This window comes from Stenotrophomonas sp. 278 (genome assembly GCF_003935715.1).
Taxonomy (GTDB): domain Bacteria; phylum Pseudomonadota; class Gammaproteobacteria; order Xanthomonadales; family Xanthomonadaceae; genus Stenotrophomonas; species Stenotrophomonas maltophilia_AH.
Window position 1 is genome coordinate 1 of record NZ_RHPP01000016.1, and the last position, 47,225, is coordinate 47,225.

40 protein-coding genes, 1 pseudogene and 2 riboswitches are annotated in these 47,225 nt (G+C 65.6%); of the genes and pseudogenes, 20 read left to right on the forward strand and 21 right to left on the reverse strand.

From position 1 onward, the window contains the following. Positions 1 to 1,784 (forward strand): primosomal protein N' (locus tag EGJ34_RS04585; RefSeq protein WP_312023015.1); only part of this gene is annotated, 1,784 nt, incomplete at its 5' end. A gap of 78 nt (positions 1,785 to 1,862) precedes the next feature. Here EGJ34_RS04585 and EGJ34_RS04590 read toward each other — a convergent pair. Both EGJ34_RS04590 and EGJ34_RS04595 read right to left on the reverse strand, forming a co-directional pair. Next, complete coding sequence (locus EGJ34_RS04590) at positions 1,863 to 2,483, reverse strand: glutathione S-transferase family protein (RefSeq protein ID WP_125359362.1); 621 nt, start codon at positions 2,481 to 2,483, stop codon at positions 1,863 to 1,865. A gap of 25 nt (positions 2,484 to 2,508) precedes the next feature. Next, the gene (locus EGJ34_RS04595; protein ID WP_125359363.1) at positions 2,509 to 3,270 is read right to left on the reverse strand and encodes an NYN domain-containing protein; all 762 of its coding nucleotides are present in this window, start codon (positions 3,268 to 3,270) and stop codon (positions 2,509 to 2,511) included. 164 nt (positions 3,271 to 3,434) lie between these two features. On the opposite strand from EGJ34_RS04595, the gene EGJ34_RS04600 reads away from it, so the two are divergent. Together EGJ34_RS04600 and EGJ34_RS04605 are read left to right on the forward strand one after the other, a co-directional pair. Further along, entirely contained in the window at positions 3,435 to 4,709 is a 1,275-nt protein-coding gene (locus EGJ34_RS04600) for an NAD(P)/FAD-dependent oxidoreductase (RefSeq protein WP_125359364.1), read from the forward strand. A 104-nt stretch (positions 4,710 to 4,813) separates the two neighbouring features. Beyond that, a complete protein-coding gene (locus EGJ34_RS04605; protein ID WP_125359365.1) occupies positions 4,814 to 5,350 on the forward strand; it encodes a hypothetical protein in 537 nt (178 codons plus the stop codon). A gap of 136 nt (positions 5,351 to 5,486) precedes the next feature. Here the strand turns inward: EGJ34_RS04605 and EGJ34_RS04610 are convergent, their stop codons facing one another. From EGJ34_RS04610 to EGJ34_RS04625, 4 genes are all read right to left on the reverse strand, one after another. Next, on the reverse strand, positions 5,487 to 5,816 hold the full coding sequence (locus EGJ34_RS04610) for a hypothetical protein (RefSeq protein WP_125359366.1): 330 nt from the start codon (positions 5,814 to 5,816) through the stop codon (positions 5,487 to 5,489). Between the two features lie 39 nt (positions 5,817 to 5,855). Next, positions 5,856 to 6,287 carry a nuclear transport factor 2 family protein gene (locus EGJ34_RS04615; RefSeq protein ID WP_125359367.1) on the reverse strand — a complete coding sequence of 144 codons (432 nt, stop codon included), beginning with the start codon at positions 6,285 to 6,287 and terminating at the stop codon, positions 5,856 to 5,858. A gap of 56 nt (positions 6,288 to 6,343) precedes the next feature. Further along, positions 6,344 to 6,763, reverse strand: coding sequence for a hypothetical protein (locus EGJ34_RS04620; protein WP_125359368.1), 420 nt, complete (start codon positions 6,761 to 6,763; stop codon positions 6,344 to 6,346). A gap of 254 nt (positions 6,764 to 7,017) precedes the next feature. Beyond that, entirely contained in the window at positions 7,018 to 7,314 is a 297-nt protein-coding gene (locus tag EGJ34_RS04625; protein ID WP_125359369.1) for a GIY-YIG nuclease family protein, read from the reverse strand. A gap of 26 nt (positions 7,315 to 7,340) precedes the next feature. Continuing rightward, positions 7,341 to 7,423: riboswitch (glycine riboswitch) on the forward strand. A 20-nt stretch (positions 7,424 to 7,443) separates the two neighbouring features. Further along, positions 7,444 to 7,534, forward strand: a riboswitch (glycine riboswitch). Between the two features lie 84 nt (positions 7,535 to 7,618). Between EGJ34_RS04625 and EGJ34_RS04630 the strand changes: the two genes are divergently transcribed. The 4 genes from EGJ34_RS04630 (at position 7,619) to EGJ34_RS04645 (ending at position 15,792) form a co-directional block, all read left to right on the forward strand. Next, positions 7,619 to 8,236: a trimeric intracellular cation channel family protein gene (locus EGJ34_RS04630; RefSeq protein WP_125359370.1), complete on the forward strand. Its 618-nt coding sequence runs from the start codon at positions 7,619 to 7,621 to the stop codon at positions 8,234 to 8,236. Positions 8,237 to 8,480: 244 nt separating this feature from the next. Then, the gene (locus EGJ34_RS04635) at positions 8,481 to 9,629 is read left to right on the forward strand and encodes an MdtA/MuxA family multidrug efflux RND transporter periplasmic adaptor subunit (RefSeq protein ID WP_260476904.1); all 1,149 of its coding nucleotides are present in this window, start codon (positions 8,481 to 8,483) and stop codon (positions 9,627 to 9,629) included. Continuing rightward, complete coding sequence (locus tag EGJ34_RS04640; RefSeq protein WP_125359372.1) at positions 9,626 to 12,730, forward strand: MdtB/MuxB family multidrug efflux RND transporter permease subunit; 3,105 nt, start codon at positions 9,626 to 9,628, stop codon at positions 12,728 to 12,730. Before EGJ34_RS04635 ends, EGJ34_RS04640 begins: the two co-directional genes overlap by 4 nt. After that, positions 12,727 to 15,792: an efflux RND transporter permease subunit gene (locus EGJ34_RS04645; protein ID WP_125359373.1), complete on the forward strand. Its 3,066-nt coding sequence runs from the start codon at positions 12,727 to 12,729 to the stop codon at positions 15,790 to 15,792. Before EGJ34_RS04640 ends, EGJ34_RS04645 begins: the two co-directional genes overlap by 4 nt. Positions 15,793 to 15,862: 70 nt before the next feature. Here EGJ34_RS04645 and EGJ34_RS04650 read toward each other — a convergent pair whose 3' ends face one another. After that, positions 15,863 to 16,936 carry a 3-deoxy-7-phosphoheptulonate synthase gene (locus EGJ34_RS04650; RefSeq protein WP_125359374.1) on the reverse strand — a complete coding sequence of 358 codons (1,074 nt, stop codon included), beginning with the start codon at positions 16,934 to 16,936 and terminating at the stop codon, positions 15,863 to 15,865. Positions 16,937 to 17,278: 342 nt separating this feature from the next. Here EGJ34_RS04650 and EGJ34_RS04655 point away from each other — a divergent pair, with 342 nt between their 5' ends. Further along, positions 17,279 to 18,430 (forward strand): serine hydrolase domain-containing protein, encoded by a 1,152-nt coding sequence (locus EGJ34_RS04655; protein WP_125359375.1) that lies wholly within the window; start codon positions 17,279 to 17,281, stop codon positions 18,428 to 18,430. 119 nt (positions 18,431 to 18,549) lie between these two features. On the opposite strand, the gene groL is transcribed toward EGJ34_RS04655, so the two are convergent. Beyond that, on the reverse strand, positions 18,550 to 20,196 hold the full coding sequence (gene groL / locus EGJ34_RS04660) for a chaperonin GroEL (protein ID WP_125359376.1): 1,647 nt from the start codon (positions 20,194 to 20,196) through the stop codon (positions 18,550 to 18,552). 34 nt (positions 20,197 to 20,230) lie between these two features. After that, the gene (locus tag EGJ34_RS04665) at positions 20,231 to 20,518 is read right to left on the reverse strand and encodes a co-chaperone GroES (protein ID WP_125359377.1); all 288 of its coding nucleotides are present in this window, start codon (positions 20,516 to 20,518) and stop codon (positions 20,231 to 20,233) included. Between the two features lie 316 nt (positions 20,519 to 20,834). On the opposite strand from EGJ34_RS04665, the gene EGJ34_RS04670 reads away from it, so the two are divergent. The 6 genes from EGJ34_RS04670 (at position 20,835) to EGJ34_RS04695 (ending at position 30,634) form a co-directional block, all read left to right on the forward strand. Further along, positions 20,835 to 22,631 (forward strand): endonuclease, encoded by a 1,797-nt coding sequence (locus tag EGJ34_RS04670; RefSeq protein ID WP_125359378.1) that lies wholly within the window; start codon positions 20,835 to 20,837, stop codon positions 22,629 to 22,631. 139 nt (positions 22,632 to 22,770) lie between these two features. Beyond that, positions 22,771 to 23,109, forward strand: coding sequence for a divalent-cation tolerance protein CutA (gene cutA, locus EGJ34_RS04675; RefSeq protein WP_125359379.1), 339 nt, complete (start codon positions 22,771 to 22,773; stop codon positions 23,107 to 23,109). Beyond that, a complete protein-coding gene (locus tag EGJ34_RS04680) occupies positions 23,109 to 25,481 on the forward strand; it encodes a protein-disulfide reductase DsbD domain-containing protein (RefSeq protein ID WP_185750063.1) in 2,373 nt (790 codons plus the stop codon). Before cutA ends, EGJ34_RS04680 begins: the two co-directional genes overlap by 1 nt. Before the next feature lie 29 nt (positions 25,482 to 25,510). Continuing rightward, complete coding sequence (locus EGJ34_RS04685; protein WP_260476905.1) at positions 25,511 to 26,044, forward strand: TlpA disulfide reductase family protein; 534 nt, start codon at positions 25,511 to 25,513, stop codon at positions 26,042 to 26,044. Between the two features lie 133 nt (positions 26,045 to 26,177). After that, the gene (locus tag EGJ34_RS04690; protein WP_260476906.1) at positions 26,178 to 28,277 is read left to right on the forward strand and encodes a TonB-dependent receptor; all 2,100 of its coding nucleotides are present in this window, start codon (positions 26,178 to 26,180) and stop codon (positions 28,275 to 28,277) included. Further along, complete coding sequence (locus EGJ34_RS04695) at positions 28,277 to 30,634, forward strand: sulfite reductase flavoprotein subunit alpha (RefSeq protein WP_125359381.1); 2,358 nt, start codon at positions 28,277 to 28,279, stop codon at positions 30,632 to 30,634. The genes EGJ34_RS04690 and EGJ34_RS04695 overlap by 1 nt, the downstream gene beginning before the upstream one ends. Here the strand turns inward: EGJ34_RS04695 and EGJ34_RS04700 are convergent. The 6 genes from EGJ34_RS04700 to EGJ34_RS04725 all read right to left on the reverse strand — a co-directional run bounded on the left by EGJ34_RS04700 (position 30,628) and on the right by EGJ34_RS04725 (position 35,153). Beyond that, entirely contained in the window at positions 30,628 to 31,422 is a 795-nt protein-coding gene (locus EGJ34_RS04700; protein ID WP_125359382.1) for an NAD(P)H-binding protein, read from the reverse strand. The two genes, EGJ34_RS04695 and EGJ34_RS04700, sit on opposite strands and share 7 nt — an antisense overlap. 20 nt (positions 31,423 to 31,442) lie before the next feature. Continuing rightward, positions 31,443 to 32,450, reverse strand: a complete 1,008-nt coding sequence (locus tag EGJ34_RS04705; protein WP_125359383.1) for a bestrophin family ion channel — start codon at positions 32,448 to 32,450, stop codon at positions 31,443 to 31,445. Between the two features lie 14 nt (positions 32,451 to 32,464). Beyond that, entirely contained in the window at positions 32,465 to 33,004 is a 540-nt protein-coding gene (locus EGJ34_RS04710; RefSeq protein WP_125359384.1) for an Ohr family peroxiredoxin, read from the reverse strand. Then, complete coding sequence (locus EGJ34_RS04715) at positions 32,997 to 33,752, reverse strand: SDR family oxidoreductase (protein ID WP_125359385.1); 756 nt, start codon at positions 33,750 to 33,752, stop codon at positions 32,997 to 32,999. Before EGJ34_RS04715 ends, EGJ34_RS04710 begins: the two co-directional genes overlap by 8 nt. A 112-nt stretch (positions 33,753 to 33,864) precedes the next feature. Beyond that, on the reverse strand, positions 33,865 to 34,899 hold the full coding sequence (locus EGJ34_RS04720) for a LysR family transcriptional regulator (RefSeq protein ID WP_125359386.1): 1,035 nt from the start codon (positions 34,897 to 34,899) through the stop codon (positions 33,865 to 33,867). Continuing rightward, positions 34,890 to 35,153 (reverse strand): hypothetical protein, encoded by a 264-nt coding sequence (locus tag EGJ34_RS04725; RefSeq protein ID WP_260476907.1) that lies wholly within the window; start codon positions 35,151 to 35,153, stop codon positions 34,890 to 34,892. Before EGJ34_RS04725 ends, EGJ34_RS04720 begins: the two co-directional genes overlap by 10 nt. 175 nt (positions 35,154 to 35,328) lie before the next feature. Between EGJ34_RS04725 and EGJ34_RS04730 the strand changes: the two genes are divergently transcribed. From EGJ34_RS04730 to EGJ34_RS04740, 3 genes are all read left to right on the forward strand, one after another. Next, on the forward strand, positions 35,329 to 35,808 hold the full coding sequence (locus EGJ34_RS04730) for a carboxymuconolactone decarboxylase family protein (protein WP_125359388.1): 480 nt from the start codon (positions 35,329 to 35,331) through the stop codon (positions 35,806 to 35,808). A 47-nt stretch (positions 35,809 to 35,855) separates the two neighbouring features. After that, positions 35,856 to 36,260 (forward strand): cupin domain-containing protein, encoded by a 405-nt coding sequence (locus EGJ34_RS04735; protein ID WP_125359389.1) that lies wholly within the window; start codon positions 35,856 to 35,858, stop codon positions 36,258 to 36,260. 63 nt (positions 36,261 to 36,323) lie between these two features. Next, positions 36,324 to 37,211 carry an RNA polymerase sigma-70 factor gene (locus EGJ34_RS04740; protein ID WP_125359390.1) on the forward strand — a complete coding sequence of 296 codons (888 nt, stop codon included), beginning with the start codon at positions 36,324 to 36,326 and terminating at the stop codon, positions 37,209 to 37,211. On the opposite strand, the gene EGJ34_RS04745 is transcribed toward EGJ34_RS04740, so the two are convergent. After that, positions 37,197 to 37,814: a M23 family metallopeptidase gene (locus EGJ34_RS04745; RefSeq protein WP_125359391.1), complete on the reverse strand. Its 618-nt coding sequence runs from the start codon at positions 37,812 to 37,814 to the stop codon at positions 37,197 to 37,199. The two genes, EGJ34_RS04740 and EGJ34_RS04745, sit on opposite strands and share 15 nt — an antisense overlap. A 155-nt stretch (positions 37,815 to 37,969) precedes the next feature. On the opposite strand from EGJ34_RS04745, the gene EGJ34_RS04750 reads away from it, so the two are divergent. Continuing rightward, complete coding sequence (locus EGJ34_RS04750) at positions 37,970 to 38,437, forward strand: MipA/OmpV family protein (protein WP_125359392.1); 468 nt, start codon at positions 37,970 to 37,972, stop codon at positions 38,435 to 38,437. A gap of 367 nt (positions 38,438 to 38,804) precedes the next feature. Next, entirely contained in the window at positions 38,805 to 39,608 is an 804-nt protein-coding gene (locus tag EGJ34_RS04760) for a HAMP domain-containing sensor histidine kinase (protein ID WP_125359394.1), read from the forward strand. Here EGJ34_RS04760 and EGJ34_RS04765 read toward each other — a convergent pair. Next, positions 39,601 to 40,503, reverse strand: coding sequence for a LysR family transcriptional regulator (locus EGJ34_RS04765; protein ID WP_125359395.1), 903 nt, complete (start codon positions 40,501 to 40,503; stop codon positions 39,601 to 39,603). The two genes, EGJ34_RS04760 and EGJ34_RS04765, sit on opposite strands and share 8 nt — an antisense overlap. A 144-nt stretch (positions 40,504 to 40,647) precedes the next feature. Beyond that, a complete protein-coding gene (locus EGJ34_RS04770; protein ID WP_125359396.1) occupies positions 40,648 to 41,565 on the reverse strand; it encodes a helix-turn-helix domain-containing GNAT family N-acetyltransferase in 918 nt (305 codons plus the stop codon). A 230-nt stretch (positions 41,566 to 41,795) separates the two neighbouring features. Here EGJ34_RS04770 and EGJ34_RS04775 point away from each other — a divergent pair, with 230 nt between their 5' ends. Further along, the gene (locus EGJ34_RS04775) at positions 41,796 to 44,399 is read left to right on the forward strand and encodes a TonB-dependent receptor (protein WP_125359397.1); all 2,604 of its coding nucleotides are present in this window, start codon (positions 41,796 to 41,798) and stop codon (positions 44,397 to 44,399) included. Between the two features lie 51 nt (positions 44,400 to 44,450). Here EGJ34_RS04775 and EGJ34_RS04780 read toward each other — a convergent pair whose 3' ends face one another. The 3 genes and pseudogenes from EGJ34_RS04780 to EGJ34_RS04790 form a co-directional block, all read right to left on the reverse strand. After that, positions 44,451 to 45,578 carry a Fic family protein gene (locus EGJ34_RS04780; RefSeq protein WP_125359402.1) on the reverse strand — a complete coding sequence of 376 codons (1,128 nt, stop codon included), beginning with the start codon at positions 45,576 to 45,578 and terminating at the stop codon, positions 44,451 to 44,453. Positions 45,579 to 45,686: 108 nt separating this feature from the next. Beyond that, positions 45,687 to 46,367 carry a type 1 glutamine amidotransferase domain-containing protein gene (locus tag EGJ34_RS04785; RefSeq protein ID WP_125359398.1) on the reverse strand — a complete coding sequence of 227 codons (681 nt, stop codon included), beginning with the start codon at positions 46,365 to 46,367 and terminating at the stop codon, positions 45,687 to 45,689. A 77-nt stretch (positions 46,368 to 46,444) separates the two neighbouring features. Continuing rightward, positions 46,445 to 47,225 (reverse strand): annotated as a pseudogene (locus tag EGJ34_RS04790) (ATP-dependent helicase); the annotation flags it as partial.

A 47,225-nucleotide genomic window follows, 5' to 3' on the forward strand; every position in this document is an offset into this window, starting at 1 on the left:
GCACCCGACCGCAGTGCCTGTGCCAGCTGCTGGCCGACGCCGGCGGTCGCGGTGCCGCGCTGGATGAGGACCAGCTGGACGACCTGATGGACGACTGGCGCAGCGCCGCCCGGTCGCTGGCCAAACGCGGCCTGGTCGAGCGCGTGGCCCAGGCCCATGTCGCCCCCGTGCCGATGCTGGGCACCGGCCCGGTGCCCAATCCCGAGCAGGCCGATGCCGTTGCCGCCATTACCGGAAGCAACGGTTTCGGCACGTTTCTGCTGGACGGGGTCACCGGCAGCGGCAAGACCGAGGTCTACCTGCAGGCCATTGCCGCCTGCCTGGCCCGTGGCCGGCAGGCGCTGGTGCTGGTACCGGAGATCGGGTTGACCCCGCAGACGCTGTCCCGCTTCCGCACCCGCCTGGGCATTCCGGTGCATGTGCTGCACTCGGGACTGAACGACAACGAGCGCGCCCGGGTGTGGGCCGCTGCCGCGCGTGGCGAAGCGCAGGTGATCGTGGGCACACGCTCGGCAATATTCACTCCGCTGCCGAATGCCGGGTTGATCGTGGTCGATGAGGAGCATGACGGCAGTTACAAGCAGCAGGACGGCATCCGTTACCACGCCCGCGATTTCGCCCTGGTGCGGGCCAAGGCACTGGACGTCCCGGTGGTGCTGGGAAGTGCCACGCCGTCGCTGGAATCACTGCACAATGCGCGCAGCGGACGCTACGTCCACCTGCGGCTGAAGCAGCGTGCCGGCGAGGCTCGCCCGCCGCGCGTGCGCGTGCTGGACGTGCGCAAGCGCCCGCTGCGTGACGGACTGTCCCCTGAGGTGCTGGAAGGTATTGGCCAGCATCTGCAGCGCGGGCATCAGGTGCTGGTGTTCAAGAACCGGCGCGGATATGCCCCGGTACTGCTGTGCCACGATTGTGGCTGGACCGCGCCGTGCCGGCGCTGCGACGCGCCGATGACGGTGCACGCCGGTGGCCGAAGGCTGCAATGTCACCACTGCGGCGCGCGCCAACCGGCACCGCTGGCCTGTCCGGATTGCGGCAGCCTGGCCCTGCAGCCACAGGGCATCGGCACCGAGCGGCTGGAAGAGCATCTGGTGGAGGCATTCGCCGATTACCCGGTGATCCGGATCGACCGTGGCACCACGAACCGTCGTGATGCGCTGGAACAACAGCTGGCGCGCCTGGGTGACCAGCCCGGCATTCTGGTCGGCACGCAGATCCTCGCCAAAGGCCACGATCTCCCAAAGCTCACCCTGGTGGTGGTGGTCGGCATTGACGAAGGTCTTTTCTCCGCCGACTTCCGCGCCAGCGAGAAGCTGGCCCAGCAGTTGATCCAGGTGGCCGGCCGCGCCGGCCGCGCCACCGACCCCGGCGAGGTCTGGCTGCAGACCCACCACCCCGGGCACCCCCTGCTGGAAACCCTGGTGCACGGCGGCTACCACGCCTTCGCCGATGCCGAACTGCAGCAGCGCGACGCGGCAGGCTTCCCGCCGTTTGCGCACCTGGCGCTGCTGCGTGCCGAGGCCCAGCAGGTGGAGCATGCCAATGCCATGCTCACTGCCGTGCGCGGCTTGATTGCCGAAGATGCGCCGGTGGAGCGGTTTGGGCCGATGCCTGCGCCGATGCCGCGCCGGGCGGGGTATCAGCGCACCCAGCTGTTGTTGTCCGCGCCACAGCGACGGCCATTGCATGCCGTTCTGGATGCGATGGTGCCCCGGATCCATGGGTTGCCGGAGGCACGCAAGGTGCGGTGGAGTTTGGATGTAGATCCGATGGATCTTTATTGAAAGCGTGCGGACCAACGGTCCGCACCTACCCGGAGGTAGGTACCGACCGTTGGTCGGTACGCCCATGGCAGGCACCGCTCAGGTCAGCGGCGTCATCACCGCTTTGACGTATGCCGGGCGCTGCTGCAACCGCTCGTACCATGCTTCCAGATGCGGCAGGTCCGGGCGCTGGATCGGCAGGTTGAACCACGCGTACACCAGTGCGCCAAGCGGGATGTCGCCCATCCCGAACGCATCGCCCGACAGCCACGGCTGCGTGGCCAGCGTGGCATCGGCCATCGCCAGGTAGCCACCGGCCTTGACTACCGCAGCGTTGATGCGGGTTTCGTCGCGGTCGGCCGGCGCGGTGCGCATGATGCCCCAGATCAGCTCGCTGTAAAGCGGAGCCATGCGCGAGGTGCTCCAGTCCATCCACTTCTCGCACTGCGCACGTGCCATCACGTCTTCGGGATACAACGTGCCCAGCGCATAGCGGGCGCTGAGGTAGCGCACGATGGTGTTGGACTCCCACAGCGGCAGGCCGTGGTCCTCGATCACCGGTACCAGTCCATTCGGGTTCATCGCCACGTATTCCGGCGTCTGCGTGCCGCCAAAGCTGCCGCCCACCTCGATGGATTCGTACGGGATGCCGATCTCTTCGGCGCACCACAACACCTTGCGCACGTTGCTGGAATTGCGCCGGCCCCAGATCTTCAGCATGTTGGTCTTCCTGGTGGGAGTGCGCCTATTTTGCCGGTTTCGCAGCGCCTTTTTTCGGCAGCGCGCGCACATAGGTCGACTTGCCGTCCTTCTTCATCTCGAACAGGCCAATCGCCGCCAGCAGTTCGCTGAGTTTGCCGTAACCATAGTTGCGCGAATCAAACGACGCCTGGTTGCCGATCTGGCTGCCCACCGGTCCCAGGTGCGACCAGCCGTCTTCGGCCTCTGCCGAGGCCACCGCGCGCCTCAGCATCTGCACCAGACGGGTGTCGCTGCGCAGCTCCGCGCCGCTCTTGCGGGGGCGGGTTTCCTCGTTGTCCTGCTCCACCTCCGGGTCGGTGGCATGGCCCTGGCCCAGTGCTTCCAGATAGGTGAACTTCGAGCACGCATTGACGAACGGCTCGGGCGTTTTCTTCTCGCCAAATCCGTAGACCTTGACCCCGTCGGTCAGCAGGCGCATCACCAGCGGGGTGAAATCGGCATCGCTGGACACGATCGCAAAGCCGTCCAGATTGCGGGCGTAGAGCATGTCCATGGCGTCGATCACCATCGCCATGTCCGAGGCGTTCTTGCCACGGCTGTAGGCGAACTGCTGGATGGGGCGGATCGCATATTCGTGCAGCACCGACTCCCAGCCTTTCAGGCGCGGGCTCTTCCAGTTGCCATAGGCACGCCGCACGTTGGCCACGCCATAGCGCGCCACCTCGGCCAGCACCACGTCGATCTTGGACGAAGGCGCGTTGTCGGCATCGATCAACAGGGCGATGCGCTTTTCCGGTTCGGTCATCGGAGCACTCCATCAATGGAACACGGGGCCGCCGGCAAGCGCGACGGCTGCTGAATCCAGTATCGGCCATGCACGTGAAGTTTGCGCGTCGCATGCGACCATCTGTCGCGACGACAACGTTTCCACGGGGACCGGAGCGCCGGCCCCTCCCAAGGAGTGAGTGCATGACCCGCGACACCCTGCCCCATCTGGTCATCATCGGCGGTGGCTTTGCCGGCCTGTGGGCCACCCGGGCCTTGACCAACAGCGGCATCCGCATCACTCTGGTGGACCGTCGCAACCATCACCTGTTCCAGCCGCTGCTGTACCAGGTCGCCACCGCCGGCCTGTCCGCACCGGATATCGCCGCGCCACTGCGCCACATCCTCGGCCACCAGCGCAACGTGGAAGTGCGGCTGGGCGAAGTCACCACGATCGACAAGCAGACCCGGCAGATCACTTTGGCCGACGGCAGCCAGATCGGCTACGACACCCTGCTGCTGTGCACCGGGGCGACCCATGCCTACTTCGGCCACGACGAATGGGCGGCCGATGCGCCTGGGCTGAAGACGCTGGATGACGCCATCGCGCTGCGCCGCAAGCTGCTCCTGGCCTTCGAGCGCGCCGAGGCCGAGCCCGACCCGGCGCGCAAGGCGGCATGGCTGAGCTTCGCCGTGGTCGGCGGCGGGCCTACCGGGGTGGAGCTGGCCGGCACCTTGGCCGAAATCGCCCGGCACACCCTGCGCAACGAGTTCCGCCACATCGACCCGGCCAGTGCCAAGGTGCGGCTGGTCGAGGCCGGTCCGCGCGTCCTGTCCAGCTTCCCCGAAGTGCTGTCACTGAAGGCGCGCCGGCAGCTGGAGAAGCTGGGCGTGGAGGTGCTTACCGGCACACCGGTAAGCGACATCAATGGCGAAGGCTTCCAGCTGGGCGAGCAGTTCATTCCCGCCCGCACCGTGGTGTGGGCCGCCGGTGTGGCGGCCTCGCCGCTGGCGCGCACCTTGGACGTACCCCTAGATCGGGCCGGTCGCGTGCCGGTACAGCCCGACCTGACCTTGGCCGGACACCCGGAGATCTTTGTCGCCGGAGATCTGGCAGCACTGAGCCAGGCCGATGGCAAGCCGGTACCCGGCGTCGCCCCGGCCGCCAAGCAGATGGGCAAGCACGTGGCCACAACCATCCGCGCGCGGCTGGAGAACAAGCCCGCACCGGGGCCGTTCAAGTACGTGGACTACGGCAACCTGGCCACCATCGGCCGCATGGCCGCGATCGTGCACCTGGGCAAGCTGCAGCTGTCTGGCGTGCTGGCCTGGTGGTTCTGGCTGGCCGCCCACGTATTCTTCCTGATCGGCTTCCGCAACCGCATCGTGGTGCTGCTCAACTGGGCGGTGGCGTACTGGAGCTACCAGCGCAGCGCGCGGATCATCTTCGGTGATGACCAGCAGGATCGACGGCCCTGACGGGGACAGCTTGTCGCTCGTGGCTCGTGGCTCGTGGCTCGTGGCTCGCCGGCGACGTGCTGCGCTTCGAACTGCACAGCAGCTCCTCGGGCTACGAATGCAGGATGAGTGGAACCACCAGCAAGACCCTGCAATCCACACACGTCGACCCGGCCCCGGGAACAAGCCACTGCCAATTGACCATGCATCGAACAGAACGAGGAATCGATCTGGGTACAACTACGCCTGAGACATGCGCTGCATACTGCGGACAAAATGGGTCATTCAAGGGCCTGTATCTTTCCGTTGACCCGATGTGTACGCAAGGCACCATCCAGGAGACACTCGAGCAGGCCAGCAACGGAGATGCGCGCCCTGGCATCATCAAAACGATCACCGAGAGGTGCATGAAAACCCTGCCATATTCGTCAATTGCAGCGCTGCGCTTGGAGCTTGCTGCAGCCTATGACCGAGAGGGTGATCAGGCGAACTGCCTGTCGGCCCTTTCCCCCTATGTTGCTGATGCCGCCAGATCGGATGACGAGATCACCCAGGGAATGACGGGTGCAGCGGCTGACGAGATCACCGGCATCATGGAAGTCGTTCGGAGCATGTTGGATCGGTGCGAACGCAGATCGCCTCCTGGTAGCGTCGGTCGATAGACGACGGCCGATAACTTTCGATCAGCTCTTTGACGCATGGAGCCCTACGGAGAAATGTCTCTGCTTTCTGGTCATGCGTCCCCGGGGCGTTGCCCGCCTATCGGCGGTCGTCTATCGACCGACCCTACCCCTGCGGTCAGACCGCGTCCGTATCGTCATTGCCCTGTGCCAAATGCACATCCCAGGTGCACAGGTAGTCCGGGTCGGTCACGGTGAATTCGATCGAACGCAACGTGTAGTCGCCCGGCCCGGCCACCTTGTAATGATCCAGATGCGGCGGCAGGAACAGTTCCTCGCCGTCGATCAGGCTGGCCACTACCACGCCCTCGTCTTCGTTGATGCGCAGGATCTCGCCAGCGCACTGTTTTTGTTCGAGGGCGTTGCCATCCGCATCCAGATAGGTAATGCCGGCGAGAACGATCTTGCCGAGCATGGTGTTGGCTTTTTCTTGATCGAGTGTGCTCATGGAAGATCAGATTCCAGCTGGGATGCGCGTGGCGCGTCTCTACGGTTTGGGTTTGGGGTACCAGAGGGCGTTGACGATGATCCAGCGCTGCTCGAAGCGGCCCATGTGGAAATAGTCGACGAACCAAGGCGTTTCGAGCCGCACGGAGGCGGTGTTGCCGGTTACATCCAACACGCGGCAACTGCGGTTCCATTCGGCCCTCGGAGTTTTCAGCGCGCCCTGCTTGGTCAGCGCCACCAGTTCTTCTTTGGACATGCGACGCAGGCCCAACCGCTCGTCCGGTGTGTCACCAAGAACAGCACGCTTGGCCAGATCCGGGTGCAGTGAGCGTGCCACCCGCGCCGGATCGGCTTCCAACTGACCGTCCACGTAGTCCAGGCAGGTGGCCTCGATGGCGGCCAAGGTGGCGGGATCTGCCACCGGCGCGGCGGCGGCCGGAGTCAACGCAAGCAGCAGGGAAAGCGTAGACATCGTTTCCTCCATTGGCGGCACAACGGTTCAGGCCGATCTTCGCATGCCGATGGGTCTCAGCGGAGACTTCGCGGAGCGCGACACGCCCCGCCGAGCCGCGCGGTCTCGGTGATCTGCAGCGGCGTCCAATGCCGAACGATCCAGACATGCAGCGCCGCGCTCTGGAAATGCCATCGCAGCATGCTTGTCCGCGGCAACTGCGAGAGATGGCTTCGCGCTACCCATGAGGCTTCCCAATGCCCAGGCGCAAGGGTGACGCGCCCGATTTCAGATACCCGGACCCTGAACGCATCAACCACCCGCATGCGCGTGACGATCTGGTTCCGGCAGCTGAGAGCAGGCCCAGCGTTTGCATGCACGGGCGTTGGGCGACCCTCGATCATGCCCAGTGCTACCACATACCCCAGCACCGGAATGCCAGCCACCAACGCCCCCAGTAGCAGCATGGCAACGAGCGCTTTCGAGAGGACAGTCATGGGCAACACCCTGCTGCTGCGCCAACGGATTTACTCCAATCGATCCAGTTCATCCTGGATATCGTCCCTGAGTGTCATGGGTGGCACGACTGGGCCGCGCCCATCCACAATCGGCAACGCGCTTGATGAAATAGCCGTACCGAGTCTCGGCATCCGTCGCCAGCACCGCTTCAATCTCGCCGGTACCGAATCGATATCCCGTTTCCATGGCGTCTGTCCCTGTTCTGCCGTGTTCCGATTGTGATGGCGCGGCGCTAGGCCAGCAATACCGGCTCCACTGCCAGCAACCAGGCCAGTTTGCGCGCCCGCGGCTGGCGTTTGAGCTGCCATTCGGCTTTGGAAGCGGTCGCGCGGTCCGGGTAGGCACGGCTGGCCAGCAGCTTTACCGGCGGGTTGGCGCGGGTGTAGCGCGCGCCTTTGCCGGCCAGGTGCGCCTGGAAGCGGGCCTCCACGTCGTTGCTGATGCCGGCGTAATAGCTGCCGTTGCGGCATTCCAGCAGGTACACGTACCAAGGGGCGGGTTCAGCAACCATGGGGGGATTATCGGGCATCGGCTGCCCGCTGGCTGCTAGAATCGCCCCCGGATGCAGGAGAGAGGTGCCACGCTGGCACCCGCCGAAGGCGCAGGCTCCCATAATCGCTCAGGCCGGTGGCTCGATAGGCCGCCAACCATGCATCCAGCACGCCGATCTGGAGAGAGGTCTTCACTGACCCGCCGAAGGGGCACGTGGCCTGGCCACCGAACTCTCAGGCAAAAGGACAGCGGGAGCGGCAACCAACGTTGAACCCCACCTGTGCCCGCGCATGGGCGGGGCGCGCGTTCGTGTTCCTGCCTGCCGTACCGGAACCTCCCCCATGCTGCTCTCCATCATCTATCTCATCGCCATTTCCGCCGAAGCCATGACCGGCGCGCTGTCGGCCGGACGCCGCCGCATGGACCTGTTCGGCGTGATCATCATCGCCTGTGTGACCGCGCTCGGGGGTGGTTCGCTGCGCGACATCGTGCTCGGGCACTACCCGCTGGGCTGGGTAAAGCATCCGGAGTATCTGGGCTTCACCATCTGTGCGGCGCTGATCGCGACCTGGCTGGCGCGCTGGATGCATCACTTCCGGCGCACGTTCCTGGTGCTGGACGGGCTGGGACTGGTGGCGTTCACGCTGATTGGCTGCGCGGTGGCGCGCGAGGCCGGCCATGCCGCGCCGATCGTGTTGATTGCGGGGATGTTGACCGGCGCGTTTGGTGGCGTGCTGCGCGATGTGCTGTGCAACGAGGTGCCGCTGATTTTCCAGAAGGAACTGTATGCCGTGGTGACGTTGCTGACCGGTGCGGCGTATCTGGGATTGCTGGAGCTGGGGGTGTCGTTGAATGCCGCTACGTTGTGGTGTTTGGGCGGCGGTTTTGCGTTCCGATTGTTGGCGATTCATTTCCGGTGGGAGATGCCGAAGTTCGTGTACCGGGATGAGGTGCATTAGCACCGAATCCCGGTACGCGAACGGTAGCAATGGACCGTTGGTCCGTTGACCTTCCATGACCATTGTCATGTGAGACATAAGCGGGCCATCTGTATCATGGGTGGCCCGTTCTTCTGAACGGCATCCAGCCAATGGCCGTGGTTCGCCCGCGGTCTGCCAGACACCCTCCCCCGTTGCTCCGATCTGCCGCTTGCGGCCGGTCCCCATGGACGCACTGCTCTGCCCGAGGGTGCGCAGGATGCGTATGTCTTCACCTCGCCTGACCAAGCCCCTGCTGATTGTTGCCGCCGTTGGACTTGCCGCCGTTGCTGGCTGGAAGCTGCTCGCGCCCGGCAGCGTCGCTCCCGCCGAACGACCGCCACAGGCGACCCCGGTACGCGTGGCAACGGCCAGCCAGGAAGACCTGGTGGTGCGGCTGAAGGCGCTTGGCACGGTCACCCCGTTGAACACGGTCAGCCTGCGCAGCCGCGTGGATGGCGAGCTGCTGCGACTGACATTCGCCGAGGGCCAGCACGTGAAGGCCGGCGACCTGATCGCCGAGATTGACCCGCGTCCGTTCCAGGTGCAGCTGGCGCGTGCGCTGGGCACCCAGCAGCAGAACCTGGCCGAGCTGGACAACGCCCGCAGCCAGCTCAAGCGCTTCGAGGAACTGCAGCGGCAGAGTTTCGTCTCGGCGCAGGATCTGAACGACCAGCGCAGCAAGGTGCGCCAGCTGGAAGGCCGCCGCCAGACCGACCAGGCCGCGGTGGATGAAGCCCGCCTGCAGCTGCAGTACACCCGCATCACCGCACCGGTGGCCGGACGCATGGGCCTGCGCAACGTGGACGTGGGCAACCTGGTCCGCAGTGGTGACACCGAACCGCTGGCCACCATCACCCAGACCACGCCGATCAGCGTGCTGTTCACCGTGCCCGAACCGGATCTGCCGGCGGTGGTGACCGCTGCGCGCGCCAATCCGCAGCTGACCGTGGAAGCTTGGGACCGCGAAGAGCGCCAGGCGCTGGGCAACGGCGTGCTGTCCAGCCTCGACAACCGCATCGACACCGCCACCGGTACGCTGAAGCTGCGCGCGCAGTTCGCCAATGCCGACGAAGCCCTGTTCCCGAACCAGTTCGTCAACGTGCGTCTGCAGGTCAGCAGCGCCGACAGCGTGGTCATTCCCAATGCCGCTGTGCAGTTCGGCAGCAAGGGCAGCTACGTGTATGTGATTGCGCCGGACAACACCTCGCACCTGCGCAACGTGGTGCTCGGCCCGGCCGACGGTGAACGCGTGGCAGTACGCGAGGGGTTGAAAGCGGGCGAGAACGTGGTGGTGGAAGGTATTGATGGCCTGCGCGACGGTGCCCCCGTGTTGATCGTGACCGAGGCGGACAGCGCGCGGAAAGGCGCATGAACCTCTCCCGCCCGTTCATCGAGCGCCCGGTTGCGACCACGCTACTGATGGTGGCGCTGCTGCTGTCCGGCGTGCTGGCGTATCGGCTGCTGCCGGTCGCCGCCCTGCCGCAGGTGGACTACCCGATCATCCAGGTGACCACGCTGTATCCAGGCGCGAGCCCGGGCGTGACCACCAGTGCCGTGACCGCGCCGCTGGAGCGCCAGCTGGGGCAGATTCCCGGGCTGAAGCAGATGTCGTCCACCAGCTCCGGGGGTGCGTCGGTGATCACCCTGCAGTTCACCCTGGACGTTGCATTGGGCGTGGCTGAGCAGGAAGTGCAGGCAGCGATCAACGCGGCCGGCAGTTTCCTGCCCGACGACCTGCCGGTGCCGCCGGTGTACCGCAAGGTCAATCCCGCCGACACGCCGATTCTGACTCTGGCCGTAACTTCGCAGAGCCTGGCCCTGCCGCAGGTGTATGACCTGGTCGACACGCGCATGGCACAGCGCCTGTCGCAGCTGCCGGGCGTGGGCCTGGTCAGCCTGGCCGGCGGGCAGCGTCCGGCGGTGCGCATCCAGGTCAACCCGACCGCGCTGGCCGCCAATGGCCTGAGCATGGCGCATATCCGCGACGCGATTGGGGCCGCCAACGTCAACCTGCCCAAGGGCAGCTTCGATGGCCCCACCCGCGCGATCATGCTTGATGCCAATGACCAGATGCGCTCGGTGCAGGAGTACCGGCAGCTGATCCTGGCCTACCGCGACGGCGCACCGCTGCGCCTGGGCGACGTGGCCACGGTGGAAGACGGGGCCGAGAACCGGCAGCTCGCGGCCTGGTCCGGTACCACGCCGGCGGTGCTGATCAACATCCAGCGCCAACCCGGCGCGAACGTGATCGCGGTGGTGGACCGCGTGCGCACCCTGCTGCCACAGTTGCAGGCCTCGCTGCCCAAGGGCGTGGACGTGGTGGTGCTGAGCGACCGCACCGAATCGATCCGCGCCTCCATCCGCGGCGTGCAGCACGAACTGGTGATCGCCATCGCATTGGTGGTGATGGTCACCTTTGTGTTCCTGCGCAACATTCCGGCCACGATCATTCCCAGCATTGCCGTGCCGTTGTCACTGGTGGGCACCTTCGGGGTGATGCTGCTGGCGGGTTTCTCGCTCAACAACCTGACCCTGATGGCGCTGACCATCGCCACCGGCTTCGTGGTCGACGATGCGATCGTGATGCTGGAGAACATCGCGCGTCACCTGGAGCGCGGTGAGACACCGCGCCAGGCGGCGCTGAAGGGGGCGAAGCAGATCGGCTTCACCCTGATCTCGCTGACCTTGTCGCTGATTGCGGTGCTGATCCCGCTGCTGTTCATGGCCGACGTGGTCGGCAAGCTGTTCCATGAGTTCGCGATCACCCTGGCGGTGGCGATCGGCATCTCGCTGCTGGTGTCGCTGACGCTCACGCCGATGATGTGCGCGCGCCTGCTCAGGGCCGGCCATGCCACCCGGCGCGATCCGGACGGGCAGGAATCGGCCCAGCAGGGCGACCCGTTCGACCGCGTGGTGGCGATGTACGACCGCCAGCTGCACTGGGTGCTGCAACGCCAGCCGCTGATGCTGGGGGCCACCGTGGCCACGCTGCTGCTGACCGCACTGCTGTACCTGTGGGTGCCGAAGGGCTTCTTCCCGGTGCAGGACGCTGGTCTGATCCAGGGCATCAGCGAGGCACCGCAGTCGATCTCGTTCCAGGCCATGGCCCATCGCCAGCAGGCGCTGGCCGATGCCCTGCTGCAGGACGAGGACGTCGCCAGCCTGTCGTCCTACATCGGCGTGGATGCCAGCAATGCCACGCTCAACAGTGGTCGCCTGCTGATCGAGCTCAAGCCCCACGCACAACGCGACGCCGGCGCACAGGCCATCATCGAGCGCCTGCAGCAACGTGTTGCACAGGTGCCCGGCATCCGTCTGTACCTGCAGCCGGTGCAGGAGCTGGGGATCGAGGACCGGATCAGCCGCACCCAGTACCAGTTCACCCTGACCAGCCCGGACAACGCCCAGCTCGCGCAGTGGACACCGAAGCTGTTGGCGCATCTGCAGCAGCAGGCTGCACTGAAAGACGTGGCCAGCGACCTGCAGGACCGTGGCCTGCAGGCGCACGTGGTGATCGACCGGGTCGCGGCGGCGCGCCTGGGCATCAGCGTGGATGCGGTCGCCGATGCGCTGTATGACGCGTTCGGGCAACGCCAGATCTCCACCATCTTCACCCAGGCCAACCAGTATCGCGTGGTGCTGGAGGCACGGCCGGATGCCGCGTTTGGGCCGGATGCAATCGAGCGCATCCATGTGGCCGGTGTCGATGGCCGACCGGTACCGCTGAGTGGCATCGCCCGCATCGAACAGCGCCCGGCGCATCTGCTGATCAATCACGTCGGGCAGTTCCCGGCGGTGACGTTCTCGTTCAACCTCGCGCCGGACGCGTCACTGGGCGAAGCGGTGGCCAGCATCGAGGGCGCGCGCAACGCCATCGGCCTGCCGGCCAGCGTGGAACTGCGCCTGCAAGGTGCCGCCGACGCCTTCCGCGCCTCGCTTTCCAGCACGCTGTGGTTGGTACTGGCCGCCGTGGTGGTGATGTATCTGGTCCTGGGTGTGCTGTATGAGAGCTTCATCCATCCGATCACCATTCTGTCCACCCTGCCCTCGGCGACCGTCGGCGCGCTGCTGGCGCTGCTGCTGAGTGGTCGCAGCCTGGACCTGATCGCGGTGATCGGCATCGTGCTGCTGATCGGGCTGGTGAAGAAGAACGCGATCATGATGATCGACTTCGCACTGGAGGCCGAACGCGAGCATGGCCTGGCTCCACGCCAGGCGATCCACCAGGCCGCGCTGCTGCGCTTCCGCCCGATTCTGATGACTACACTGGCGGCACTGTTTGGCGCGATCCCGCTGATGTTTGCCAGCGGCTCCGGCGCGGAGCTGCGCCAGCCGCTGGGCTGGGTGATGGTCGGCGGGCTGATCGTCAGCCAGGTGCTCACCTTGTTCACCACGCCGGTGATCTACCTGTTCTTCGATCGCTTCCGCCGCCGCGAAGCGTCTGATGAAGCTGCGGTCGAGGCCAACGCATGACTCCGCTGTCGCGGGTGATCGGCTGGTTCGTGCTGCACCCGGTGGCGACCACGCTGCTGGCGGTGGCGGTGGTGCTGGCGGGTCTGCTGGGCCTGCGCCTGCTGCCGGTCGCCCCGCTGCCGCAGGTGGACTACCCGGCCATCAACGTGCGCGCCAGCCTGCCCGGGGCCAGCCCGGAGTCGATGGCTGCCAATGTGGCTACGCCATTGGAGCGCGCGCTCGGCACCCTGCCAGGGCTGACCCGGATTGATTCGGCCAGTACCCAGGGTTCCACCCAGGTGGAGCTGCAGTTCGAACTCGGCGTGGATGTGGACAGCGCCGCACGCGAAGTGCAGGCGGCAATCAACGCCTCGCGTGCGCAGCTGCCCAGCGGCATGCCGGGCATGCCGCAGTACCACAAGGTCAATCCATCGCAGGCTCCTATTCTGGCCCTGGCACTCAGTTCGGACAGCCTGTCGCCGGGCCAGGTCTATGACGTGGCCTCCACGGTGATCGCGCAGAAGCTGGCGCAGATACCGGGGGTGGGTGAGGTCCAGGTCGGCGGCAGTTCGTTGCCAGCCGTGCGCGTGTCACTCGACCCGAATGCGCTGAACCAATATCGGATCGCACTCGACGACGTTGCGGCCGCCATCCGCAATGCCAACGCGCTCAAACCGCTGGGTAGTGTCGCCAGCGGATCGCAGCAGTGGCAGCTGGATGCCACTCTGCAGCTGCGCACCGCCGCCGAGTATCGAGACCTCATCGTCGCCCTGCGTGACGGGCGTCCGGTGTTCCTGCGCGATGTGGCCACGGTCGGCGAAGGCGTGGAGGACCGTTACGCCAGCGGCTTCCACAACGAACGTCCGGCGGTGCTGGTGATTGTCAGTCGCCAGCCCGACGCCAACATCATCGAAACGGTGGACGCGATCACCGCGCAGATGGACACCTTGCAGGCCCTGCTGCCGGCCAGCGTGGAGATGCACCTGGTGATGGACCGCTCGCCGGTGATCCGCGCCACCCTGCGTGAAGCCGAACTCACTCTGGTGCTGGCCATCGCCCTGGTGGTGCTGGTGGTGCTCGGTTTCCTCGGCCACTGGCGTGCGGCGCTGATCCCCAGCGCGGCGATTCCGGTATCGCTGCTCGGCGCGCTGGCGGTGATCGCGCTGCTGGGCTTCTCGCTCAACACGCTGTCGCTGATGGCGCTGATCGTGGCCGCCGTGCTGGTGGTGGATGACGCCATCGTGGTGCTGGAAAACATCGCCCGGCATCGCGAACTGGGGGCATCGCCACTGCAGGCGGCGCTGAAGGGTGCCGGCGAGGTAGGTGCGACCTTGCTGTCGATGAACATCGCACTTGCCATCGTGTTCGTGTCGATTCTGTTCCTGGATGACTTCGTCGAACGCCTGTTCCGCGAGTTCTCGCTGACCCTGGTCGCGGCCATGGGCGTGTCGTTGCTGGTGTCACTGAGCCTCACCCCGATGCTGTGTGCCCGCCTGCTCGGCGCGCCGCGCAGCACGCCCGGCAGCCGGCTCCAGCGCGCCGGCAAGACGCTGTTCGAGCGCCTGCGCGATGCCTATGTGCACAGCCTGGCCCGGGTGCTCCGCCGGCTGACGATCCCGCTGCTGCTGTTCGTGACAGTCATCGGCTTGAACGTGTGGCTGTTCCAGCAGGTGCCCAAGGGCATCGTGCCCAAGCAGGACACTGCCCAGCTGCGTGGCTTTGCCCGCGGCGACGATGGCCTCAGCTTCCAGGTGATGCAACCCAAGATCGATGCCTACCGCAAGCTGCTGCTGGCTGACCCGGCCATCAGCGACATCATCGGGTATGTCGGCGGCCGCAACGGGGTCAACAACGCTTTCATCATGATCAAGATGAAGCCCCTGTCCGAGCGCCGCGTCTCCAGCCAGCAGGTGATCGACCGGTTGCGCGCCAACCTGCCGAAGATTCCCGGCGGCGGCCTGTTCCTGTGGGTGGACCAGGACATCAAGCTGGAAGGCGGCGGCGACAGCGGGCAGTACGAGTTCCAGTTGCTGTCGGCCGATCTGCAGCCGCTGCGCGAATGGGCTCCGAAAGTGAGCGAGGCGCTGCGCGCCCTGCCCGAACTGGTGGATGTGGAATCACAGGGCGACCAGGGCATGCGTCAGGTGGTGCTGGATATCGACCGTGACGCCGCCGCGCGGCTCGGCGTGGACATGCGCATGATCGCCTCGGTGCTCAACAACGCCTTCAGCCAGCGCCAGGTGGCCACGTTGTATGACACCCTCAACCAGTACCGGGTGGTGATGGAACTGGACCCGCGTTACACCCAGGACCCGACCACGCTGGAGCAGATACATGTCATCGGCAGGGATGGCCAGCGCCTGCCGCTGTCGGCGGTGGCGAGTTGGCGCTATGGCATGGCCCCGGACCGCATCTATCACAGCCAGCAGTTCGCTTCGATCTGGATCGAGTTCGCGTTGGCCCCGGGGGTCAGCCTGGACCAGGCGGTGCAGGCGATTGACCGTGCCATGGCGGGCATCATGCTGCCCACGCACGTGCAGGCACGACTGAGCGGCGAAGCCGGCGGGCTGGAGCAGCTGCGCGGCCGTCAGCTGTGGCTGGTGCTCGGCGCGATGCTGGCGGTGTACCTGGTACTGGGCATTCTGTATGAAAGCGCGGTGCTGCCGCTGGCGATTCTTTCCACGCTGCCTTCAGCGGGTGTGGGGGCATTGCTCGCGTTGATGGCATTCGGCAACGAACTGAATCTGATCTCGCTGCTCGGCCTGTTCCTGTTGGTCGGCGTTGTCATGAAGAACACGATTCTGATCATCGACTTCGCATTGTCGGCCGAACGTGGTCGCGGGTTGTCGCCACACGACGCGATCATGGACGCAGCGCGCCTGCGCTTCCGTCCGATTCTGATGACCAGCGTGGCGGCGCTGCTGGGCTGTCTGCCGCTGATGCTGGCGACGGGCGAAGGCTGGGAGATGCGCCAGCCGCTGGGCATTGCGATCGTCGGCGGGTTGCTGGTCAGCCAGTGGCTGACCTTGTACACCACGCCGGCGATCTATCTGGCGTTGGCGAAGTTGCGTCGGCCGACGTGAACGGCAGCGGGGCAGAGCCCCGCTCTACATATGTAGTGCCGGGCCATGCCCGGCAACGCGCGATCACCAACTACGCCGCCTCACTCAACCGCGCCTCACGGCGCGCGCGCACGGCCTGCGCCAGCGACTCCAGCACCTCCACCGACGCATCCCAGCCGATGCAGCCATCGGTGATGCTCTGTCCGTAGACCAGCGGCTGCCCGTCCACCAGATCCTGGCGGCCCGCGACCAGATGGCTTTCCACCATCACCCCGACAATCCGCTGTTCGCCGGTGGCCAACTGCGCATTGATGTCCGCAATCACCTTGGGCTGATTCTCCGGATTCTTGCTGCTGTTGGCGTGGCTGGCATCAATCATCAAGCGCGCCGGCAGCTTGGCTTTGCCCAGGACCTGGCTGGCCGCTTCCACGTTCTCCGCGTCGAAGTTCGGCACCTTGCCGCCACGCAGGATCACATGGCAGTCCGGATTGCCGGCGGTGGCCACGATGGCGGTGTCGCCCTGCTTTGTCACCGACAGGAAGTGATGCGGGTTGGACGCCGCGCCCACCGCATCAGCGGCGATCTTGATGTTGCCGTCAGTACCGTTCTTGAAGCCCACCGGGCAGGACAGCCCCGAGGCCAGCTCACGGTGCACCTGGCTTTCGGTGGTGCGCGCACCAATCGCGCCCCAGGCCACCAGGTCGGCGATGTACTGCGGCGAGATCACATCCAGGAATTCAACGCCGGCTGGCAGGCCGAGCTTGTTGATGTCACGCAGCAGGCCGCGGGCAATGCGCAGGCCCTTGTTGATCTGGAAGCTGCCGTCCAGGTCCGGGTCGTTGATGAGCCCCTTCCAGCCCACCGTGGTGCGCGGCTTCTCGAAGTACACGCGCATGACGATTTCCAGGTCGTCGGCGTAGGCGTCACGCAGCGGCTTCAGGCGCTGGGCGTACTCGATGGCGGCCACCGGGTCGTGGATCGAGCAGGGCCCGATCACCACGGCCAGGCGATCGTCACGACCGTGCAGGATCTCGTGCAGGCGTGCACGCGAGGCGCTGACCGTGTCAGAAGCTTCATCGTCACAGGGCAGCATGGCGATCAGCTGCGCGGGCGGGGTCAGCGGTTCAAGTTTGCGGATGCGAAGGTCGTCGGTGTGCGGGGGCATGGGGGTCTCCTGGAAGGTGGGGGTCCCCAGCGCGGCGGCAACAAAAAAGCCGCCAGGTGCGCTGGCGGCTTTCGGGAATGCGTCTGAAGTTTCTTCAGGGTGAGCGCAGTCCTTCCTCCGCCAGCGGCTTCGGAAAGTAATACCAAAAGTAAAAGCTGGCGCGGGCTGCGTTCATTGGAGACTATTGATAGCACAGGGTTTCGGGGGCTGCCAACTGTTACATCCGCAACTGCAGCGCGCGGTTCACCCGCATCCCTGCCGGGCGGCAGGATGACTTCCGGCGCTAGATCGCCGCCGGTCGGCCCCTCAGGATGCGCTTAAACCCTGCCAGGAGTGTCGTGCATGCGCCCGTTCGTCCTGCTGCTCTCGCTGTTGCTGCCCGGCCCGCTGCTGGCCGCCAATGCCCTTCCCGCTGCCGCAGCTGTTGATGCGGAAATGCAGCGTCTGATGCGCGCCACCCGCGCGGAGGGTCTCGCACTTGCCGTCATCGACAACGGCAAGGTAGTGCAGGTGCACGCACTGGGCAAACGCAACGCGGCCGGTGATCCGCTCACACCCGACACCGTGATGTACGCCGCGTCGCTGACCAAAGCCGCATTCGCGTACATGGTGTTGCAGCTGGTCGACGAAGGTATGATCGACCTGGATCGCCCGATCACGGCGTATCTGGATCGCCCGCTGCCGGAGTATCCGGACGAGAAGAAATACGCGCCATGGTCCACGCTCAAGGATGACCCGCGCTGGCAGCAGCTGACCGCGCGCATGCTGCTCAGCCACCGCAGTGGCTTCTCCAACTTCGCCTTCCTGGAGCCGGAGGGAAAGCTGCGCATCCACTTCGATCCCGGCACGCGTTACGCCTATTCCGGCGAAGGACTGATCCTGCTGCAGTTCGTGCTCGAACGCGGACTGGGCCTGGATGTCGGTAAAGAAATGCAGCGCCGCGTATTCGACCGCTTTGGCATGAGCCGCACCAGCATGATGTGGCGCGCGGATTTCGCCGACAACTTGGCCGACGGCTGGACCGCAGACGGCAGCACCGAGCCGCATGACGAGCGCAGCCGAGTGCGTGCAGCCGGGTCGATGGATACCACCCCGCACGACATCGCGCGATTGGCGGCAGGGTTGGTGCGTGGCGAGGGACTTTCGCCTGCTTCACGCAGTGAAATGGTGCGGGCGCAGTGGCCGATCACCACCGCGTCGCAATTCCCGACGCTGCAGGACGAACTACCGCCGGAACGACGCCGCAGGGATCTGGCCGCCGGCCTGGGTGTGGTGGTGTTCGATGGCCCGCAGGGGCATGGTTTCTACAAGGGCGGCCACGATGATGCGGTGGGCAACACCATGCTGTGTGTCGAGCGCGGACAACGCTGCGTGGTGATTCTGGGCAATGACGTGCGAGCCGAAGCCGCGTTCCCGGCACTGGTGCGCTTTGTGCTGGGGGAAACCGGAACCCCATGGACATGGGAGTACGGGAGCAAGGCCTTCGTCCGGTAATGCATGGGCCGGCCAACGGCCGGCGCTACCGGCGCACTGTGGCGCCCAACAAAAGAAAAACCCCGCCTTGCGGCGGGGTTTTTCAATGCATCACGACAGGTGTCGCGGGTGCGTGGACCTTAGAAGTCCATGCCGCCCATGCCACCCATGCCGCCCATGCCGCCGCCGCCCAGGGCCGGCTCGTCCTTCTTCGGGGACTCGGCCACCATGGCTTCGGTGGTGATCATCAGGCCAGCGATCGAAGCGGCGTTCTGCAGGGCCGAACGGGTCACCTTGGTCGGGTCCAGGATGCCGAACTGCAGCATGTCGCCGAACTCGCCGGTGGCGGCGTTGTAGCCGAAGCTGCCGTTGCCTTCCTTGACCTTGTTGACGATCACGGAGGGCTCTTCGCCGGCATTGGCGACGATTTCGCGCAGCGGGGCTTCCATCGCGCGCAGGGCGATCTGGATGCCGTGGTTCTGGTCTTCGTTGGCACCCTTCAGGCCGGCCAGGGCGCTGACAGCACGCACCAGGGCCACACCGCCGCCCGGCACCACGCCTTCTTCAACGGCCGCACGGGTGGCGTGCAGGGCGTCGTCAACGCGGTCCTTCTTTTCCTTCATTTCGATTTCGGTCGAAGCACCGACCTTGATCACGGCCACGCCGCCGGCCAGCTTGGCCACGCGTTCCTGCAGCTTTTCGCGGTCGTAATCCGAAGAGGTGTCTTCGATCTGGGTCTTGATGCGGGCAACGCGCGATTCCACGGCTGCCTTGTCGCCCAGGCCATCGACGATGGTGGTGTTTTCCTTGGAAACCTGCACCTTCTTGGCGCGGCCCAGGTCGTTGATGGTGGCCTTTTCCAGCGACAGGCCAACTTCTTCGGAGATCACCACGCCGCCGGTCAGCACGGCCATGTCTTCCAGCATCGCCTTGCGACGGTCGCCGAAGCCCGGAGCCTTCACGGCCACGACCTTGACGATGCCACGGATGGTGTTGACCACCAGGGTGGCCAGCGCTTCGCCTTCGACTTCCTCAGCGACGATCAGCAGCGGCTTGCCGGCCTTGGCGACGCCTTCCAGTACCGGCAGCAGGTCACGCACGTTGGAGATCTTCTTGTCGAAGAGCAGGATGAACGGGTCGTCCAGGTCGGCGGTCTGCGACTGCTGGTTGTTGATGAAGTACGGCGACAGGTAGCCGCGGTCGAACTGCATGCCCTTGACCACGTCCAGCTCGTTTTCCAGACCCGAGCCTTCCTCAACGGTGATCACGCCTTCCTTGCCGACTTCCTTCATGGCTTCGGCAATGATGTTGCCGATCGACTCGTCGGAGTTGGCCGAGATCGTGCCGACCTGGGCGATGGCCTTGTCGTCAGCGGTAGGCTTGGAGATGTTCTTCAGTTCGGCCACAGCGGCCACGACGGCCTTGTCGATACCGCGCTTGAGGTCCATCGGGTTCATGCCGGCGGCCACGGCCTTGGCACCTTCGCGGATCAGGGCCTGGGCCAGCACGGTGGCGGTGGTGGTGCCGTCGCCGGCGTCGTCGTTGGTACGCGACGCGACTTCCTTCACCATCTGCGCGCCCATGTTCTCGAACTTGTCAGCCAGTTCGATTTCCTTGGCGACGGAGACACCGTCCTTGGTGATGGTCGGAGCGCCGAAGCTCTTTTCCAGCACGACGTTGCGGCCCTTCGGGCCCAGGGTGGCCTTGACGGCATTGGCGAGCACGTTGACGCCGCGCACCATGCGCGAACGGGCGTCTTCACCGAAACGAATATCTTTGGCAGCCATTGCGATTACCTTTTATGTGTATTTGGAAACGGGATCAGCCGATGACGGCCAGCACGTCGTCTTCGCGCAGCACCTTGTATTCGATGCCGTCGGCCTTGTAGGTGCTGCCGGCGTACTGGCCGTAGATCACCTTGTCGCCCACCTTCAGGGCCGGCGCGCGCACGCTGCCATTGTCCAGCGGCTTGCCCGGGCCCACGGCCACGACTTCACCCTTGGTGGACTTTTCCTTGGCCGAATCCGGGATCACGATGCCACCGGCCGAAATTTCGTCGGCTTCGATCGGCTTGACCACAACGCGGTCGTGAAGCGGCTTGATGCTCATGAGTGACCTCTTAAGTTATTGATTGGTCTGAAAAAGTCTGGCGATGTTAGCACTCACCCCAAGTGACTGCCAGCACCGCTCGCAAAAAAGCCCGGCGTTCCGGGACAGGGCAGAGATGGTGCTGCCCCCCACCCTTTCAAGGGCCGATTACGAAATTTTTTGTCGCAGTCAGCCCTTCCGGCTCACTCAGGGGGCCCCCGATCAAATAAACCGCCAATTTCTTGACGCAGGTCGCAGTGTGTAGTGCCGATTGCGACATTCCGTCATCTGTATTGGCTAGATTCGCCCGGCACGACCCAATCACAAGGAGCCGTAGATGAGGTTACCCACCCCGCTTTCGCTGGGCTGCCTGCTGGCGCTTTCCGCTGTCAGCCCTGCCCACGCCGACGTATTCATCAATGAACTGCACTACGACGACAGCACCCCGTCAGGGGATGTCGGCGAGGCCATCGAGGTAGTCGCGACCGGCGGCGAGGACCTCAGCACCTACCGGCTGTACCTGTACAACGGCAGCACCCCCTCGGCCGCCACCGTCTACGCCAACAATCCTGTCCCGGCCGGGGCCGCCGCCAGTTGCGGCAGCGCGCGCATCGCCACGGTGACCTACCCCGCCAACGGCATCCAGAACGGCTCCAACGACGGCATCGCCCTGATCGACGCGAGCGGCAAGGTGGTGCAGTTCATCAGCTACGAAGGGACCATCACCGCTTCCGGCGGACCGGCCGCGGGCCTGACCAGCCAGAACATTCCGGTCAGCGAGAGCAACAGCACCGCCCCCGGCACCTCGCTGCAGCTCACCGGCAGCGGCAGCCAGTACAGCCACTTCACTTGGGCCCCTTCGGCCGCGCAGACCTTCGGCGCCTGCAACAACGGCCAGACCTTCAGCGGCAGCGGTGGCGGCACCGGTCCCAATACGCCGCCGTCAGTAAAAACCACCACGCCGGAACAGGGTTCGACCAGCTTCCCGGCGGCCGCTGACCTGGTGGTGACCTTCAGCGAACCGGTGACCGTGAGCAGCGGTGCGTTCACGCTCAGCTGCGGCACGTCCGGCACGGTGCCGCTCAGCCATGCCACCAGCGGTACCACCTTCACGCTGTCCACCAACACCGCGCTGGAAGCGGGCGAAGCCTGCCGCTTCGACATCCGTGCCGCACGCATCAAGGACGCGCAGGGTGCGCGGCCGGCGGCCGATACCCGGATCGCTTTCAATGTGGCGGCCGGTGGCGGTGGTGGCGACCCGGGCCCCGATCCGGATCCGGGCAGCTACTACTCCAGGGTCAACACCTCCAGTCCGAGCCAGCTGCGCTGCTCGCTGCACGAGACCATCAAGGGCCATACCGCCTACCCGTACAGCGGCTCGGGCACCAGCACCTGGACCATTCTGGAGATCGCCGACGAGGACCCGAACAACAGCGGCAAGATCCTCGACGTGTACCGCAACCGCAGCTACACCAAGGGCAGCGACCGCGCGGGTACCGGCAGTGGACTCACCTACAACCGCGAGCACACCTGGCCGAACTCGCTGGGCTTTGCCAGCACCACCGGCGACAAGGGCCTGCCATACGCGCCCTACACCGACACCCACATGCTGTATCTGAGCGACGCGCAGTGGAACTCGGACCGTGGCAACAAGCCGTTTGCCAAGTGCGACGCCAACTGCGGCGAGCGCGCCACCGAGAACAACAACGGTCAGGGCGGTGGCAGTGGCGGCTACCCGGGCAACTCCAACTGGGTGCGCACTCCGGATGGCAACACCGGCACGTTCGAGGTGTGGGGCCAGCGCAAGGGCGATATGGCGCGTGCGGTGATGTACATGGCGATCCGTTATGAAGGCGGCAAGGACGCGGCCACCGGACAGAGCGAACCGGATCTGGAGCTGACGGACGACCGCAGCAAGATCGTCAAGACGTCGTCCTCGCCGGCCTACATGGGCCTGCTGTCCACGCTGATCGAATGGCACCTGGCCGATCCGCCCAACGCCGCCGAAAAGGCTCGAAATGAAGTGATTTTCAGCTTCCAGGGCAACCGAAATCCGTTCATCGACCATCCTGAATGGGCAACGCCTGCGTTGTTCACCTCGGCCAAGCCGGCGACCTGCCAGCTGGCTGAGTAAGGGTGAGGTGGTGCCGGGCTGCGGCCCGGTGCCATGGGATCACACAGTACCCAGCCGGGCATGGCCCGGCTCTACGGGTAGGCGCAATGCCGGTCGGTGCCGTTGGGACCGACCGGTATCGGCATTACAATCGGCGGTCATGTCGACCGCCGATTCCGTATTCATCCTGATGACCACCTGCCCCGACGCGGACTCCGCCGCGCGGCTGGCGACGGCATTGGTGGAGGAACGGCTGGCGGCCTGCGTGACCCGGTTGGACGGGGCGCAGTCGACCTACCGCTGGCAAGGCGCGGTCACACAGGATCGCGAGATCCAGCTGCTGATCAAGACCACCGGCGGCCGCCTGGAAGCGGCCATCGCGCGCGTATGCGCGCTGCATCCGTATGAACTCCCCGAGTGCATCGCGGTCGAAAGCCACGCTGGCCTGCCGGCGTACCTGGATTGGATTCGGGCCCAGACCCGAGAGGACACTGATTGATGACGCTGTTGGGTCGTTTTGCCGCGCTGTGTGCGTTGGCCATGATGTCGTTGCCTGCCTGGGCAGTAAGCGAGAAAGATCTGTTGCCGGTGGACCAGGCATTCGCATTGACCGCGCAGGCGCGCGACCGCGACCGCATCGAGGTGCGCTTCGACATCGCCCCGGGCTACTACCTTTACCGGCATCGCACATCGGTCAAACCCGATGCGGCTTTCAGCGCGGAAGCACTGCAGATGCCGGCCGGCAAGAAGCACCACGACGACTTTTTCGGCGAGGTGGAAACCTACCGCGAACGGCTGATTGCGGTGTTGCCGGGCAAAGCCGCCACCAGCGCGGACAGCGTCAATCTGGAGGTCCGCTTCCAGGGCTGCGCGGATGCAGGCGTGTGCTATCCGCCGCAGAAGCGCACCGTGCAGGTTCGGTTGCCGGGCGGCGCAGGCAACGGCGAAACCGATGTGAGCCCGATTGCGCCGGCCTTCGGCGGCGGCAATGGTCTGCCGCTGGGCAATCCGCTCTCCGGAGGCAGCACCGGCGGCCTGCGCCTGCCCGGTACAACCAACACCCAGGCGCTACCGCTGCCGTCGGAACGTGCGTTTGGCTTTGAGGCGATTGTCGGCGACGGCAACACCCTGCTGCTTCGTTTCAGTCCGGCCCCCGGCTACTACCTGTACCGCGACCGCACCTCGCTGAAGCTCGAAGGCACCACCGGCATCGTCGCCGACAAGCCCATGTGGCCGCCGGCCAAGGCGCATCGTGATGAACACTTTGGCGACGTGGCGGTGTACTTCGACCAGGTCGACGTGAAGCTGCCGCTGCGTCGTACGCGTGTGGACGCCTCTCCGGCCACCCTGGTGATCACCTTCCAGGGGTGCCAGACCGACGGCATCTGCTATCCGCCCATGACCCGCCGGGTGAAGCTGGCGCTGCCGGCCGGCAAGATCAACGCGCGTGCCGACGAAGCGTTGCCGCGCAACGAAGTGATCACCCCGCTGCCGACCCGTGAGAAGCGCGCACAGGAGCGCGAGGGCAACAACCTGGCGAGCCAGCCGCTGCTGATCCGCCCGAATGAACCGGCCGCATCGGCACCTGCGGCCGGCACTCCGGATGCCAGCGCCGACAACGCGCAGCGCACACGTCCACCGGTGAACGGCGACAGCACCCCGACCACGCTGGTTGCCGCCCTGCTGCTGGCGCTGGTGGGGGGCCTGGTACTGAACCTGATGCCGTGCGTGCTGCCCATTCTCTCGCTGAAGGTACTGGGCGTGGCGCAGAGCGGTGAAAGCCGGCAGCGGGCGCGCGGCCATGCGCTGTGGTACACCGCGGGCGTACTGGTCGCCTTCGCCATCATCGGTGCCCTGGTGCTGGCGCTGCGCGCAGCCGGCCAGGCCGCGGGCTGGGGCTTCCAGCTGCAGCACCCCTGGTTCATCGCGGCACTGGTCTATCTGATGTTCGCAGTGGGCCTGAGCTTGTCCGGCGTGTTCACGCTCGGCGGTGGACTGGGCGGCGTAGGCCAGTCGCTGGCCTCGCGCACCGGCCCGATGGGCGACTTCTTCACGGGCGTGCTGGCCTGCGTGGTTGCCAGTCCGTGTGTGGCACCGTTCATGGGCGCGCCGCTGGCGTACGCGTTCACCGCGCCGCCCGCATCGGCCATGCTGGTCTTCGTCGTGCTGGGCCTCGGCCTCGCGCTGCCGTTCCTGCTGATTGGTTTTGTGCCGTCGCTGGCCCGGCGCCTGCCGCGTCCAGGCGCATGGATGGAAACCCTCAAGCAGGTGCTGGCGTTCCCGATGTACGCCACTGCGCTGTGGCTGCTGTGGGTCCTGGGCCAGCAGCGCGGCGTGGATGCGATGGCCTGGGTACTGGGCGGACTGATCGTGGTCGGCCTGGCGCTGTGGTGGTTCGAGCGCAGCCGCTGGCGCAGCCAGCGCGTGGGAATGGTGCTGGCCCTGGCCTTGCTGCTGGCTGCCCTGGTACCGGTCTGGGCCGTCAACCGGATCGATCCCCCCGGCAAGCAGGCCGCCGCCGCCGCCGACAACGTGGTCGACTACTCACCGCAGATGCTGGACCGCCTGCGCCAGGACAACCGCGTGGTGTTCGTCAACATGACGGCCGACTGGTGCGTCACCTGCAAGGCAAACGAACGCGCGGTGCTGGGCACGCACGCATTCCAGGACACGTTACGTCGGACCAACGCGGTCTACATGCGGGGTGACTACACCAATGTCGACCCGGAAATCACTGCCTTCCTGGACGAACACAAGGCAGTCGGCGTGCCGCTGTACGTGGTGTACGGCCCGGGCGCCCCGCCGACGGTGCTGCCGACCGTGCTGACCCAGGCCATCGTTGAAGAAGCGCTGCTGCGCACGGCCCGTTGAACAATCCACCGCCACGTCGATCACTGCGGGTGGCTGCAGCCATTGCGGCCATTCTCGGTCTGGTGATCGGATTAAGTTACTTCGGCCCACCCCCTGCGCCGGTGACAACGCCGCCGGCACCGGGACGTCCTGCGGTCGTGCCGGCACGTCCGGGTGACCAGCTGCCGGCGATCACCCTGCCCGATCTGGACGGCCATCCGGTGGATCTGGCCACGTTCCGCGGCCAGCCGTTGCTGATCAATGTATGGGCCAGCTGGTGCGGCCCATGCGTGGAGGAAATGCCGGCACTGCAGGCCTTTGCCGCCGCGCAGCCCGCTGAGGGCGTGCGGGTGCTGGGAATGGCCATCGACACGCCCGAAGGTGTGCGCGAGTTCCTGTCACGTGTGCCGGTCCACTACCCGATCGTGCTGGAACAACCGGCACCCGACGATGCCAGCGTGAAGCTGGGCAACGCACAGGGCCTGCTGCCCTACAGCGTGCTGGTGGACGCCAGCGGACGCATCCTCAAGCAGAAGCTCGGCCCCTTCAGCCACGGCGAAATCGAGCACTGGGCCCAGCCCTGACCTCGACACGGCAACGCTCCAGCTGCCTCGATCGGGTGTTGACCGTCGTGCCCGCAGCCTGAACAATGACGATATCCATTCTCATTAGCTTTTGGGCTGGTACCGCCACGTCCAATGCTCCAAGGACGTGCCTGTGCGCTTTTCACCGTTGTTCGTCGCCCTGACCGCGCTGCTGTCAGCCCCTGCCGTTGCCCAGTCCACGGACGCCCGCACCTTGGATGCGGTCACCGTCACCGCGTCACGCACCGGCCAGAGCGCCGACACCGCGCCGCAGGCGGTGGTGGTGATCGAACGAGAGGCCATCGAACGCCAGCTGCGCATCAGCGGCAACTCCTCCGATGTGCTGGCCAACCTGTTGCCGTCCTACACGCCCAGCCGCGGCAAGATGAACGGCAGCGGTGAGACCCTGCGCGGGCGCACGCCGTTGATTCTGGTCGACGGCATTCCGCAGTCGAACCCGCTGCGCCCGACCGGCCGCGAAACCCACACCATCGACTACGCCATGGTGGAGCGGATTGAAGTGATCCAAGGGGCGAATGCGATGAACGGCCTGGGTGCAACAGGCGGTACCATCAATCTGATCACCCGCAAGCCAGAGCCCGGCCAGATCAACCAGCACGTGGGCGTGCAGACCACGCTGCCGACCACCGACGTCAGCGCCGAAACCACCAGCTATCGCGCCGACTACCGCATCAGCGGCAGCAATGGCCGCTGGGATTATCTGTTCGGCGCAGGCTACGAAGACCAGGGGCTGTGGCTGGACGGCGACGGCACGGCCATCGGCACCGACACCACCCAGGGCGACCTGATGGCCACGCGCGCTTATGACCTGCACGCCAAGCTGGGTTACTGGATCGACGACAACCAGGAACTGCAGTTTAGCTCCAACCGCTACCGGATCAAATCCAAAGCCGAGTACCTCACCGTGTCCGGCAATCGCACCACCGGCCTGCCGACCACTTCGGTGCGCGGTACGCCGCCGGGCACCCCGCCGTGGAACGACGTCTGGACGACCGGCCTGGCCTACACCCATCACGATCTGGCCGGCATGGAACTGCGCGCCATGGTGTTCAACCAGGAATTCGAGGGCCTGTTCGGCGGCGATCGTTCGTCCACCTTCCAGGACCCGTTGATCGCGCCGGTCGGCACCCTGTACGACCAGTCGCGTTCGGTGGCGTCCAAGAGGGGAGCCAAGACCAGCCTGGGGCGCGATGATCTGTTTGACGGCACGCTGAAGCTCACGGGTGGCATCGATCTGCTGCAGGACAGCGGCAAGCAGGACCTGTACGGCACCCGCCGCACGTATGTGCCGAACTCCGAGTTCCGCAATGCGGCCGGTTTCCTGCAAGCCGAGTACAAGCTGCTGCCGACGCTGACCGCACAGGGCGGCATCCGGCGCGAAGAGGCCACGCTGCGCATCGACAGCTACCAGACGCTGTACCGCTACAACCGCGTCAATGTGCAGGGCGGCAAGCTGCGCTTCGGCGAGACCTTGTACAACGCCGGGCTGGTGTTCGCGCCGACGGAAACCTTCAACGTATTCGGCAGCTATTCCGAAGGGTTCGGGATGCCGGACGTGGGCCGCGTGCTGCGCTCGATCAACACGCCCGGCACGTCGGTGGCCGACCTCGCTGCACTGGAGCCGGTGCTGACCCGCAATGCCGAACTGGGCGCGCGCGTGCGCACCGGCGCGTGGCAGGCGGACGTGGCCGTGTTCCAGTCACGCTCGGACCTGGGCACGCGCATCATCTCGGTCGATGGCGCATTCCAGATGGCGCGTGAAAAAACCCGCATTGAGGGTCTGGACGCCAGCGTGCGCTACCAGCTCAATGAGGCACATGTGCTGGGCCTGTCCTATGCGTGGACGCGCGGCCGTTACGACAGCGATGCCGATGGCCGACTGGATGCCCGACTGGATGGGCTGAACATCGCCCCCAACCGTGCCATCGCCACGTGGTCGGCGCAGTGGACGCCGAAACTGTCCACCTTCGTGCAGGGTCAATACGCGTTCAACCGCACGTTCGATGAAGCCGCCAAGCAGTTCCAGGGCTATGCGCTGTTTGACCTGGCTGCGGAGTACAAGCTTGCCAAGGGCAGCGTGCAGCTGGGCGTGGCCAATCTGTTTGATCGCCAGTACATCACTTACTACTCGCAGAGTGCGTTGATCGAGCCGGACCGGTATTTCGCCGGGCGCGGTCGTACCGTGACCGTGGGCTATCAGCTCGATTTCTGATGTTCAAGACTGTCCTCTTCCAGGTGCACTGGCTGCTCGGCATCACGGCCGGGACCGTGCTGGCGGTCATGGGCCTGAGCGGTGCCGCGCTCTCGTTTGAAGACGAGATCGTGCGCGCCCTCAACGCGGATGTTGCCGACGTCGCACAACGCCACGCCGCTGGCGAGCAGCCGCTGGCCCTGAGCGAGCTGCTGCCGCGACTGCAGGAAGGCACCGACCGGCCGCTGCAGCGCCTGCGCGTGGATGCCACCGGTCAACGCCTGTCGGTGGCCCGCTTCGAGGGCGGCAAACAACACTGGCGTTACTTCAACCCCTATACGGGCCAGAGACTCGATGATCTGCGCGGACTGGCCTTCTTCGATTTCACCGAAGATCTGCACCGGCACCTGGTGGCCGGCGACCGGGGCAAGCTGATCACCGGCGTCTGCGCCATCACCCTGGTGTTCTTCGCGCTGTCCGGGCTGTATCTGCGCTGGCCAAGGCAGTGGTGGCACTGGCGGACCTGGCTGGCGGTGGAGTGGTCGCGCAGCGGCCGCAGCTTCCTGTGGAGCCTGCACTCGGTGGTGGGCACCTGGGTGCTGGTGGTCTACCTGCTGCTGGCACTGACCGGCCTGTGGTGGTCATTCGACTGGTACCGCACAGGCGCGACCCAGCTGCTGGGCGGGCCCAGCCGCGAGGAACCCGCCCTGCGCGCCAGCAACGGCGCGCCGGACATGAAGCGCGTCGAGCACACGTTGTACGCCCTGCCCGGCGTTCGCCACGGTTACATCGACCTGCGCTTCCCCAACAAGCCCGGCCGCCCGTTGACCGGACGGGTGCAGTCCACCGAGGCGGCCCACGACCGCGCCCAGGACAACGTGCAACTGGACCCAGTTACGGGTGACCTGCTGCAGCACGAGCCGTACCGGCAGATGAGCGCTGGACGCAAAACCATGACCAGCATGTTCGCCCTCCACTCCGGCAGTTTCTTCGGGCTGCCGGGCCGGGTCATCGTCATGCTTTCGAGTCTGGCGATGCTGCTGTTCTTCATTACCGGCTGGATGCTGTATCTGGACCGCCGCCGGCGCAAGCGTGAAGTACGCGCCGCCCGGCAGCCGATGACCGCCCGTCACGTCGAGGGACAGGCTCCGTGGCTGGTCGCCTTTGCCAGCCAGAGCGGGTTCGCCGAGCAGCTGGCGTGGCGCGCTGCCGCCCAGCTGCAGGGGGCCGGCATGCCGGTGCAGGTGAAGCCATTGGGCCAACTGGATGCGACCAGCCTGCAGAAGGCACAAAATGCCCTGTTCGTGATCAGTACCTTTGGCGACGGCGAAGCACCCGACGCCGCCCGGGTGTTCGAGCGCCGCCTGCTGCCGCAGAACGTGTCGCTGGCGGATCTGCAGTACGCGGTGCTGGGGCTGGGGGATCACGAGTACGCGCGCTACTGCGGTTTCTCACGTGCGGTCGACGCATGGCTGGCCGCGCAAGGTGCCCGGCCGTTGTTCTCCACGGTGGAGGTCAACCGCGATGATGCCGCAGCGCTGGCGCAATGGCAGAACCAGCTGGCCGCACTCACCGGCATAAGCGACCCGGTGCCACTGCCGGCAGCGGAGCCGTTGCAGGACTGGATACTGAAACGCCGCACCCTGCTCAATCCGGGCAGCGCCGCCGGCGCGATCTGGCAGGTGGAGTTGACCCCGCCCGAACATGCCAGCTGGCAGGCGGGTGACATTCTGGAGATCGTTCCGGGTCAGCAGACCGGCAACGCCGACGCGGTGCCTGCCCACCGCGAATACTCGATTGCCTCGGTCATGCAGGACGACAGCCTGCAGCTGGTGGTGCGGCTCACGTCGCTGCCCGACGGGCGGTCCGGACTCGGTTCCGGCTGGTTGTGCCTGCACGCAGCCGAAGGCACCCCCATCCAGGCGCGGGTCCGTCGCAACAGTGGGTTCCACCGCTACCCGGAGCACGCGCCGATGCTGTTGATCGGCAATGGCACCGGCATTGCCGGTCTGCGCAGCCTGCTGCGTGAGGCCGCTGCACATGGCGACGGCGGGCATTGGCTGATATTCGGCGAACGCACCGCAGCGCATGACAGCCTGTATCCCGACGAGATCGAGAGGTGGCAGCAGCAGGGCCATCTGCGCCGACTGGACCGCGTGTTCTCGCGTGATCTCGACGGCGGTGGCTACGTGCAACACCGACTGCGTGATCAGGCCCAGGCCGTGCACGACTGGGTGGCCATGGGTGGCAGCATCTATGTCTGCGGTTCACTGCATGGCATGGCCGAAGGCGTGGATCAGGTACTGCGTGAAATCCTGGGTGAAGCCAGCCTGGATACCTTGCTGGCGGAAGGCCGCTACCGACGGGACGTCTATTGAAGACGCAAGGGGTCCGGCTGGTTCACATGTGGCAGCTGGCCGGCGGTATGGCGGCCCAGCCAGTCCGCGAAGCGGGTTGTGCCGATGATGGCCTGGGCCCCGGGCGTCAGGGTCAGCTCCTTGAGTGCCGCGCCGTAGTAACGCGCCTCCCGGTCGCCGACGACCGGGCGGTCGTCCTGGCGGAAATACATCACCCATTCCACCAGCTCGAACAGGCGATGCCGTTCCGGGCCGCCAATCTCCACCACGCCACCCGGCAATGGCCCGGTGGCCAGACGGCCCAGGGCCTCGCCAAGGTCATCGGCGGCCAGCGGCTGTACCAGCGCGAGCGGCAGGCGCACCGGCTCACGCTCGGCTCCCGGCGGAATCAGCTGCGCCATGAACTCAAAACACTGGGTGGCCCGTACGAGCGTTGCTGGTAGACGGGCGTGCAGGACCAGCTGCTCCTGCACGGCCTTTGCACGGAAGTAGTCGCTACCTTGCAGATAGGGGGTGCCGACCACCGAAAGCGCAACGAAGTGCCCAACGCCCGCCTGCGCACATGCTGCCAGCAGGTTGGCAGTGCTGCGCTGGAAAAAGTCACCAACGGCCGGCGCGTCGAAGGACGGTGCATTGGACGCATCCAGCACGACCTCGGCCCCCGCAAGTACTTCCACCAGTCCCGCCCCGGTCAGGGCATCCACGCCGGTGCGCCGTGACGCCGCCGTTACCTGGTGGCCCGTGTCGCGCAGCCGCTCCACCACCCGGCTTCCAATCAGTCCATGACCGCCAATGACGACGATGTTCATGTGGATGCTCCGTGGTTGCGCTACAGCAGAATGGGACTGGCCGGAACCGGTGCCACCGGCACGTCGCGCTCGTCCAGCAGCTGACGCAGATCCATCTCGATGGACACGCAGATCTGCGAGATGGGGATGTCGTTGGCCCCGCCCTCAAAGGGATTGGCACTGCTTTCACCCACCTGGTCCAGCGACGCGTACATCCACGACACCAGCACGCTCAGCGGCACCGCCAGCCACACCATGTGGCCGGCCATGACACCGCCGACCACGTCGTCCAGCGGCGCGAACAGATCGATCATGCCCAGTGGCAGCAGCACGCACAGAATGCGCACGAAGATGATATTGATGATCGCGTACTGCCGTGGGTAGGGATAATTATTCAGGCGCTCGCTGCGCGCCTGCTGGTCGTGCAGGTCGCGTAGCACGCGCTGCAGCTCGGCAAAGGCACCGGCACTGATCTGCCCGGCATCCAGCATCTGTTTGAGATCCGAGCCCTGCAGGTTGAGCACCTCGGTGGCGCGACTGCCTGCACCGAGGATGCGCGCACGCTCCGGCCCGACAACGTATTTGTTCAATTCCATGTCGAGCGCGCGTGCCTTCTCGGGCACTTCATAGTGTTTGCGGTACTCGACGTTCGGCGCGGCCTGGGTGGTCTCCCACGCCTTGCTGTCACGCATCTGGTAGCGCAGCACGGTCAACCAGGCCACGTGCCGGTAGGCGAGCCGCCGGGTGAGTTCGGCGTTGCCGACGTAGTCGCGGGTCATCGCGCCCCATACCCGGCTGGCAGAGTTGATCGATGCCCACACCTGTTGTGCTTCCCACAGGCGGTTGTAAGTCTGGGTGTTCTTGAACCCCACGATCAACGCCACCGTGGTACCCAGCATGAAGATCACATTCCAAGGTACTGCCAGCCAATGCCATCCGGCCAGTTGATACAGCGCGACCAGCGCGAGATCGAGCAGGATCAACGCGTACAACGGGCGGCGGGTCCAGCGCAGGAATTCGAGAAAGGTGTATGAGCGTCCGGCGTGCATGGCCAGGGTCTCCATCAAGAGGATGACGGCGCGGTGGTTGGCACCACCGACACCACATGGGTGATGCCGTTGCGGAACATCTTTGCGTAGGGGCAGACGCGTTCGGTGTTGCGGACCAGTTCGGCCGCCACCGCCGCGTCCATGCCGGGCAGATAGGCCTCCACTTCCGCTGAAAGCAGATACAGCCCGTCGATTGGGTCGCGCGAAAAGGTCACACCGACATCGATGCAGGCATCGACCAGCATCAAGCCAGCGCGCGCGGCCAGCAGCATCATGGCTCCGTGGAAGCAGGCGGCATAACCGGCGGCCAGCAGCTGTTCGGGATTGCTACCGCCACCAGGTCCACCCAGCGCCGGCGGCAACCGCAGGTCCAGTGCCAAGGCACCATCGTCGGACACCACGACTCCCGACGCCCGCCCATGACCGGCCGTGCCTCCGCTGACCCGCACGCGCCCGGTGTAAAGCGGACGCACCTCATCGCCGTGGTACTTGTCGAGCACCCCTGGCGAGGGCGGCTTCAACGTCGGGCCAGCGTCGTCAGGTACGTCAGGCATGGCGCGCGAAATCCGAGCCCTGCAGCCAGCCATCGAAATTCTGCTTGCCCAGCCATGCCTCACCCACCGGTACCAGTGTGTCGTCCTGCAGCTGGGCACCAAAGTAAGGTGCTTTGGCGTCACCGGTTACCCGGCGCGCGTCCTGGGTTCGGTCCAGGAACCGCTGCGCAAGCTCGGCCATGGGCACCCGCTCCGGGCCGGCGATTTCAACCACGCCGTTGATGGCGGGCTGCACGCTGATGCGGGCCACCGCATCGGCCACGTCCTCGGCCGCGATCGGTTGCACCAGGGCCGTGGGCAGATGCAGCGCATCGCCCGCCGACTGGATGATGCCCGGCAGGAACTCGAAGAACTGGGTGGAGTGGATGATGGTGTAGGCGATGCCGGATTCGCGGATCAGGCGCTCCTGTGCGATCTTGCCGCGGAAGTAGCCACTCGCGGCCAGCTTGTCGGTGCCCACCACCGACAGCGCCACGTGGTGGCCAACGCCGGCGCGCGCTTCAGCCGAGAGGATGTTGTGGCCGGCGGTCTGGAAGAATTCCAGCACGGCGGCGTCTTCGAACGAGGGGGAATTGGCCAGATCCACCACCACGTCGGTGCCTGCCATTGCCGCATCCAGTCCTTCGCCACTGATGATGTCGATACCGGTGGATGGTGCCGCGATGACGATCTCGTGTCCGGCCGCACGCAGGCGGTCGACGACCTTGCTGCCGATGCGGCCGGTGCCGCCGATGACCAGAATCTTCATGTTCATGCTCCAGAGCTGGGTAGAGGTACAGCACTGATGCTAGGTACCCGCGGTGTGCCTCAATAGATCCCTGGCAGGACGCGCGTTGTTGCCCGCCACGCACCAATGACCTTTATCGCCAGGCGGCCGGATCCGGCAGTGATGCGGAGGAAGGTGTGCGAAGCGTGTTCTCCCAGTGCGTCACCACGTCCAGGTCCAGCGCGCGCACTTCGGCGGTGATGAAATCGATGAATGCGCGGATGCGTTTGGGCAGCTGGCGGCGGCTGAGGTAGCACAGGTAGTGCCCCCGGTCATCGGCGGCATAGCGGTCCAGGCAGCGCACCAGCTCGCCGGCATCCAGCGCGGCCCGCACCTGGTAATTGGGCAGCTGCGCCAGCCCCTGCCCCTGCATCACCGCCTGCAGCGCCAGGTCTGCGTCATTGAAAACCAGCGTCGCGTCCGGCTCGAGTGCCAGCGCCCGCCCGTCCACACGGAACTCCCAGGGCTGCAGCCGGCCATTGGCCTGACGCAGGCTGATGCAGGCGTGCGCGCCCAGCTCCTCCACCCGCTCCGGCAGACCGTGCGCTGCCACGTAGCCCGGGGTGGCGCACACCAGCAGTTGCATCGGAATCAGGTGTTTGGCGATCACGTCGCTGTCCTCGAGCACGCCGTCCCGGAACGCCACGTCAATGCGGTCGGCGGCAAGATCCAGCGCGCGCTCTTCCAGCAGCAACTCCAGGGTGACGTCGGGAAAACGTGCCCGGAAAGGGGCCAGAAGCGGCGCAATCACCTTACGTCCGAATCCGCCCGTAGCGCTGATCCGCAGGTGACCCCGCGGGGGACCATCACGCAGGTCACGCATCTCTTCCAGCGCCTGCAGAATGCGATCCACGCCGGGTCGGCAACCCTCATGGAACAGCTCGCCCTCACGGGTGAGCGAGGTGGAGCGCGTTGTGCGCAGGAACAGGCGCACACCGAGCTGGCCCTCCAGCTTCTGCACGCTGCGGCTCACCGCCGAACGCCCTATGCCCAGCCGGTCGGCCGCGCGCGAGAAGCTGCCCTCATGCGCGACCGCAATGAACGCCAGCACGCCTGCGTAGCTGGCCGAGAAGCCGGTAGTGAGGGCATCGGTACCCTCGTCGGCAGCCAGTGTATCGGTCAAGGACATGGTGGGGTCGCTCCAAAATGACGGGCGTGGTCCTGCAGACAGGCGTGGGCCGCTTCCAGGTGCTGCCGACAGCGTTCGGCGGGCAGGCCCAGCAGCGGAATCAGCGACTCGAGCGGAATGCCTGCGACGTCATGCAGCAGCAGGGTCAGCCGCACATCGGCGGGCAGGCTGTCCAGCGCGTGCAGAAAGGTCGTCCACACCTGCTCGGCGGGATGAGGCGGACCTGCATGCGGGGCGGAGTTGTCGGGATTCATGCAAGGCAGACGGCCCAGCATCCGGCCCTGTGACACCCCGGGAGAAAAAGATTGGTGCCGGGTGATCAACACGGTGTGGACGCGCGACGGGCTACTGCGCCGGCCTGTGCCCACCTAGCCTGCAGGCTCGGGCAATCGCCCGAATCCTTTCCCCTTTTCTGACAGGACTCCCGCCATGACCGAACGTCTCGACTACCAGAAACAGGCACCCGCGCTGTTCAAGAAGCTGCTCGACTACAGCATGGCCGCGCACGCGACCACCATCGATGAGAGCATCCAGGACCTGGTGTCCATCCGCGCCTCGCAGATCAACGGCTGCGGCTTCTGCGTGGACATGCATGTGAAGCAGGCCACGATCCACGGCGAACGCCCGCTGCGCCTGCACCACCTGGCGGTCTGGCGTGAGTCGACGCTGTTCAGCCCGCGCGAACGCGCCAGCCTGGCGTGGACCGAAGTGCTGACCCAGCTTCCGCCGCAGGGCGTCCCGGACGACCTGTATGAGCGCGTGCGTGGCCAGCTGTCCGAGCAGGAACTCGTGGACCTCACCCACGCGGTAATGGCCATCAATGCGTGGAACCGCATCAATATCGCCTTCCGCAGCGAGCCGGGCTCGCGCGACAAGGCATTCGGCATCGACAAGTCCAATCTGTCCTGAGTAACCGGGTGCCGGCACACGGCACCCCACCCACTGGAGGAATTGCCATGCGCGTCATGTTGTCATCCCTGATGCTGCTGCTTGGCGGTGCGGCGAGCGCCGCCCCTGCCCCCAGCTCGCCACCTGAACCGGTCGTCACCTCTGTGATGACCCAGCCCCTGCCTGAATACCCCGGCAAGGAAGCGTTGATCCTGACCGTGGAGTACCCACCCGGCGGAGCCGACCCGGTGCACCGGCACGACGCGCACGGCTTTGTGTATGTGCTGGAAGGCAGGATCGTGATGGGTGTCGCGGGGGGGCGGGAGGTGACGCTCGGGCCGGGCGAAGCCTTCCACGAAGGTCCCGCTGACCTGCACACGGTGGGGCGAAATGCCAGCCAGACCGAACCGGCGCGGTTCGTGGTGTTCCTGCTCAAGGACGCCGGCAAGCCCGCCGTGCTGCCGCCGCATTGAATCTTCTTGCGGTAATCGCGGCTGGCACTTCCCGCGCCGGCCGCTGTCGTGTTGAATGCCGCGATGGATGACGCCACCGCCCGCTTTCAACAGTGCCGCCCGCGCGTGATCGGAGTGGCCTATCGCATGCTCGGCTCACTGGCCGAGGCCGAGGACATCGCCCAGGAAACGTGGCTGCGCTGGAACGGCACTGATCGTGACGTCATCGAGAACGACGAGGCGTGGCTGGTCGCCACCGCGACCCGCCTGGCCATCGACGAACTGCGCCTGGCGCGGCGTACGCGCGAACAGTACGTCGGCATCTGGTTGCCCGAGCCGGTGCTCACCGAGGAAGCGGGCACTCCGGAACAGCTGCACGAAATGGCCAGCGATCTTTCGGTGGCGTTTCTGGCGGTGCTGGAGCGGCTCGCGCCCGAGGCGCGTGCCGCCTTCCTTCTGCACGACGTGTTCGACCGCGAGTATCCGGAGATCGCCCGCATCCTGGAAAAGAGCGAGGCCAGCTGCCGGCAGATCGTGCACCGCGCGCGGCAGCGCCTGCGCGAAGAGCGAACGCTGCACGAGGTGCCGCATGAGACCCATCGCCGCCTGCTGGCGTCCTTTACTTTGGCCCTGGAGCGTGGCGACCTGAAGGCGATGATGGCGCTGATGGACAGCGACGCGCAGCTGATGGGCGATGGCGGTGGCATCGTCTCCAGCTTCCCGAAACCGATGCTGGGTGGCGCACGTATCGCCCAGCTGCTGTTCGCGCCGACGCTGCGCCGACGCGCGGAGCTGCGCATGGTGCCGGCCGTGTTCAATGGTCGCATCGGATTGCTGCGGTACTTTGGCACGCAGCTGGAATCGGCGATGGCGTTCGACACCGACGGCGAACGCATCGTGCAGATTCTGGTGCAGCGCAATCCGCACAAGCTGGCACAGATCGAGGCGCGGCAGGCGTTACCGCTGCGCTGAGTCAGCTGGCGGCTTCCAGGCCCTGAGCAGTGGAAGCGGATCATACGCGCCGTCTGCCCCATAGATTCCCCAGTGCAGATGCGGCGGGGTACCGGCGGCGTTGCCGGTCGTACCTACATATCCCAGCACGTCGCCCTCGGCGACCACCTCGCCCTCGCGCAGACCGGCGCGCCAGTCTTCCAGGTGCGCGTAGTAGTAGCGTTCGCGCGCCGGTCCAGCCACCCACACCTGGCGTCCGCCGAGGCCGGTATCGCGTACTGCCACGATCACCCCGGCGGTGGCGCTGCGCACCGGTGTCCCGCGCTTGGCGAAGATGTCCACACCCGCATGGGTACGGTCGCGACCGCGTGGCGCACCAAAGGTATCGGCGATGCGCCGCGCCGCCACCCCTTCCACCGGTACCGGCAAAGCAACCGGCGGCGGCATGCGTGACAGCTCCCACAGCGCACGCGGTGCCTTGAGCCATTCGCTGTTCCACACGCTCATGGCCGTCACGGCAAGCATCGCCAGCAGGAGCAGCCCCACCAGCCAACCGCGCAGCCGCCAGGCCACTGATCGTTTCGGTATCGCATGCTGGATGCCAGTGGGTCGTGGATCATTCATATCTGCAGCTTCGCAGATGAGGTGTCCACGAGGCGTGCCCATTTACGGTTCAACCACGGGACCTGGCTGAATCAACGCACACAGGCCAGGCGGCCGTAAGTCGCGTGTAAGTCCGCCGCCGCAAGACTTGCCCGGTCCTCCCCCGGAAGTCCTGCATGTTCAAGTACCTCGCTTCCCTCTCCTTCCTGATGCCCTGCCTTGCCCTGGCGCAGACCAGCAGCACCGGTGATCTGCTTGCCAAGGCAGACGACGACCGCTGGTCGGTAGGTGTGGCGGCATCGGCGCGCCAGAGCCCCTATGCCGGCGAAGGCGCCCGGATACGCCCGGTGCCGTTGGTCACTTACGAAGGCGAGCGCGTGTTCTGGCGCGGACTGGGCGGTGGCGTGCATCTGGTCGACGGCGAACGCTTCCGGCTCGACGCGGTATTGTCCGGGCGTTTCGATGGCTTCGACATCAAGGACCTGGGGCGGCGCGAACTTCGCGCCAATGGCGTCGATCCCAGCCTGCTGGAGGACCGCGATGATGCGCTGGACGCGGGTCTGACCGCCAGCTGGAGTGGCCGCGACTGCTGGGTGCGGTGGATTACCGGTTCCTGCCCAGCGAGATCACCGACAGTCCGCTGAGTGAACCCGATACCGACGGCTCCGCTGGACTGCGCGTCGGCATCACTCGCAGCTTCTAAACCTCCCTTCTGCCTCGGGTTTCGCATGTTTCCACCGACTTCATCCCCGCTGAGCAATCGCATCGCCCTGGTCGAAGACCATGCGCGCCTGGCCAGCCTGGTGGAGCGTGGCTTGTCAGCCGCTGGTATCGCCGTGGATACATTCACCACTCTGGAGTCCGCCTGGCATGGCATTGCCAGACAGAGCCATGCACTGGTGGTCATTGACCGTGGTCTGCCGGACGACGACGGGCTTGAGCTGGTGCGGCGCATGCGTGCGGCCGGCAACCAGGTGCCATGTCTGATGCTGACCGCGCGTGACGCGCTGCATGATCGGGTGGACGGTGGTCCGCCCGCTGCGCCAGGTCTCCCAGGCGGCCGCCCAGGTGGGACCACGCCGCCTCGGAACCCGTCTGCGCAGCGATCAGCTGCCGTCGGAGGTGGAGCCTCTGATCAATGCCTTCAATGCGGCACTGGAACGGCCGGAGCAGGGCTATCGTGTGCAGCAGGAATTCCTGGCCGCGGCCGCGCATGAGCTGAAGACCCCGCTGGCATTGCTGCAGGCAGAGATCGAACTCAGTGGTGCACCCAACACGCAGGTACTGCTGCGCGATACGGCGCAGATGGCGCGCCAGGTGCATCAGCTGCTGCACCTGGCCGAAGTCAGCGAAGGCCACAACTACGCGTTTGCGCCGGTCCAGCTGGTGACCGTCGTCGATGACGCGACGGACTATCTTCGGCGCCTGGCGGACCAGCGCGCCGTTCATCTCGTCGTGGAGGATACCGACGCCGCTTCGTCGCGGGTCGACGCGGATGCCTCAGCTGTGTTCGTGCTGGTGAAGAACCTGCTGGAGAACGCCATCCATCATGCACCACCGGGCAGCAGCGTACGGGTGAGAGTAAGGGGCGACGGTTTCAGCGTTTGCGATGCGGGGCCCGGCGTACCACCGGCCCAGCGTCCGATGTTGTTCAAACGCTTCTGGCGTGGCACGAAGGAAGGTGAGGGGGCCGGCCTGGGCCTGGCGATCTGCCTGGAGATCTGCCACTCGCACGGCTGGACCATCGGGCTGGATGGGGAGGCGGCGGGCGCGGGCGCGCGTTTCGTGGTGTGCACCACGCCCGCGCTCAACTGAGCCGGGCCGTGAACGCTCCCACAACCCATTCCACGAACACCCGCAGCCGGTGCGTCATCTGCCGCGTCTGCGGGTAAACCAGCAGCAGCGGCAGTGCAGCGGGCCGCCATTCGGGCAGCACTTCCACCAGCTCACCCGACTGCAGCGCCGGACGGGCGGTGTGCAGGAACGTCTGGATCACGCCCAGACCGGCGACAGCAGCGGCCAGATGCGCGTTGCTCTCGTTGATGCCCAGCTGGTTCTCCGAAATGATCTCCTCGCGGTCTTCGCCCTGTTCAAAGCGGAACGGGAACGGCCGCCCGCTCATCGGCGAGAGAAAGTTCAGCAGACGGTGTCCTTGACGCAGGGCATCCGGGTGCTCCGGCGTGCCGTGCCACTGCAGGTAGGTCGGACTTGCGCAGGTCACTGCGGTCGCATAACCCAGCAGGTGGGTGACCATGGAGGCGTCCGCCAGCGCGCCGATGCGGATCACACAGTCCACGTGCTCGCTGATCTGGCTGAGTGGGCGATCGGATACGCCCAGTTCCAGGCGGATGTCGGGGAAGCGGTCGAGGAAGTCCGGCAATGCAGGCACCAGCACGTCGCGCGCGGTTGCGCCGCCTACGTCCACACGCAGCAGGCCGCGGGGCGCGTCACTTACCGCACCGAAGGAGGCATCGATGTCCTCCAGGTCATGCAGGATGCGCCCGGCTTTCTCGTAGTACAGCACCCCCTCGGCGGTGACCGATACGCGCCGGGTGGTGCGTTCAAGCAGCCTTACCCCCAGGTGCGCCTCCAGTTCGCGCACCGTCTTGCTGAGCGTGGCGGCCGGCATGTCCAGCGCCTCGGCGGCGCGCGTGAAACTGCCCGTCTCCACAACGCGGGTGAACGCCCGGATGGCGATCAACTGATTCACGTGGTCTCTTCCTTACCGGCGAGTCCGCCAGACGGTCGGGGGAGTGGACCTTCGTCCACGGCGTCCTGCGCGATACCGACGCACAGGAGCGTAGCAAGCTGACTTGTTCAGCAATACCGTATTTCTACTGCAGAAGGCATGCGGTTACAGTGCGCGCGCCCACAGTTGTGACACCTGGGGCATGCCAAACAGTTGTTCATGCTGCTCGGTCAGCAACTCAAAGCCGGCGCGTTCGTATAGTCGTCGCGCGTCAATGAGCGCTGCATTGGTCCACAGCACCATGCGCTTGTAGCCCACGGCACGCGCGAACGCCATTGCTTCTTCAACCAGCCGCTGGCCTATGCCCAGCCCACGTGCGCTGGCATCGACGTGCAACAAACGCAGCTTGGCGTTCTGCGCGTCGTGGCGGACCACGAACACCGATCCCACCGGGGTGCCGTCGAGTTCGGCAATCCAGCAGCGCTCGGTCTGTGGATCATGCTCGCGCAGGTAGCGCGTGACGATGTCGGCCACCAGCGCCTCGAACTCGGCGTTCCAACCGAACTCGCGTGCATACAGCGCGCCGTGTTTGTGAATCACCCAGCCCATGTCGCCGGGACGAGGGTCGCGCAGCAGGTAGTTGGCCGGAGCGCCGCCCAGCAGGGTCTGGATCTGTGTCATGGCCTCGACCAGCCGCTGCTGCCCCGGTTCACTCAGGGCACGCACCATCATCCCGATGCTGTCATTGGACGCGGCATCGAGCTGCGCGAATGCCACGCGCCCGGCGTCGGTCAGCATCAGCCGGTTGGCGCGCCCGTCCATCGCCGAGGGCTCCCGGCGCAGCAGTCCGCGGGCCTGCAGGCTGCTCAGCAGCCGGCTCAGATAGCCGGCGTCGAGACCCAGTCGCTGTCCCAGCTGCGCGGCGCTCACGCCCTGCCCTTCGGCGAGTTCGAACAAGACACGTACTTCGGTGAGCGTGAAGTCGCTGCGCAGCAGGTGCTCTTCCAGCACGCCGATCTGCCGGGTGTAGAAGCGGTTGAAGGCCCGGACCTGCGCGATTGGCGCACTATGCAGCTCGGACATGCCCTGTTCCAAAGTTGCCTGAAGCAAGTATTACATGCCTGAAGCACATATATCGCGGGGTTATGTGATCCATTTCTCGACTTATATGGCTTAAACGAAAGATTCGTTGCAGTACGGTTTACGTTCTGTTAATTCTGCGTTTAGCGACCAGGGCCCTGGCCGCAAGGAGAACCAATTAGATGAAGCACTGACATAACGACCACCCAAAAAACTGACTGCAAGGTGCATGCATGAACTACCGTATTGGCAGTAGTGTTCAGGCTCCAAAAGCGATAACGCCATTGGCATCTGCAGTGATGGTGGCCTTGACCACCGCGCTGCTGGCCGCCAGCCCGACGGCGGCGGCGCAGGACAGCAGCACACAGGGAAGCTCGGCCACCACACTGGACACCGTTTCAGTGCTCGGCAGCCGTACCAAACCCCGTACCGTCTCGTCGTCGGCCGTGCCGATCGACATCATCAGCGGCGAAGAATTCCGCAACCAGGGTGCCACCGATGCACTCGACCAGCTGAAAGTGCTGGTGCCCTCCTTCAACGTCAGCACCATTCCCATCGATGACGCCGCCAGCCTGGTGCGCCCGGCCAACCTGCGTGGCCTGCCGCCGGACAACACCCTGCTGCTGGTCAATGGCAAACGCTTCCATCGCTCCGCGGTGATCACCTTCCTGGGCCACGGTCTGTCTGACGGTGCACAGGGGCCGGATCTCTCGGTGTTCCCGTCACTGGCGCTGGAACAGGTGGATGTGCTGCGTGATGGCGCGGCGGCGCAGTACGGTTCGGACGCCATCGCCGGCGTGCTCAATTTCGGCCTCAAGAAGCTGCGCGAAGGTGGCACTGCTGAAGTCTTCACCGGCAAGTATTACGAAGGTGACGGCCTGACCACCCAGTACTCGGCACAGATCGGCCTGCCCCTGACCGAGCATGGCTTTGCCACCTTTACGGCCGAATGGCGCAAGGCCGACGACACCTCGCGCAGTGTGCAGCGTGACGACGCAGCGGCAGCAGCCGCGGCAGGCTATCCGGGCGTACAGGACCCGGCCCAGATATGGGGCTCGCCCAAGGTCGACGATGATTTCAAGTTCGTCGCCAACCTCGGCCTGACCACCGAGAACGTGGACTTCTACCTGTTCGGCAACTACGCCAAACGCGAAGTCGATGGCGGTTTCTATTACCGTGACCCCACCTCGCGCTCGGGCGTGTACTCCAACGACGGCGGCGAGACGCTGCTGGTCGGCAACCTGACCGGCGCAGGCACCTGCCGCGGCATCGCCCTGCGCGATCCCTCCGGAAACCTGCTGCCCTATGCGGGCGTGGCGGCGGCGGTAGGGGCACTGCCGGCGAACTGCTTTACCTTCCTGTCCAGCCTGCCGGGCGGGTTTACCCCGCGCTTTGGTGGCGAGCTGGAGGATTCCTCGGTGTTTGCCGGGGCGAAGGGCACGCTGGGTGAGTGGTACTGGGATGTCAGCGGATCGTACGGCCGCAACGACATCGAGTTCACCATCTACAACACGGTCAACGCCTCACTGGGTCCCGACCAGCCCGCCAACCTGTACTTCCGGCCGGGCGGCAATACCCAGACGGAAAAAAACTTCAACGTTGATGTGAGCCGCGACATCCCGGTGACGTTCAGCAGCCAGCCGCTACGCCTGGCGCTGGGCGCTGAATGGCGCGAGGAGAGCTTCAAGATCAGCCAGGGCGATGGCCCGTCCACCGCGATCGGCCCGCTCACCGAGCAGGGCTTCGCACTGGGTTCGAACGGCTTCAATGGCTTCAGCCCGCGCACCTCCGGCACCTTCGACCGTCGCAACTGGGCCGCCTACGCCGACCTGGAAGCACAGCTGACCGAGAAGTTCCTGCTGGCCGGTGCACTACGCTTCGAGGATTACGACTCGTTCGGCAGCACCACCACGGGCAAGCTGACCGGGCGTTTTGACTTCACCCCGACCTTCGCCATCCGTGGTGCCTACAACACCGGCTTCCGCGCGCCGACGCCGGGCCAGGCCAACATCAGCCAGATCAGCACCGTGTTCGGCGGCACTGCACTGGAAGACATCGCCACCCTGCCGCCAACCAATCCGATCGCACAGATCAAGGGCGCACAGCCCCTGACTCCGGAAGAGTCCAAGAACTTCTCACTCGGCGCGGTATGGACCGAGGGCGACTGGCTGGTCACCCTGGATGGGTATCGCATCGAGGTGGAAGACCGCATTGCGCTCAGCACCAGCTTCACCATCACCGACGAGGAGCGCGCCGCGCTTGTCGCTGGCGGCAATGCCGAAGCCGCCTCGATTTCGCAGGTGACCTACTTCGGCAATGCGTTCGACACCACCACCACCGGTGTGGACCTGGTCACCAGCTACAAGAGTGACCACTTTGGCGGTGACACCACCTATTCGCTGGCCGCGAACTGGAACAAGACCAAGGTGGACCGCTTCGACACCGACTTCATCGACGAAGCGCGCGTGTACAAGCTGGAGAAGTCGCTGCCCAAGACCAAGGGCTATTTCAGCATCCATCACCAGCGCCAGATCTTCCACTCCAACCTGCGCTTCAACTACTACAGCTCGTGGTACGAAGATCACCTGGACAGCGGCGTGATCTCCGCTGAGGACGGCGGCCTGCCGATCTACGGCGGCAGTGCCGTGATCGTGGACGCCGAAGTGGGCTGGAAGTTCGACTCGGGCCTGTACTTCAGCCTGGGCGCGCAGAACCTGTTCGACCGAACCCCGGCGAAGAATCCCTGGGGCGGCGTGGCCGGTGCCGAGTACCCGGTGCACTCGCCGTATGGCTTCAACGGCGGGTTCTATTACGCGCGGGTGGGCTGGAAGTTCTGAGGAAGCGTACTTCCAGGAATGCCGGGCCATGGACGGCCCGGCAGTTACGCATCAGATGTTGATCTCGTAGCGCACGCTTCGCCCGCTCCCTGGCAATCGGCGTAGGCAGCCCTTCTCCAGCAACTCGACCAGATGACGCGTCGCCGTCGCCTTGGATACCTTGGCCACCGCCTGATACTGACGCGCACTGATTCCTTGCTCGAAGCCCCGCTCGCCGCCATCCAGCAGACGGTTGAGAACCTTGATCTGCTCGGCCGACAGATCATCCATGCGGTGCTGTTGCCAGAAGCGTGCCTTGGCAAGCACCGTATCGATGCGCTTCATCGCCTGAAGCAGACTCTTATGCAGTGTCTCCAGAAACCATTGCAACCACGCTGTGATGTCCAGATCTGCCTTCTGACTGCTTTCCAGTACACGGTAGTAGCCCGCCCGATCTTCCAGGATGCTGGCCGACATGGCGTGGAAGCGGATTGCCTGGGGTTGGCCTTGCGCCAGCGCCAGGTCAGTGAGCGCACGGGTCAAGCGACCATTGCCATCGTCAAACGGGTGCAGGGTAACGAACCAGAAGTGTGCGATGCCTGCGCGCAGCAGCGGGTCCAGCGTTGCATCCTCACGGGAGGCGGCAAACCAGGTCAGGAACGCATCCACCTGAAGTTCGAGTCCATCCCTGGGCGGAGCCTCGAAGTGAACTGTGGGGCGGTCAATCCGGCCCGACACCACCTGCATCGGCTCTTCGCCACGCAGCCCTCCCCCCCTGATGCGCAGCGGTAGCAGATCGTCCTGCGCGGCAAACAGCCACCGATGCCACTGCATCAACCGTGCATTGTCCAAGGCGCGTTCCGGATGTCCGGTGGCATCGAGCATGAGCTCAGCCAGCCCTTCACTGCGTGCGCTGGTGCGCGTGATCGCCTCCGATTCGATACCCAGGAGACGAGCCAGCGAGGACCGAACCGAACCCACGTTCAACTCTTCCCCTTCGATGGCAGAGGAAGTAACGATGTTGGCCAGGAGCGTGTCCAAGGCATCTTCGGCCTGTCCCACCGGGTCGGCTGCACCTGCCATGCCCAGCAGTTGTCCCTGGGCTTCCACGCACTGGCGGAGAAGCGGGGCCAACACATCGGACTCCCAGCGGAAGGCGGGCCAGTCAGGGCGCTCCCAGATCCACAGCGGACCAGACATGAACACTCCATTCAGGTGAGTGAGCCGATTAGACGGGCTAATCGGCTCATTTTGTGAGCCGATTATGCCCCCTAATCGGCTCATCCGCCATCCGGAGCACCTGCTGCGTCAGCGCGCGGCCACCCGCAGCAATTCCCGGGCGGCTTCCTCCGAGCTGGCGGGGTTCTGACCGGTGATCAGCTTGCCGTCCGTGACCACGTACTGGCCCCAGTCGGCCCCCTTCTCATAGCGAGCGCCGAGCCGGGCCAGTTCGTCTTCCACCAGGAAGGGCACGATGTCAGTCAGCTCGACCGCAGCCTCTTCACTGTTGCTGAAGCCGGTGACATGTCGGCCCTTCACCAGTGGCGACCCATGCGCGCCGTTGACATGACGCAGCACGCCAGGGGCGTGGCAGACAAAGCCGATCGGCTTGCCGGCCCGATCAAAGGCTTCAATGAGCGCAATGGAATCGCGCGATTCGGCCAGGTCCCAGAGCGGTCCGTGACCTCCCGGGTAGAAAACGGCGTCGAAGTCCGCCGGGTCCACATGCGAGAGCTGCACCGTGTTGCCCAACGCCCTCTGCGCGGCAGGGTCCTGTTTGAAGCGGGCGGTCAACGCGGTCTGTGAATCCGGCTCGTCGCTCTTCGGGTCCAGGGGCGGCTGGCCGCCCGCAGGCGATGCCAGCGTGACCTGCACGCCGGCGTCGGTGAATACGTAATAGGGGGCGGCAAACTCTTCCAGCCAGAAGCCGGTCTTCTTGCCGGTGTTGCCGAGCTGGTCGTGCGAGGTGAGCACCATCAGGACCTTCATGGCGGGCTCCGTTTGTAGGGGAGCATCAGCATGCAGATGCGAAGGTAAAGGCAGTGTTCAATCCGTCGTGTTGGGCGTCACCCTTCCCAGTTCAACCCGCGCGGCGCATTGCGGAACCCCGCTTTGCGCAACGCCTCGGTGACGGGCCCTTTCCCCGGCGGCGCGTCATCGATCAACGCGAGGGTGAAGCGCAGGCGGGGCGTGCGGCGCAGCGCGATCACCAATGCGGTCGCCGCCGACGCCAGAACTTCAGCCGCATCAGGAACATCGGCCGGCACGTAGTTGAGCAGCGAACGCCCTCCCTGGGTCAGATAGAACAGGAGCCTTCCGCCTCCGATCACCACAATGCCGCCGGGGCGGCGCAGCGGGCGCACACCGGACGCATGTGCGGTCCAGGGCAGCGTGGTCCCGAACGGATTGGCAGGATCGACCGCAGACAGCGCCACCGCAGCCACGCTCCCCTTGTCTGCCGCCTCGGCCAGTTCGCGCAGCCGATCCACATCCGTGCGGTCTGCGAACTGGGCCCCGCCCAGCCCCTCGACGAATCGTCCGCGCAGCACCCGCCCGGCGTCTTCCATACGCCGGTACACCTGCTGGATCGCCGCGAAGCCGCCGGCCACACCTTCGGCCATCGCCGCACCGCGCGTGACAACGCCTTGCCGATCCAGCAGACCTTCGGCCAATGCCAGCGCGCGCACAGTGTCGGGCGTGGCCTCACGCTGCAGCAGCGACCAGCGGCCGGCAAGGCTGGGCGCGTCCAGATGCGCAACACCCATCACGGGGCGAGTGGCAGCGCTGCTCGCATCCTGCATCGGTGCGCCCACAAGGCCACGGCGGCGCCGCGCCGCAGCCAGCACG

What these genes read in the sequence shown, in the direction of transcription:
- groL (WP_125359376.1), bottom strand. Translation starts at nt 20,196, where the DNA reads ATGGCTGCCAAAGATATTCGTTTCGGTGAAGACGCCCGTTCGCGCATG.
- EGJ34_RS04780 (WP_125359402.1), bottom strand. Translation starts at nt 45,578, where the DNA reads ATGTCTGGTCCGCTGTGGATCTGGGAGCGCCCTGACTGGCCCGCCTTC.
- EGJ34_RS04735 (WP_125359389.1), top strand. Translation starts at nt 35,856, where the DNA reads ATGCGCGTCATGTTGTCATCCCTGATGCTGCTGCTTGGCGGTGCGGCG.
- EGJ34_RS04595 (WP_125359363.1), bottom strand. Translation starts at nt 3,270, where the DNA reads ATGACCGAACCGGAAAAGCGCATCGCCCTGTTGATCGATGCCGACAAC.
- EGJ34_RS04730 (WP_125359388.1), top strand. Translation starts at nt 35,329, where the DNA reads ATGACCGAACGTCTCGACTACCAGAAACAGGCACCCGCGCTGTTCAAG.
- EGJ34_RS04630 (WP_125359370.1), top strand. Translation starts at nt 7,619, where the DNA reads ATGCTGCTCTCCATCATCTATCTCATCGCCATTTCCGCCGAAGCCATG.
- EGJ34_RS04620 (WP_125359368.1), bottom strand. Translation starts at nt 6,763, where the DNA reads ATGACTGTCCTCTCGAAAGCGCTCGTTGCCATGCTGCTACTGGGGGCG.
- EGJ34_RS04715 (WP_125359385.1), bottom strand. Translation starts at nt 33,752, where the DNA reads ATGAAGATTCTGGTCATCGGCGGCACCGGCCGCATCGGCAGCAAGGTC.
- EGJ34_RS04725 (WP_260476907.1), bottom strand. Translation starts at nt 35,153, where the DNA reads ATGAATCCCGACAACTCCGCCCCGCATGCAGGTCCGCCTCATCCCGCC.
- EGJ34_RS04680 (WP_185750063.1), top strand. Translation starts at nt 23,109, where the DNA reads ATGACGCTGTTGGGTCGTTTTGCCGCGCTGTGTGCGTTGGCCATGATG.
- EGJ34_RS04670 (WP_125359378.1), top strand. Translation starts at nt 20,835, where the DNA reads ATGAGGTTACCCACCCCGCTTTCGCTGGGCTGCCTGCTGGCGCTTTCC.
- EGJ34_RS04770 (WP_125359396.1), bottom strand. Translation starts at nt 41,565, where the DNA reads ATGTCCGAGCTGCATAGTGCGCCAATCGCGCAGGTCCGGGCCTTCAAC.
- EGJ34_RS04705 (WP_125359383.1), bottom strand. Translation starts at nt 32,450, where the DNA reads ATGCACGCCGGACGCTCATACACCTTTCTCGAATTCCTGCGCTGGACC.
- EGJ34_RS04710 (WP_125359384.1), bottom strand. Translation starts at nt 33,004, where the DNA reads ATGCCTGACGTACCTGACGACGCTGGCCCGACGTTGAAGCCGCCCTCG.
- EGJ34_RS04695 (WP_125359381.1), top strand. Translation starts at nt 28,277, where the DNA reads ATGTTCAAGACTGTCCTCTTCCAGGTGCACTGGCTGCTCGGCATCACG.
- EGJ34_RS04740 (WP_125359390.1), top strand. Translation starts at nt 36,324, where the DNA reads ATGGATGACGCCACCGCCCGCTTTCAACAGTGCCGCCCGCGCGTGATC.
- EGJ34_RS04665 (WP_125359377.1), bottom strand. Translation starts at nt 20,518, where the DNA reads ATGAGCATCAAGCCGCTTCACGACCGCGTTGTGGTCAAGCCGATCGAA.
- EGJ34_RS04605 (WP_125359365.1), top strand. Translation starts at nt 4,814, where the DNA reads ATGAGTGGAACCACCAGCAAGACCCTGCAATCCACACACGTCGACCCG.
- EGJ34_RS04775 (WP_125359397.1), top strand. Translation starts at nt 41,796, where the DNA reads ATGAACTACCGTATTGGCAGTAGTGTTCAGGCTCCAAAAGCGATAACG.
- EGJ34_RS04700 (WP_125359382.1), bottom strand. Translation starts at nt 31,422, where the DNA reads ATGAACATCGTCGTCATTGGCGGTCATGGACTGATTGGAAGCCGGGTG.
- EGJ34_RS04610 (WP_125359366.1), bottom strand. Translation starts at nt 5,816, where the DNA reads ATGAGCACACTCGATCAAGAAAAAGCCAACACCATGCTCGGCAAGATC.
- cutA (WP_125359379.1), top strand. Translation starts at nt 22,771, where the DNA reads ATGTCGACCGCCGATTCCGTATTCATCCTGATGACCACCTGCCCCGAC.
- EGJ34_RS04760 (WP_125359394.1), top strand. Translation starts at nt 38,805, where the DNA reads ATGATCGGGTGGACGGTGGTCCGCCCGCTGCGCCAGGTCTCCCAGGCG.
- EGJ34_RS04785 (WP_125359398.1), bottom strand. Translation starts at nt 46,367, where the DNA reads ATGAAGGTCCTGATGGTGCTCACCTCGCACGACCAGCTCGGCAACACC.
- EGJ34_RS04625 (WP_125359369.1), bottom strand. Translation starts at nt 7,314, where the DNA reads ATGCCCGATAATCCCCCCATGGTTGCTGAACCCGCCCCTTGGTACGTG.
- EGJ34_RS04720 (WP_125359386.1), bottom strand. Translation starts at nt 34,899, where the DNA reads ATGTCCTTGACCGATACACTGGCTGCCGACGAGGGTACCGATGCCCTC.
- EGJ34_RS04590 (WP_125359362.1), bottom strand. Translation starts at nt 2,483, where the DNA reads ATGCTGAAGATCTGGGGCCGGCGCAATTCCAGCAACGTGCGCAAGGTG.
- EGJ34_RS04645 (WP_125359373.1), top strand. Translation starts at nt 12,727, where the DNA reads ATGACTCCGCTGTCGCGGGTGATCGGCTGGTTCGTGCTGCACCCGGTG.
- EGJ34_RS04640 (WP_125359372.1), top strand. Translation starts at nt 9,626, where the DNA reads ATGAACCTCTCCCGCCCGTTCATCGAGCGCCCGGTTGCGACCACGCTA.
- EGJ34_RS04650 (WP_125359374.1), bottom strand. Translation starts at nt 16,936, where the DNA reads ATGCCCCCGCACACCGACGACCTTCGCATCCGCAAACTTGAACCGCTG.
- EGJ34_RS04635 (WP_260476904.1), top strand. Translation starts at nt 8,481, where the DNA reads ATGTCTTCACCTCGCCTGACCAAGCCCCTGCTGATTGTTGCCGCCGTT.
- EGJ34_RS04750 (WP_125359392.1), top strand. Translation starts at nt 37,970, where the DNA reads ATGTTCAAGTACCTCGCTTCCCTCTCCTTCCTGATGCCCTGCCTTGCC.
- EGJ34_RS04600 (WP_125359364.1), top strand. Translation starts at nt 3,435, where the DNA reads ATGACCCGCGACACCCTGCCCCATCTGGTCATCATCGGCGGTGGCTTT.
- EGJ34_RS04745 (WP_125359391.1), bottom strand. Translation starts at nt 37,814, where the DNA reads ATGAATGATCCACGACCCACTGGCATCCAGCATGCGATACCGAAACGA.
- EGJ34_RS04655 (WP_125359375.1), top strand. Translation starts at nt 17,279, where the DNA reads ATGCGCCCGTTCGTCCTGCTGCTCTCGCTGTTGCTGCCCGGCCCGCTG.
- EGJ34_RS04615 (WP_125359367.1), bottom strand. Translation starts at nt 6,287, where the DNA reads ATGTCTACGCTTTCCCTGCTGCTTGCGTTGACTCCGGCCGCCGCCGCG.